Genomic DNA, 56745 nt, shown 5'->3' with positions numbered 1-56745 from the left:
CCGTCGGTGTAGATCTCGACCTCCATGCCCGCTGAGGCTACCGACGGGGTCTGACGGTGCCGCGGCTGCCGGCCCGCGGGCCGTCCTGGTGGTGCGGCCGGAGCTCCACCTCAGCGGGGCAACATCGGCCGGCGGGGTGATGTCGCCGGTGCCGTGCACGTCGATCAACCGCTTGAACTCACCGGCGTCGCGGCGGGTGCGGAAACCGGCCCACGCCACCGAGCGGCACCTCCGCCTTGACGGCGCGTTTGCGGGCGCGCATGCCGACCTGGCGCCACGCACCGTCCGCGTCACCCCGTCGAGCGGACTTCCGGCCCCTGACCCGGCCCTGCTGAGGTTCGTGCCCACGGAGTCCGCCGCCGTCCTCCCACGCTCCACCACCCGGCGAGAGCCCTCCGTCGCTTTGCCTCCTCGGCCGGCGAGGGGACCGCACCTGGGCCGGGGATCGAGGTGGACCGGCCCGAACCGTGGCCGACTCAGTCCCGCGGTGCGGCGACGAGCCGGGCGGCGGTGACGAGGTCGGCCTCACGGCCGTGGCGCGCGACGGCCTGCAGCCCGACCGGCAGGCCGTCGGAGAAGCCGGCCGGGATGCTCACCGCCGGATGCCCGCTGAGGTTGAACGCCCAGGTCAGGCTGGTGTTCATCCGGGTGCCGGGACCGTCGTGGCCGTGCGGCGGGCCGGGCGTGCACGGCGTGAGCAGCAGGTCGGTGGTCTCGAAGAACGCGTCCAGCGCGGGGTTGGGGCCGCAGCGGCCGGCGAACCAGTCGTCGGCCGGGTCGGCCAGCACGAGGTCGGCCGGGCGGGGGTGCAGCGCGAGGGCGGCGCGGTGGGCCACCGCGATCTGGTCCGGGTCGACGGACGCGAAGCCCAGGTCAGGTGACCACGCCGCCCGCACCGGGGCGGGTTCGCGGCAGGCCAGGTAGAGGGCCAGGTCGTCGGGGTGGCGGACGAAGACGCCGACGGCGGAGCGTTCGGCGGAGGTCGTCTTCAGGCCGAGGACACCGCACCACGCGGCGGGGATGCGGATCGAGCCCGCACCGTCCACCCCGGTCGCCAGCGGGACGACCCCCGACGCGACGGCCACCGCGGAACCGGCCGACGAACCGCCGGGCGTGCGGTCGGGGTGCCACGGGTTGCGGGTCACGCCACGGGCGTTGCGGCCCCACGTCTGCCACGGCGTCGTGCCGTCCGGCGTGGTGGTCAGTCCGATCGGGACACAGCCCAGGGCGGTCAACCGCTCCCGGTGCGCGCGCCGTTCGCCGCGCTTGACCGCGATCGGGACCCCGGCGAAGGGCAGCGGCGAGGAGCGCACCCGGCGGTCGACGGCGGCGGCGTCGTCCACGGCGGAGCCGAACACCTCGGCGAACGCGCACAGCGCCGGTTCCACACTGGCGAGGCGGGCAAGGGCGGCGGAAACCTGCTCGACGGCCGTGGTGGCGCCGGTGTTCACGGCGTGGGCGATCTCGGTGGCGGTCAGTTCGGGCACCACGCACATGATGGGGGAGGATCGTGCGGGTGAAGTGGACTCGTGCCGTGCACCACCTGGGTGAGCTCGCGGAGAAGTGTGCGGACCTGCCCAGCTCGTTCTTCCGGTTCCAGGTGGTCGAGCTGTGGGCTTTCGGCGACCTGCTGGGCGTGCCGCGCGACCTGGAGACGATCGAGGTCGCGCTGGTGACCGACCTGCCGGTGGACGAGGTGCCGTGGCTGAGCGAACCGGCCGGCGCCGAGCACTGGGCGAACTCGACGCGGTTGTCACGCAACCCGTTCACGCCGTACTGGCGGTCGGCGGGCGCACCGGTGTGGAACCACCGGATCGAACGGCCCGCGCTGGTCTGGAGCGCGGCCGACGGCATCGCGGAGGAGACGCTCGTCGCCATGGGCGACGGCACGGCCGAGCTGGTCCGCCAGGCCGCGCCCGCGCCGGATGAGCTGCGCAAACGCGTCGAGGAGGAGCTGGCGGTGAGCCTCGCGGCGATGCGCGCCGCCCAGCGGGCCTACACCGAGCACCGGTACGCCCCCGGCAAGCTGACGCCGCACTCGGACGCGTTGTGGCGCATCACCGGCGGCTACCTCGACCTGCTCGACGCGGCCGGCTGAGCCGAACCCGCCCCGGCCGCGCGGTGGCTGGGCTACGTTCCGCGCTGTGCGGAACACCCGACGTGAGCTCGGCTGGCTCTGGGGACCGGTCGTGCTGGCGCTGCTGGCCCTGTTCACCGTCAGCGACACCGACCTGGTCTCCACGCGCGCCGCGCACTTCGGGCTGAGCAGGTACGCCTTCGCCACGCTCGGAATGCCCGCGGTGGCGGCGGTCGCGGGCGTGTGGTTCTCGCGGCGGTGGCCGTGGCTGCTGGTGGCGGGCACGCTCGGCGCGCTCGTGGCGACCGCCGAGTCGCACGCGCACCTCACAAGCCATCGGCCGGGCATCGCGGGCATCGTCGGGTCGCTGGGAACTGCCGGGGCCGTGCTGATCGTCATCGGCGCGCTCTCGGCCGCGCGGGACGCCGCACTGGCCGCCCTGGTCGTCGCGGTGCAGCTGCTGGCGACGCTGTTCCTCGGGCTGTCGTGGCTGTCCAGCCCCCTGCGGCCACCCGCCGTCGAGCTGACGCTGGCAGGCCTCGCGGTGGCCGGCGCCGTGCTGGCGGTCGTGGCCGTGCGGAGGGGCGAGGTGTCGCCGGCCGAGCCGCTGACCACGCGCACCAGGGTCGTGGGTGTGATCGCCGCGGTGCTTTCGGTCCTGGTCGCGGTCGTCGGTGGCCAGGCCGCTGCGGTGGGCGTGGTGCTGCTGGTCGCCACCGCCGGGCTCGCGATCGCGCTGGGCCGGGGCGCGCTGCTCAGGACCGCGACGGCGGGTCTCGTGCTGTTCGCGGTGGCCGCACCGGTCACGCTCGCCATGTACCTCGCCGCCGGCCAGCTGTCGACGTACGCCCCGGCCGCGGTGGTCGGGACCGGCGTCGGTCTGCTCGCGGCGCAGCTGCGGCGGGCGGCGGTGGTGGGGGCAGCGGCGTGCGCGGTGCTGGCCGTTTTGATGGTGGCGGTGGTCGAGATCACCGGCGAGTACGCGGACGTGACGCAGGGCGGGCTGGCGTCGCTGATCATCGGGCTGGCACTGGCGGCGGTCACGGCGTCGGCCGCCACCGCCGCGCCGGTGCTGGCGCACCTGCGGGCGCTGCCGGTGGGGCTGGGCTTGCTGCTGGCCGGGTTCACCCTCGGGTTCCGGCAGGTCGTGCAGCCCCTGCTCGACTACCGGCGGATCTGGGGGCAGTTGCCGGAAGCGGAGTACCTGCCGCTGTGGGGGCTGCTGCTGAGCGTGGCGGCGGCCGCCCTGGGGATCGTGGCGGTGCTGGACCGCCGGTGCACAACCCGCCTGGTGTAGCTCATGGCGCTACGCGGGCTACGGTCGTCTGGTGAAGGTCATCAGCCAACGGGAGTTCCGCAACCACTCCGCCGCTGTCATGGACGCGGTGGAGGCGGGCGAGACCTACCACGTGACGCGAAACGGTGTGGAGGTCGCCGAGCTCCGTCCCCTGCCTCGTCGCCGTCGAATGACGGCTGAGGAACTCGTCGAACGGCACAGGACCCTGCCTCAGGTCGACCACTCCCGGATGCGTCAGGAAGCTGACGAGTTTCTTCGGTGACGACGAGGATCGTGTGGGCGACTTCGATCCGTGGGGAGCGCAGTCGTGGCTGAACGTCCCGAGTCGGTCACGATCATCGAGGTCTGCTGGTGCCTGCCGGAGAACGGGCTCTCCGGCAGGCCGGGAGTCACCAGCCGCGGGCGCGCCACTCCGCCAGCGAGGGACGTTGCTCGCCGAGCGTCGAGTCGTCGCCGTGACCGGGGTAGAACCGGGTGTCGTCGGGCAGCACCGCGAAGAGGCGGTCCTCGACGTCGTTGATGAGCGACGCGAAGTTGTCGGGCGAGGTGGTCTTGCCCACACCCCCCGGAAAGAGTGAATCTCCGGTGAAGAGGTGCGGGTGGCCCTCCGGGTCCTTGTACAAGATCGCGATCGAGCCCGGCGTGTGGCCGCGCAGGTGGATCACCGTCAGGGGGACTTCGCCCACGTCGATGGTGTCGTTGTGGTCCACCAGGACGTCCGGCTGGACGGGCAGGACGGCCGCGTCCAGCTCGTGTGCGACGGTCCTGGTGCCGTGCTCGCCGGCCAGTGCGGTCAGCGCCTGCCAGTGATCGGCGTGCTGGTGCGTGGTCACGATCGTGCGCAGGCGGGGACGGTCCGGGTGGTGGCCCAGGAGGTCGGACAGGCGCTCGTGGTCGTTGGCGGCGTCGATGAGCAACGCCTCGTTCGTGGACCGGCATACGAGCAGGTAGGCGTTGTTGTCCATCGGCCCGACGGAGATCTTCGTGATGGTCAGCGCCGGCAGGGTGAGGCGGGCAGCGGGGCCGCCGGGCTCGACGTGACCGGTGTAGTTCTCGAGTACGTCCACGGTGGCTGACCGTAGTCGCTCGACGCGGTGCAACGCACACCTTCAGGTTGCATACAGGTTGCACTCATAGGGTAAGTAAAGGTCAACAATCCGTCGCCGCGTACTCCGAACGCACCACACCCCGTCGACGAACAGGTCCCCACCTCATCGTGATTCCAGCGCAACGACACAAGCCCCAGGCGGCCCGGCGGGTCAGCTGGGACGTGCTCAGGGTGGTCGCCATCGGGTGCGTGCTGCTCCACCACGCCACGCTCACGAGTGTCAGCAGCCACCCCGACCTGGGGCCGTTGCCGTTCACCTTCCCGATGTCGATGGGTGCCAGCACCCTGATGGTCGTCTCCGCCTTCTTCGCCTGTGCGACCCTCAGCCACGGCCGGCCGGGCCGGTTCGTGTGGAGAAGACTCGCGCGGCTGCTGCCCGCCTACATGGCCGCCGTGCTGCTCACCTACTCCGTGCAGAGGTGGATCGCTCCGGAGGGGTGGAGCCAGCTCGACGGCCGTGACGTCGTCTACAACCTGCTGCTGATCAACCAGTGGTTCCCGGACGTCGACATCGTCGACTTCGCCTACTGGACCGTGCCGGTGCAGATCTGCGCGTTCGTCGCGGGTGCGCTGCTGGTCAAACGACTGCGCGGCACGAAGCTGCGGATCTTCCTGTGGGCGCTGGTGGTCACGCCGCTGCTGCTGCGACCGCTGCTGGACCACTCGCACGCGCTCTTCACGATCTACAACGGGTTCGCGCTGCACCGCGCGCAGCTGTTCGCAGCAGGGATTGCCATCTGGCTGTGGTCCAAACACCGGATGGGCACGCTGCACCTGGCCGCGCTGCTGACCGCCACTTTGGTGGCACAGGCGGTTCACACGAGCGAGTACGGATCAACGCTGGGCTTCGGGCTTTTGCTACTGCTGGTGTGCGCGGCCGCCGCTGGACCCGACTGGGTGTTCTTCAACCCCGTCCAGAAGCAGGTGACGTGGCTCGCCGGCATCTCCTACGGCGTGTACCTGGCACACCAGCAGATCGGCACCGTGGTGATGGACCGCATGCACTTCATCGGGCTGCGGTCCGGGTGGCTGCCGGCCGGGTTCCTCGCCTCGGCGGTGGTGCTGGGCTGGGCGTTGACGAGGTTCGTCGAACGGCCCGCCTACCGGTGGCTGACTCAGACCCAGTCCGGCAGGTCGGGCAGCTCGCCGCGCACGCCGGTGCCGTCCGAGCGGCCGGTCAGCCACGCCAGCACGGCGCTCGCGGACCCGCTCACCGAGCTGCGGCTGGGCGGGCCGTTGAGCCCCCAGCTGCGCTGAGTGCCGTCCGGCAGCGCGACCTCGACCGTGAACGGCTCCACCCGGCCCTCGAACTGCTCCACGGCGTCGTCGAGGAACTCCACCACGAAGTCGGCGGGCAGGTCGTCGAACGTCACACCGGTGTTCAGGTCGACCAGGTGCACCCACACCTCGCGCAGCCGCAGCACCGGCACCGTGGACGCCGCGATCACCGCGCCCTTGGGTGCGCTGACCTCGGAGCGCCACGCGTGCGCGGGCATGTCCCGGCACGCCACGTCGAAGCGCTGGCACGCGGAGTCGAGGTCGGCCTTGATCACCTGCAGCAGCCGGCGGGAGCCCTCCTCGATGTCGGCGTCGCGGTCCGTCCGCGACGTGTACGCCTGGTGCTCGACCCCGGTCTTGGCCCAGGTGAGCAGGTTCACCAGCGCGTCGGCGTTGCGCGCGAGGTGGGTGACGACGTGGCCGCGGGTCCAGCCGGGCAGCAGGCTCGCACCGCGCACCGCGGTCTCGTCCAGCTCCCCGACGACCTCGAACAGCACGTCCGTCGCCTGCCGCACCGCGGTGAGGTGCCGCTCGGGCACTCCCCGCGGAGCCGGCACCGACGTGTGCTGCGTGGACGGCGTGTAGGTCATGTGCTGCCTCTCCCCGACGTTGAGGCTGATCGAAGTGTCCAGCCTAGGAGGTGGAGGCCGCTCGGGGGAATGCGTGAGCCGCCCGATCCGTTTTTGTCAGGGGTCGCCCCTAGCATGGGTGTCGGGTCGCACGCAGCCGCCGAACCGATGCTAGTACGCTTCGAACGCTTGTTCGGAAGAGTGGCGTGAGTGACCCGCCGACAGCACCCCGAAGGGACCCCAGTGGCAGACCGTCTTGTCGTTCGCGGCGCCCGCGAGCACAACCTGCGCAGCGTGGATCTCGACCTGCCGCGGGACAGCCTCATCGTGTTCACGGGGCTGTCCGGCTCCGGCAAGTCGAGCCTCGCGTTCGACACCATCTTCGCCGAGGGCCAGCGCCGTTACGTCGAGTCGCTCTCCGCCTACGCGCGCCAGTTCCTCGGGCAGATGGACAAGCCCGACGTCGACTTCATCGAGGGCCTCTCGCCCGCGGTGTCGATCGACCAGAAGTCCACGAGCCGCAACCCGCGCTCGACCGTGGGCACCATCACCGAGGTCTACGACTACCTGCGCCTGCTCTACGCCCGCGCCGGCAAGCCGCACTGCCCGCAGTGCGGCGAGGCGATCGGCAAGCAGACGCCGCAGGAGATCGTCGACCAGGTGCTCGCGATGGAGCAGGGCACCAAGTTCCAGGTGCTCGCGCCGGTCATCCGCGGCCGCAAGGGCGAGTACCTCGACCTGTTCCAGAACCTGCAGTCGCAGGGCTACTCGCGCGCGAAGGTCGACGGCGTCGTGCACGCGCTCGGCGAGGTGCCCAAGCTCAAGAAGCAGGAGAAGCACCACATCGCGGTCGTCATCGACCGGCTGTCGGTCAAGGCGTCGTCCAAGCAGCGCCTGACCGACTCGGTGGAGACGGCGCTGCGCCTGGCGGACGGCCTGGTCGAGCTGGAGTTCGTCGACCTGCCGGAGACCGACCCGAAGCGGGTCAGGGGCTTCTCGGAGAACCTGGCCTGCCCGAACGGCCACCCGCTCGCGATCGAGGACCTGGAGCCCCGGTCGTTCTCGTTCAACTCGCCGTACGGCGCCTGCGTGGTCTGCACCGGCATCGGCGTGCGCAAGGAGGTCGACCCGGAGCTGGTCGTCCCCGACGACGAGCTCACGCTCGAAGAGGGTGCCATCGCGCCGTGGGCCGGCGGGCAGACCGCCGAGTACTTCACGCGCCTGCTGCAGTCGCTCGGCGAGACCATCGGCTACCGGATGGACCAGCAGTGGCGCCACCTGCCCGCGAAGGCGCAGAAGGCGATCCTGCACGGCATCGACGAGCAGGTGCACGTCCGCTACCGCAACCGCTACGGGCGCGAGCGCTCCTACTACGCCAACTACGAGGGCGTCATCCCGTTCCTCGAACGGCGCCAGGAGCAGACCGAGTCCGACTACATGCGGGAGAAGTACGAGGGCTACATGCGGGAGGTCCCGTGCCCCGCGTGCGCCGGTACCCGCCTCAAGCCCGAGATCCTCGCGGTCACGCTGCACCACGGCCGCAAGGGCGACAAGTCCATCGCCGAGGTCTGCGCGATGAGCGTGGGCGAGTGCTCGGAGTTCCTCGACGGCCTCAAGCTCGGCAAGCGCGAGTCGATGATCGCGGGCGCCGTGCTCAAGGAGATCCAGGCCCGCCTGCACTTCCTGCTCGACGTCGGCCTCGACTACCTCTCGCTCGACCGGGCCTCCGGCACGCTGTCCGGCGGTGAGGCGCAGCGCATCCGGCTCGCCACGCAGATCGGCTCCGGCCTGGTCGGCGTGCTGTACGTGCTGGACGAGCCGTCGATCGGCCTGCACCAGCGCGACAACCACCGGTTGATCGAGACGCTGACCAGGCTGCGCGACCTGGGCAACACGCTGATCGTCGTCGAGCACGACGAGGACACGATCCGCACGTCGGACTGGGTGGTCGACATCGGCCCCGGCGCCGGCGAGCACGGCGGCAAGGTCGTGCACAGCGGCCCGTACAAGAAGCTGCTGACGAACAAGGAGTCGATCACCGGCGCGTACCTGTCGGGCCGCAAGTCGATCCCGATGCCCGCCAAGCGCCGCAAGATCGACAAGAAGCGCCAGCTCACGGTCGTCGGCGCGCGCGAGCACAACCTGCGCGGCATCGAGGTGTCGTTCCCGCTCGGCTCGCTCACCTCGGTCACGGGCGTGTCCGGCTCCGGCAAGTCGACGCTGGTCAACGACATCCTCGCGACCGTGCTCGCGAACAAGCTCAACGGCGCGCGCCAGGTGCCCGGCAGGCACACCCGGATCAAGGGCCTGGACCTGGTCGACAAGCTGGTGCAGGTCGACCAGTCGCCGATCGGCCGCACCCCGCGGTCCAACCCGGCGACCTACACCGGCGTGTTCGACCACATCCGCAAGCTCTTCGCGGCCACGACCGAGGCGAAGGTCCGCGGCTACCAGCCGGGCCGGTTCTCGTTCAACGTCAAGGGCGGGCGCTGCGAGGCGTGCGCGGGCGACGGCACGATCAAGATCGAGATGAACTTCCTCCCGGACGTCTACGTCCCCTGCGAGGTGTGCAAGGGCGCGCGGTACAACCGCGAGACGCTCGAGGTGCACTACAAGGGCAAGACGATCTCCGAGGTCCTCGACATGCCGATCGAGGAGGCGGCCACGTTCTTCGAGCCGATCAACGCCATCCACCGCCACCTGCGGACGCTGGTCGACGTCGGTCTCGGGTACGTGCGGCTGGGCCAGCCGGCGCCGACGCTGTCCGGTGGTGAGGCGCAGCGCGTGAAGCTCGCGTCGGAGCTGCAGAAGCGGTCGACCGGCAAGACGGTCTACATCCTCGACGAGCCAACGACGGGTCTGCACTTCGAGGACATCCGCAAGCTGCTCGGCGTGATCAACGGCCTGGTCGACAAGGGCAACACCGTCATCGTCATCGAGCACAACCTCGACGTCATCAAGACGTCGGACTGGGTCGTCGACATGGGTCCCGAAGGGGGCTCCGGCGGCGGTATGGTCGTGGCAGAGGGCACACCCGAGCAGATCTCCGAGGTGAAAGAGAGCTACACGGGGCAGTTCCTGCTGCAGGTGCTCGGCAACGAGGAGGTGTCAGCGGCAGGGTGAGGATCCCACTCGACACGTCGGTCCACCGCGAGCGCGCATTCACGGCGTCACGCGGGCTGCCGGTGGCATACCCCTTCAGCCTCGCCGAGGCGCTCGACCTGTCGGAGCAGGCACTCCGCCGCGTCGTGGCCATCGGCTGGCTGCGCACCCTGGAACGGCTTCCTCGCCTCGCAGAGAAGTGAACCCGGCCCGGCTCGGGTTCCGCTCGAACGGCGCTGGAGCCGAGTCCCGCTCGCGCGGAGTCAGCGTCTCAATGTGACTTCTGTCGAGAGTCTGTCACTCCACCGAGTGATCCGGGATGATGTCGGCCGTGTCACTCAACCGCTACCGGTTCCGCAGCGTGTGGCACGTCTGCGCGCCGCCGGAAGCCGTGTACGAGGTGCTGTCCGACATCGCGAACTACCCGCGGTGGTGGCCGGAGGTCCGGTCGGCGACGAGGATCGACGACGAGTCCGGCGAGCTCAGATGCCGGTCGTTCCTGCCGTTCGACCTGGTCGTGCGGGTGCGCCACAGCATCCGCAACCAGCAGGCCGGCCTGCTGCGCGCCACGTTGTCCGGTGACCTCGAAGGCTTTGCGAGCTGGGAGATCATCGGCCGCGACGGCGGCACGGACCTGGTGTTCGACCAGGAGGTCGTGGTCCACAAGGCGCTGCTGCGCCGGCTCGTGCTGATCGCGAAGCCGTTCTTCCGCGGCAACCACGACCTGATGATGCGCGGCGGCCTGAAGGGCCTGAAGCAGCAGCTGCGGATCAAGGCCGCGAGCCGCCCCGACTGACGTGCGGGTGAGCGCGGAGGCGCTGCACGGCACCGCGTGAGAACAAAAACGCGGCCGGAGTCAGTCGCGGGCCGACAGGTGACGCACCAACCGGCCCAGCTGCGCGGCGTACTTCTCGGCGAACTCGGGGGTCGCCGGGTCCTCGCCGGTCAGCTGGCGCGCGGTCTCCTGCAACATCATCGGCGCCGAGGCCGCCGCCATCAGCGCCAGCAGCAGCATGGTCGGGTCGAGGTCGGCGGGCACCTCGCCGGTGGCCTGGCGGGCGCGGAACGTCTCGGCCTGCGCCCGGAGGAAGTCGCCGTCCACGGAGGGCATGTCGCCGGACAGGTTCGCCCACGCCCACAGCCGGCCCTGGTCGCGGTTGTGGACCGTGGTCATCACGAACGCCGCGATCACCTCGTCCAGCGGCTGGTCGGTGCTCGCCATCGCCGTGCCCTCGGTGTGCCAGGACGTGGCGATCTCGCGGTACAGACCTTCCTTGCCGCCGAAGTAGTACGAGATCAGCTGCTTGTTCACGCCCGCGCGTGCCGCGATGTCGGTGGTGCGGGTCGCCGCGTAGCCCTTCGCGGCGAACTCCGCCGTGGCCGCCTCCATGATGCGGGCCCGCGTGCGTTCCGGGTCGCGCTTGCGTTCCGCGGGACTGGGAGAGCGGCGTTGATCCACGGCGACACGGTAACCCAACCGGAGTTTTCAGCTGACTGGTTGACTTAATCAACCATACGGTTGATAGTGGGTGCCATGGGGATCGCAGTGGTAGGTGGGGGAATCGGTGGGCTGTGCCTGGCGCACGGGTTGCGCAAGGCCGGCGTGGACGTGGTGGTGTACGAGCGCGATCGCTCGCGCACGGACCGCTTGCAGGGATATCGGGTGCACATCAACCCGCACGGCGCTGCCGCGTTGCGGGAGTGCCTGCCCGCGGCGAATTGGGAGCGGTTCGAGCGCACGGCCGGACGGACCGGTGGTGACGGGTTCGGCTTCCTGACCGAGCGGCTCACGCGGCTGCTGGTGCTGGACCCCGAGGTGGAGAACCACTACTCGGCCAGCCGGATCACGTTGCGGCAGGTGCTGCTCGACGGGCTGGACGTGCGGTTCGGCAAGCGGTTCGAGCGCTATTCGGAGGGCGACGGCATCACGCTGCACTTCGCGGACGGCACGACGGAGACGTGTGACGTGCTCGTCGGCGCGGACGGCATCCGGTCACGGGTGCGCGGGCAGTACCTGCCACACGCCGGCACCGAGGACGCCGGGGTGGCCGCGATCGCGGGCAAGCTGTTCCTGGACGAGCACGACTGGGTGCCGTCGGCGCTGACGGTGCGCGCGAACTCGATCGTGCCGACCGGCAGGGCCGGGATGTTCCTCGCCGTGCACGACGGGCTGGGCGTCACGGACGCGGACGGGTTGTTGTTCGACAACGAGCGGCCGTACCTGATGTGGGCGTTCGCGGCGGCCGGCCTGACCGTCCACGACGGGCTGGACCTGCGGGCGGAGGTGCTGCGGCGGATCGCGCGGTGGAGTCCCGACCTGCGCCGGATCGTCGCGAACTCGCCCGAGGAGACGATCTCCCAGTGGCACATCAGGTCGGCGCGGGTGATCGACCGCTGGGAGCCGTCGCGGGTCACGCTGCTCGGCGACGCCATCCACGCCATGACGCCGATGCGGGGGATCGGGGCGAACGTCGCGTTGCGGGACGCGCAGCTGCTGGCACGGGTGCTCGGCGGGGGTGGTGACCCGGTCGAGGCCATCGGGCGGTACGAGGCGGAGATGTACACCTACGGGTTCGCGGCCGTGCGCGACTCGCTGCGGGCGGCCCGGCAGTTCGCGGACGGCAACCCGGTGGCGCGGACGGTGTTCAAGACCGTGCTGCGGACCGCGAGCGCCCTGCCTGCGCTGAAGCGGGCGATGTTCGCGGGGTGAGATCTTTTTGAACCGTTCCGGCCCGGCCCGCGTGTCCAGGGCGTCAGAGGCCACGGGAGGTTCAGCTCACCACCGCGGGGTGACCGCGGCGCCTGGTCGCAGGGGACCGGATCCGCGGTGACGCCAACGTGCAGGGCGTTGGCGGGAGGTGGTGGGCCACCAGGGCCGGCGGAACACGCGTCGGCCAGTAGAAGGGGAGAGGGAAGCCCCGGCGTGCACCGCCGGGGCTTTCCCGTGCTACCGCAGGCGGAGCAGGACCGCCTGCTCCGGTTCCAGCACCGGCAGCTGCACGCCGGACTCCGACAGCACCGAACCGGGCAGCTCCACCGGCTCCCACGACTCGGGGCCGCTCTGGGTCAGCCGCGGCCGTCCGGCGGGGGCGTCGAACGAGAGCCGGTACGTGCGGGCGGGGTCGAGTCCGGGCAGCCGCACCCGGCGCGGCTTGTTCTGCACGGAGGTCGCGAGCTGGAAGTAGCCGAAGAGGGCCTCCGACCGGTCGGCGGCGACGACGCCGTGCACCCAGGCGGCGGGGTCGGGGTGGTCGGCGTGCACGGTGACACCGGAGTGCACCAGCGCCCGCACGTCCTTGTAGTACTCGATCGCGGCCCGCAGCCCGGCGCGTTCCTCCTCGGTGGCCGAGTCGATGTCCCACTCGATGCCGAAGTGCCCGAACATCGCCGTGGCCACGCGGAACGACAGGTCGTGCACGCGTCCCGTGGTGTGCGACTTCGTCGGACCGACGTGCGCGCCCATCAGCTCCGGCGGCAGGAACACGCCCGTCCACCGCTGGATCAGCTGGCGTTCCAGGGCGTCGTTGCAGTCCGACGTCCACACCCGGTCGGTCCGCGCGAGCACGCCGAGGTCGATCCGCCCGCCGCCGGAGGAGCAGCTCTCGATCTCCACGTGCGGGTGCCGCAGCCGCAGCTCGTCCAGCAGCCGGTAGTACGCCGCGGTCTGCTCGTGCACGCGCGAGCCGATCAGGTCGCGGTTGTGGTCCCACTTCACGAAGCCGATGTCGTTGTCCGACAGCACGGACGAGACGCGGTCGAGGATGTACGCGTACGCGTCGGGGTTCGCGATGTCGAGGACCTGCTGGTGGCGCGAGGGCGGCGGCAGCACGCCGGGACGCGGCCCGAGCACCCAGTCGGGGTGGGCGCGGTAGAGGTCGGAGTCCGTGTTGACCATCTCCGGTTCGAACCAGAGGCCGAACTCCATGCCGAGCGCGCGGACGTGCTCGATCAACGGGGTCAGCCCGTCCGGCCACACGGTCTCGTCCACGTACCAGTCGCCCAGGCCCGCGGTGTCGTCGCGGCGGTGCCGGAACCAGCCGTCGTCCAGCACGAACCGCTCGACCCCCATGGCGGCGGCGGTGTCGGCCAGCGACGTCAGCCGCGCCAGGTCGTGGTCGAAGTACACGGCCTCCCACGTGTTGAGCACGACCGGCCGCGGCCGTGCCGCGCGCTCGCGCAGCCGGCGGTGGAACGCCGCGCTGATGCCGTCGATGCCCGCCGGCGAGTAGGCGGCGTACAGCCACGGCGACTCGTACTCCTGGCCCGGTGCCAGCGTCATCTCACCGGGCAGCAGCAGTTCGCCGCCGCCCAGCACGGGCGATCCGTCGACCAGGTTCTCCGCGTACGTCACGTGGTTGCCGCTCCACGCCACGTGCAGCGCCCACACCTCGCCGGCGCGGAACGAGAACCCCGGCGTGCCCGCCAGCAGCCCGATGGTCGCGTCGTGCCCGGTGCGCCCGCGCCGGCTCTCCCGCACCCACGAGCCGTAGTGCAGCGCCTGCCGCTGCGGTGAGCGCTCCCGGCTCCAGCGGCCGGTGAAGTCGAGCAGCTCGGTGGCGTGCGCGGAGATCGGCAGCGCGGTTTCCAGCCCCTCCAGCGCGTACGGCGTCGTGCCGTCGTTGCGGACGACGTGCCGCAGGCGGAGCATGCCGGACTCCAGCAGCTCGACGGTGCCGGTCACGGTCAGCTCGGCGGCCTCGTCCGAGGCGACGTAGCGGAAGATCCCGGCTTCACCGGAGAACGACGTCACCCGCAGGGCCGGGGCGAAGTGCGCGCCGCCGCGGTGGCCGCGTAGACCGGGCCGGCCGGAGTACCCGGCACCGGCGTCGGGCAGCAGCGCGAGCGGGACGGGGACGTCCGGTGTGTTGTTCGGGTTGCTCCACGAGACGACGTCGACCAGGCCGCGCAGTGCGGCCTGGTCGAGGTCTCCGAGGGTGCGCCCCCAGTGCGTCACGACCGGCAGGCCTGCGCCCTCGATCGTGATGACGACGCTGGAGGTGTCGTCGTGCAGGTGCACGACCTCCGTGTTGCTCATGCGGGCCCCGTCCACATCAAACACAAATGAACAATGTGCCGATCCTCAGATCCGGGGCCCGCGTTGTCAAGCGTTGGAACTTGTTGGGTTTTGTCTGATCAGACGATCAGGCTGAGCAGCCCGGCGACCACGAAACCGACCACCGAGAGGATGGTCTCGAGGACCGTCCACGACTGCAGCGTCTCCTTCACCGACAGCCCGAAGTACCGCGACACGATCCAGAACCCGCCGTCGTTGACGTGCGAGGCGATGATCGAGCCGGACGCGATGGCCATGACGACCAGCGCGAGCTGGGGCTGCGAGTAGTTCAGGTCCGCCAGCACCGGCGCCACGATGCCCGCGGTCGTCACGATCGCGACCGTCGCGGAACCCTGCGCGATCCGGATGACGCAGCTGATCACGTACGACAGCGCGATCACCGGGAGACCGATGCCCGCCAGCTCGTTCGCGAGCGTCTTGCCGATGCCCGTCGCGGCCAGCACGGCACCGAAGAAGCCACCGGCACCGACCACGAGCAGGATCATCGCGACCGGCTTCAGCGAGGCGGCGGACATCTCCGCGACCTTCTCGCGGGTCATGCCGCGCCGGAACCCGAGCAGCCAGAACGCCAGCAGCACCGAGATCGTCAGCGCCACCGCGGGCGTGCCGAAGAACGTCGCCACCGAGTACAGGCGAGTGCCCTTGGTGAGCAAGATCGAGCCGAACGTGCCGGAGAGGATCAGCACCAGCGGCAGGCCGATGATCGAGAGCACCAGGCCCAGCGGCGGTGGCGTCTTGTCGGAGCCGTTCTCCGAGCGCGCCAGCTCGGCCGCGGCCAGCATCTCCTCCGGCACCGGGACGTTGATGCGCTTGCCGATCCAGTACGAGTAGAGGACACCGCCGACGAACCAGGACGGGATCGCCACGGCGAGACCCATGACGATGATCCAGCCCAGCGAGACCTTCAGCAGACCGGCCGCCGCCACCGGACCGGGGTGCGGCGGCATGAACGCGTGCATGACCGACAGACCCGCGAGCAACGGCATGCTGAACAGCACGATCGACTTGCCGCTGCGCTTGGCCGCCACGTAGACCAGCGGCGCGAGCACGAAGATGCCGATGTCGAAGAAGACCGGCACACCGAAGATCAGGCCGGCGAGGCCGATCGCGACCGGCGCGCGCTTCTCGCCGAACGCGCGCATCAGCCGGTCCATCAGCACCTGCGCGCCACCGGACGCCTCGAGGATCGCGCCCAGCAGCGTGCCGAGCCCGATGATCGCGGCGATGTGGCCGAGGATGCCGCCGAAGCCCTTCTCCAGCAACGAGTCCGACGCCTTCTGCGCCGACCCGACCAGGGCCTCCGTCGGCACGCCGGCGGCCAGCGCCACCAGCAGCGCGACGACGATCAGCGCGATGAACGGCTCGACCTTGAACTTGATGATGAGGAGCAGCAGCACCGCGATGCTGACCACCGCGAGGGTCAGCAGACCCGGTGTTGAGTGTTGCAACCAGTCGATCACGAGCGGCTCCTGAGTGAATGGCCTGGCAATGCGCCGGTGGCGGTTCCGTCGTCGATCACCGGCACCCCGTTGCAGAACACGAACGGGATGCCGGTGGCCTGCTGCCGAGGCTGGTCGAAGGTCGCCGTGTCGGCGATCGTGGCCGCGTCGAACAGCACCAGGTCGGCCGCGAAACCCTCGCGGACCAGACCCCGGTCGGTGAGCCGCAGCCGCCGGGCGGCGCGGCCGGTGAGGTGCTCGACGCACTCCTCCAGGCTCAGCACGCCCAGCTCGCGGACGTAGCGCGCGAAGTAGCGGGGGAACGTCCCCCACGCGCGCGGATGGGGGCGGTCGCCGACGAGCAGGCCGTCGCTGCCGCCGGTGTGCGCCGGGTGCTTCATGATCGCCTGCACGTTCTCCTCGTGCCCGACGTGCATGAGGCAGGAGGTACCCAGGCGTTCGTCGACCAACACGTCGAAGTACAGGTCGGCGGGCGCGCGGCCCAGGCGCGTGGCCGACCGCTGCACGCTCGCGCCGACCAGGTGGGCGTTGCGGTCGTTGCGCACGCCGTTGATCTCGATGGAGTCCCAGTCGACCGGCACGCCGTGGCAGCCGTCGGAACCGGTCTCCTCGATCTCCGTCCTGATCCGCTCACGGGTGTCCACATCGGACAGGCGGGCCAGCGCGCGTTCCGGCCCGCCCTCGGTGGCCCACGACGGCAGCAGCGCGCTCAGGTAGGTCGCGCCGGGCAGGTACGGGTAGGTGTCGAGGCTGATGTCGGCGCCGCCGGCGATCGCGTCGTCGAGCAGCCGCAGCAGCTCGGGCGCCTTGCCCTTGTTCACCGGGAAGTTCATCGTGGCGTGCGCGAGGTGCAGCGCGCAGCCCGACCGCTTCGAGACGTCCACCATCTCGGCGTACGCCTCCAGCGCGCCCGCGCCGTAGCTGCGGTGGTGCGGGCTGTAGAACCCGCCGTGCTGCCCGACGACCTCGCACAGCTGCACGAGCTCCGAGGTGTCCGCGTACATGCCGGGCGTGTAGGTGAGCCCGGACGACATGCCGACCGCGCCCTCCGCAAGCGATTGCGCCAGAACGGTCTTCATCCGGTCCATCTCGGACTCGGCCGGCGGCCGGTCGTCCCAGCCCACGACCAGCATCCGCAGCGTCCCCTGCGGCACCAGGTACGCGGCGTTGACCGCGATGCCCCGGTCCAGCCGGTCGAGGTACTCGCCGACCGAGCGCCAGTTCCAGTCGAAGCCGGGCGGGTCGTCGTTCCACCCGGCGAGCTGGCCGCGCAACGTCGCGAGCACCTCGTCGTCGACCGGCGCGTAGGACAGGCCGTCCTGGCCGAGCACCTCGGTCGTGACGCCCTGCGAGACCTTCGCCAGGTGGTCGGGCTCGGCGAGCACCCGCAGGTCGGAGTGCGAGTGCATGTCGATGAACCCCGGCGCGAGCACCAGCCCGCCGGCGTCGATCGACCGCCTGGCGCTGATCCCGGTGCCGACGGCCGAGATCACGCCGTCCTTGATCCCCACATCCGCCCGGTAGGCGGGTGCGCCCGTGCCATCGGCGACCAGTGGTCCGCGCAGGACGACGTCGTCCATCGGAACGCTCCTCGGTTGGAAGTAGGTGGCTAGAAGTACGTGCGGACCAGGTCGACCACGGTCGTGCCCTCGACGACCGGGATGAGCTGCCACTTGTCGAACACCGTGCACGGGTGCGACAGACCGAGCCCGATCCAGTCGCCGACCCGGACCGTGGCTTCCGGTCCGAGCGAGAGGAACGCGTGCTGGTCGTTGAGGGCGGTGACCTCCGCCTGGGTGAGCGGGGCGACCGCGCCGTCACGGCGGCGCAGCAGCTGCGGCTCCGGCAGGCCCTCGTCGAACGACGCGTCGCGCTTGCCGATCGTGAGCAGCGCCAGGTCGCGCTGTGGCCGTGAGGTCACCTGGGCCCAGGCGCGCAGGGCCGGCCGGAACGGCTCGACACCGCCGATCCGGGCGAACGGTGAGATCCCGCGGTAGAAGCCGTCGTCGTGCGTGATGTACGCGCCGCTGCGCAGCACCGGGTTGACCGCCATCGGCCACGGCTGGGTGAGCGTCGCGGCGACCTGGTCGAAGTACGCGCTGCCACCGGCGGTGACGACGACCTCGTCCAGCTCGTCGAACAGGCCCGCGTCGGCGAGCCGGACGGTGAGCGTGCGCAGGTCGGCCAGGTAGCGGTCCACGGTGGACCGCGAGGACTCCGACGCGTCGTGCGCCAGCGCGCCCTCGTAGCCACCGGCACCGACCAGGCGCAGCACCGGGCTCTGGGCCACCGCCCGTGCCACCGCCATCGCGGTCTCCACGTCACGGGCACCCGTGCGGCCGCCGGGCGCGCCCAGCTCGACCAGCACGTCGACCGGCCGGGACGGCTGGAGCTCCTGCAGCGTCTCGCTCATCAGCGCGACACCGGCCTCGGAGTCGGCCCAGCAGCTGAACTCGAAGCGCGGGTCGGCGGCCAGCTCGGCGACCAGCCAGCGCAACCCGGCCGGGTCGAGCAGCTGGTTCGCGAGCAGGATCCGCTGCACGCCGAACGCCCGGTACACCCTGGCCTGCGACGCGTTCGCCGCGGTCAGGCCCCAGACGCCGTGCTCGATCTGGCGCTGGAAGAGCTGCGGCGCCATCGTCGTCTTGCCGTGCGGCGCGAGGTTGACGCCGTGCTCGGCGCACCACCGGGCCATCGTCGTCAGGTTGTGCGTCAACGCCTCCGCGTCCAGCACGACGAGCGGTCCGACGAACTCGTCGGCGAACAGGTCGAGCCGGCGGTCCGCCACCTCACCGATGGTCGAGCCCAACACGCTCGCCGGCAGGCCCTTGAACCGCCAGTCGACGCGTTCGGACCGGATACCGGCGACCGCGGAGAGGTCGATCTCCGTCAGTTGTTGCATATTTTGCAACTCCCATTGCGCGATGTGATGCTGGAGTGTGTAGCATTCGGGTGCGCCGCCGTCAACGAACACCTCTGGAGCACGCATGCGGTTCGAACACGTTGGCGGTGTCGTGTGTCTCGGCGAGACCATGGTGATGATGGTTCCGGCTGAACCCGGTCCCGTGCACCTGGTGCGCACCTGGCACCGCGCCATCGGGGGCGCCGAGTCCAACGTGGCCTCTCACCTGGCACGCCTCGGCGTGCCCTCGTCGTGGGTCAGCGCGGTCGGGGACGACTCGTTCGGCCTCGCGGTGCTCGACGCGGTCAGCGGGTTCGGCGTCGACGTCTCCCGCGTGCGGGTCGACGCGAGCAGGCCGACCGGGCTGTACGTCAAGGAGGCCTCACCGCACGGGAGCCCGGTGCGGTACTACCGGCGCGGATCGGCGGCGTCGGGCATGGGCCCGGAGATGATCGACCGGCTGGGGCTGGACGACGTGCAGCTCGTGCACCTCAGCGGGATCACGGCCGCGCTGTCCGACTCGTGCCTGGCGCTGATGAGGGAGCTGCTGCGCAGGCCGCGGCACGGGTTCCGGATCTCGTTCGACCTGAACTGGCGGCCGGCGCTGTGGACCGACCGGGACCCGCGCGTGCTGCGCGAGCTCGCCGACCTGGCCGACGTCGTGCTGGCCGGTGCGGACGAGGCGGAGCTGGTGTGGGGGACCGGCGACCCGGCGCGGCTGCGGGCGTTGCTGCCCGGCCCGAAGACGCTCGTCGTGAAGCAGGGTGCCGAGGGCGCGACGCTGCTGGAGGAGTCCGGATCGTGGTTCGAGCCCGCGCTGGAGGTCGAGGTCGTGGAGCCGGTCGGCGCCGGTGACGCGTTCGCGGCCGGGTTCCTCGCGGCGACGCTGGCCGGCGCCCCGGCCGCGCAGCGACTGCGTGCCGGGCACCTGCAGGCGGCCTCCGCTTTGCTGACCGCCGAGGACGTCGGAGATCCTTTGCCCGACGACGTGACATCGCACCTGCTGCACGCCGACCCGCAGACCTGGGCCGCCGCCCGCCTGGAGGTGTAGATGAGCCAGAGCCTCGACCGCGCGCTCACGCTGGTGAGCCAGCTCGCGACCGGACCGAAGACGCTCGACGAGCTGTCCGGCGTGATCGACGTGCACAAGTCGACCACGCTGCGGCTGCTGCGCACGCTGGAGACCCACCGGTTCGTCCAGCGCGACGGCGTGCACCACTACCGGCTCGGCACCGCGCTGTTCGACCTCGCCAACCGCGCCCTGGAGGAACGGGACGTGCGCCGCGCCGCCGAACCCGCGTTGCGCGAGCTGAACGCCAAGCTGGGCTACACGATCCACCTCGCGTCCTATGAGGACGGTGAGGTCATCTACATCGACAAGTACGAGTCCTCGCACCCGATGCGCATGTACTCCCGCATCGGCCGGCGCGCGCCGCTGCACTGCACGGCGGTGGCGAAGATCCTGCTGTCCGACCTGCCGCCCGCCACGTTGCGGAAGCTGCTGGCCGGCATGGAGTTCCCGCGTCTCACGGCGAACACGATCGTCGGTCCCACGGCGTACCTCGCCGAGCTGGACCGCGTGCGCGCCACCGGGTACGCCGTCGACAACGCCGAGCACGAGGACTTCATCCACTGCATCGCCGCACCGATCCGCGGCTCGCGCGGCGAGGTGATCGCGGCGGTGTCGATGTCGGTGCCCAAGGTGCTGCTCGACTTCGACGGACTGCTCGCGCACCTGCCAGACCTGCTCGCCACCGCACAGGCCGCGTCCGTCGAATGCGGTTACGTTCCAAGGTAAAAGGGGAATTCCGTTGTCCAAGGTTGAGATCAAGACCACCGACGCGCCGCAGCCGGTGGCCCGTTTCTCGCAGGGTGTGCGCAAGGGCAACATCCTGCAGGTGGCCGGCCAGGTCGCGTTCGACCCGTCGTCTGGCGAGATCGTCGGCACCACCGTCGCCGAGCAGACGCGGCAGACGTTCGCGAACCTCAACGCCGTGCTCGCGGCCGGTGGCGCGTCGATCGACGACGTCGTGATGATCCGGGTGTACCTCACCGACACCGCGCACTTCGCGGAGCTCAACGAGGTCTACGGCGAGTTCGTCACGGACCCGGCTCCGGCGCGCACGACGGTGTACGTCGGGCTGCCGGCCGGGCTGCTGGTGGAGATCGACGCACTGGCCGTGGTCGACTGACCGTCGCCGGGCACCGATGTCCCGAGGCGGGGACATCGGCGGCTGATGGCTTTTCAAGGGCGCACCTCCCGTCCGGGAGGTGCGCCCTTCGCCGTCCGCACAACTCGATCGGCGCCCGATGTTGCGGCCGGTTCACCGTTCTACGAGCGGGAACGGGCCGCGATGACCAGGTTGCCGGGCACGATCACGCGGTGATCATCGACGGCGCAATGGTCACGTGGCAGCATCCGCACCATGAAGTGGTACGCGGACAGACCGATCAGGCTCACGCGTCAGGTGGTGGCGGACCTCCTCGCCGTCGGGTGGGTGGCGCTCTGGATCTGGGTGGCCACCACGGTCCACGACTGGGTGCTCGAGCTGCGGGCGCCGGGCGACGGGCTCGTCAGCGCGGGCGGCAGCATTCGCGACGTCTTCACCAACGCCGCCAGCAAAGCCAGGGGGCTGCCGCTGGTGGGCGCCGACCTGTCCGGGGCGCTGGGCAACGGCACCAAGGCCGGCGAGACCCTGACCAACGCGGGCAACGCGCAGATCAGCGTCGTGCAGGACTCCGCCTTCTGGCTCGCGACCGCCCTCGTCGTCGTCCCGGTGCTGTTCCTTCTGATCACGTGGCTGCCGGTCCGGCTCCGGTACGCGCGCAGGGCCGCGGGTGTCGCGAAGCTGCGGGACAAACCCGACCTGCTGGCGCTGAGGGCGCTGACCAGCCTGACGCCGCGGCAGCTCGCGAGGTTCGACGGCGACCCCGCGGTGGCGTGGCGCACCGGTGACATCGACGTGATCACCGAGCTGGCCCGCCGCGAGCTCGCCGCGCTGGGGGTGCGGGCATGATCGCGCTCGCGGTGGTCGCCGCCGTGGTGTCGTTGTGCTCGGTGGCGGTGGCGCTGTGGCAGGCGCGTGAGGCGAAGAACGCCCAGCAGGCGGCGCGCGCGGCACAGGAGGAGGCCGCGGCGGCGCGCAAGGCGGTCGAGCAGGCGACGGCGAGCGCGTTGCAGGCCAAGACCGCGGTCGAGGAAGCGCGCAGGGCCGCCGACGAGGCGCGCAAGGCCGCGGCGGGCTCGCAGGACGCGGCCGGTGCGGCGCGGATGCTGGCCGACGAGGCGCAGCGGGCCGGGCAGTTCGCGATCGAGCGGGTCGAGGAGGTCGCGCAGAGCGTCTCGGCCGAACGGCGGCGGCGCGGCATGCCGACGTTCGAGATCACGCCGGGGGCGCCCGACGAGTTCCACCTCAGCTACTTCGGCGGGCCGCCGGTGCTCGACCAGGTCACGGTGTCGGTCGTGCCCGGCTCACGCGTGCTCGGGCTGTCGGTCGACGACGAGCCGCCGGCCGAGCAGGTCGACATCGGACCGCTGCCCAACGGCGCCAGCGTGACGTTCCGCGCGGCGACCGGGCAGCGGGCCTCCGCCGTGTTCTCGGTCAGCGCCCAGCCCTGGGAACCGGTCGTCGTGCGGGCGGAGCCGTAGGCGCCCGGACGCCGGGAACGGTGTCCCCCGCCGAGCGCCGACGGCGTGCCGCGGGATCAGTGGACGCGGGATCAGTAGACCGGGCCGGTGTACTTCTCGCCGGGGCCCTTGCCCGGCTCGTCGGGCACCACGGAGGCCTCGCGGAACGCGCGCTGCACCGACTGCAGGCCGTCCTTCAGCGGCGCGGCGTGCGGCCCGAGGTACTCCGAGGAGGCGGTGATCAGGCCGGCCAGCGCCGTGATCAGGCGGCGGGCCTCGTCGAGGTCGCGGCGCGGGGAGTTGTCCGGGTCCGGGTCCGCGAGGCCGAGGCGTTCCGCGGCGGCGGACAGCAGCATCACGGCCGCACGGCTGATGACCTCGATGCTGGGGACGTCGCCCAGGTCGCGGATACCATCTTCAACACTGCCTTCAAGCGGATCGGTCACGCCGCCCATTCAAGCAAGCGGACGTCACACGGCCTCGATTCGGGGGTTGACAACCGCGTCTGCTACTATTTCGGACGCGACCAGCTCCCGTTAGTGCGGGAGCGGCAAGTGGAGCCCCGCTCCCACCCGCGATCACCGCTCCACGAGGTGGCCGGGTCCGGTCCTCCTGGCAACAGGGCACACGGGTGCCCGCTGCACAGGTTTGTGATCGGTCGGAAGCGGGCCCTGTCGTCATCGACGACGGGGCTCTTGTCTTTGGCGCAACCGAGTCTCAAAGGACGTGAATGACAAGTCCCTCGAACCGCGGTGCACCCGTCAGCACCGAGCCGCGCATCAACGACCGCATTCGGGTGCCGGAAGTTCGTCTGGTCGGGCCGAATGGTGAGCAGGTCGGGATCGTTCGCATCGAGGACGCGCTCCGACTCGCGCAGGAAGCGGATCTCGACCTCGTCGAGGTCGCCGCGCAGGCTCGCCCGCCGGTCTGCAAGCTCATGGACTACGGCAAGTTCAAGTACGAGACCGCGCAGAAGGCGCGCGAGTCCCGTCGGAACCAGCAGCTGACGGTCATCAAAGAGCAGAAGCTGCGGCCGAAGATCGACCCGCACGACTACCAGACGAAGAAGGGCCACGTGGCCCGCTTCCTCTCGCACGGGAACAAGGTCAAGGTGACCATCATGTTCCGCGGTCGCGAGCAGTCGCGCCCGGAGCTCGGTTACCGGTTGCTGCAGAAGCTGGCGGAGGACGTCGCGGAGCTGGGCTTCGTCGAGTCCAACCCCAAGCAGGACGGCCGCAACATGATCATGGTGTTGGCGCCGCACAAGAACATCAAGCCGCGTCCGGTGAAGCAGGAGCAGGACGGCGTCGTCGAAGCCGACGAGGCCGCCGAGGCCTCCGAATAGGACGCATGGCCGCCCCCGACCCGGTGGGTAGCACGAGACGAGGACGGAAATGCCGAAGAACAAGACGCACAAGGGCACCTCGAAGCGAGTCCGGGTGACCGGCAGCGGAAAGATCGTCCGCGAGAAGACGGGCAAGCGTCACCGCCTGGAGGTCAAGTCCAGCCGTGAGACGCGTCGCATGGCCGGCACCAGCGTGGTCTCTCCGGCTGACGCCCCTCGCCTGAAGAAGCTGCTCGGTCTCTGACCCGCTTCGACCCCCTAGCTAATTTCGGGGCGCCAGCGCCACCCGTTGGCGGACTACGCCCCCTTGAGATCGACAGGATGGACCCGTGGCACGCGTCAAGCGGGCTGTGAACGCCCAGAAGAAGCGCCGTACCACCCTCGAACTGGCCAGCGGTTACCGCGGCCAGCGCTCGAGGCTGTACCGCAAGGCCAAGGAGCAGGTGCTCCACTCGCTCAACTACGCGTACCGCGACCGGCGTGCGCGCAAGGGCGACTTCCGCAAGCTGTGGATCCAGCGCATCAACGCCGCTGCCCGCGCGAACGGGATGACCTACAACCGCCTCATCCAGGGCCTCCGGCTCGGTGGGGTCGAGGTCGACCGCAAGATCCTCGCGGACCTGGCCGTCACCGACGCGACCGCGTTCTCCGCTCTTGTCGAGATCGCCCGTGGCGCGCTCCCGGCCGACGTGAACGCCCCGGCCGGGGACAAGGCCTGAGCCAGCACCCACGCGAACAACGACCCGAGGCAGCTCCGTTCACCGAACGGACGCCTCGGGTCGTTGCTGCTCGCCACCTGACCCGCCGCCAGGGCCGTGACAAGGCCGGCCGGTTCCTCGTCGAGGGCGCCCAGGCCGTGCGGGAAGCACTCGCCTGGCAGCACGGCGAGGTCCACGAGCTGTTCGTCACCGAGACGGCCGCCGAACGCAACCCCGAGCTGCTCCAGTCCGCCGCCGCGGCGGGCGTCCGGATCAGCGAGGTGACCGACAAGGCCGCCGCGTCGTTGTCGGAGACCGTGACCCCGCAGGGCCTCGTCGCCGTGTGCGACGCGGTCCCGCAGCCGCTCGACCAGGCGCTGTCCGGCTCACCGCGGCTCGTCGCCGTCCTGTACGGCGTCTCCGACCCCGGCAACGCCGGCACCGTCACCCGCGTGGCCGACGCCGCCGGAGCCGACGCGGTGATCTTCGCCGGCGACACGGTCGACCCGCACAACGGCAAGTGCGTGCGCGCCTCGACGGGCTCGCTGTTCCACCTGCCGATCGCGCGGTCCCGTGCCGCCGACGAGGTCTTCGCCGCCTGCCGGGCAGCGGGGCTGAAGCTCGTCGCCGCCGACGGGTACGCGGAACAGGACCTGGTCGAGGCCTCGGCCAAGGGCGACCTGCGGCACCCCACGGCGTGGGTGTTCGGCAGCGAGGCGCACGGCCTGCCCGACGACGTGGTCGCCTCCCTCGACACCTCGCTGAAGGTGCCGCTCTACGGCGCCGCGGAGAGCCTCAACCTCGCGACGGCCGCCGCCGTCTGCCTCTACGCCTCGGCCCGCGACCAGCGCAGCTGACCGGACACCGCCGGCGGTGGAAAACCGCTGGCGGTCCACCGCGGGTTTCGCGATCGTGTGCCGGTGCGCGAACCCGAGATCGACCTCCTCTGCTCCCAGCTCACCTCCTACTACGTCTTCCCGGACACGGCGACCGAGATCGCGGCGGTCCTGCGCACCCGGCTCGCCGAGGGCGCGTACGCCGACGTGGACGACGAGCGGTTCGCCGCCCTGGTCACCGCCGACCTGCAGAAGGTCAACGGCGACAAGCACCTGCGGCTGCTGCACAGCCACGACGAGGTGCCGGAGACCGGCGAGGACTCGGCCTGGGACCCGGTGGCCTACCGGCGCGAGGCGGAGCTGGACGCGTTCGGCGTCACCCGCGTCGAACGCCTCGCCGGCAACGTCGGCCTGCTGGCCCTGCGCCTGCTGCACGACGCCGCCGTCGCCACCCCGGCCGTGACCGCCGCCATGACCCTCCTCGCCCACACCGACGCGTTGATCATCGACCTGCGCGCCAACGGCGGCGGCGACCCGCACACGGTCGCCCTGATCTGCAGCTACCTGTTCGACGAGCCGGTGCACCTCAACGACATCTACAACCGCCCGGACGACACGACGCAGCAGTTCTGGACGTTGCCGCACGTACCGGGCCCGCGCTTCGGCGGCACCAAGCCGGTCTACGTGCTCACCAGCGCCCGCACGTTCTCCGGCGCGGAGGAGCTCAGCTACAACCTGCGGCAGAACGAGCGCGCCACCCTCGTCGGCGAGACCACCAGGGGCGGCGCCCACCCCGGCGACCGCTACCGCGTCGGCCCGCACCTGAAGTCGTCCATCCCCAACGGCCGCGCGATCAACCCGATCTCCGGCACCAACTGGGAGGGCGTCGGCGTCGTCCCGCACGTCGAGGTGCCCGCCGACGAGGCGTTCGACGTCGCCTACCGCCGTGCCCTCGCCCACGTGCTCACCCTCGGCTCCGCCGGCCCCCGCCGCCCCGTCTTCGAGGCCGCCACCGCCGCCCTCACCCCCGCCTGACCGTCACGCGGGCCCCGCGTACCCCTCAAGGCCACGAAGGACCCCCGCGTGACTTCCGTTCGGACGCCACGCGGGGAGCCTTCGTACGACAGGAGCGGACGGGAGGGCCCCGCGTGGGGGCTCAGCCCAGGCGAGCGGTCAGGTCGCGGACCAGGGGGTCGGTGCCGGGGGTCTTCTGCTGGGCGCGCAGCGCGTCGGAGAGGGCCGAGAGCACCTCGCCGACCAGGGCGTCGTCGGGCAGCAGGGCCGCCGCCCGCCGTGCCTCGGTCTCGGAGCCCTCGGGGTCGCCGGCCTCCAGCAGCACCCGCGCCGACCGCACGACGAGGAACGTCCGCCAGCCCTCCTCCGACAGCGAGGCCGCGAGCGCCTCCGCCTCCCGGTTGTGCTTGATGGCGAGCGCGAACTCGCCCGCCTGCGAGTGCAGGAACGCCCTGATGGCCGCGATCTCGGCCTGGCGCCGGGTGACCTCGGGCAGGTCGTCCAGTGACGGCAGCAGGGCCTCGGCGTCGTCCAGTGCCGACCGCGTCGCGGCCACCGCCTCGCCGGGGAGCGCGGAGGCCAGTTCGATCAGCGAGCCGACGGCCTCGGAGACGTTGCCCTCCGACTGCCACAGCTCGGCGGCGGCGCGGTGGGACGCCGTCGCCTCGTCGTGCTCGCCGGTGCGGTGCAGCACGGAGGCCAGCGCGTCGAGCAGGAACGCGCGGCGGCCGACCTCCTCGGCGGGCAGCAGGGCGGCGGCCTCGCGCAGGTACTTCACGGCGGCGGGCAGCTCGTCGAGCGTGCGGCACACCTGGCCGAGCCGGAACACGATCTGCAGGCGCAGGTCGTCCTGGCCCTCCTGGACCAGCCGCAGCGCCTCCTCCAGCACCTCGGCGGCCTCGACGAACCGGTCGGTCTGCACGTAGCCGCCGGACAGGGCGAAGCAGAAGTGCGCGGTGTGGCCGGGGGAGAGGTGCACGCGTGAGACGGCGACGGCCTCCCGCAGCTCGGCCAGGCAGGCGCCCTCCTGGTCGAGCTCCTGGATGGCGGCCACCTGGTACCAGCGGGCCTCGGCCGACTCCGGCAGCGGGAACGACGAGACGAAGGTCGCGGCGGTCGCCATGGCCTCCGGCACGCGCTGCAGCACGGTCTCCAGCCGCAGGCGCAGCCGCAGCCCCTCGAAGCGCGCGTTCGGCGGCAGGTCGCCGGCCAGCGCGGCCACGACGTCGGCGTAGGCGCCGTCGACGTCCTGTTCGCGGGCCTTGTGCTCGGCCGCCTGCACGAGGACCCGGCCGCGCAGCTCCGGAACGTCCAAAGAGGACGCGAGCGCCATCATCTCCGCCGCCCGGTCGTGCTGGTGCTCCTCGTCGAACAGCTCCGACAACGACAGCGCGGCGATCGTCCTCGTGTAGTCCGTGGTGGCCTCCGCCAGGCAGCGTTCGGCGAGCTCCACGCCGTTCTCCAGCTTGACGGCCATCCTGGCCTGGTAACGCAACGCCATGTCCGCGGGCAGTGCGGCCAGCAGCGCCTCGAAGGCCTCCTGCTCGAACGGCGCCAGCCCGCTGGTGATCCGGCGGATCCCGGCGTGCGCGGCCAGGTCGGGCGGCAGCAGCGCGTCCATGTCGGCGGGCAGCGAGTCGAGCATCCGCCGGGCCCGCACGAAGTCGCCGGTCTCGTACAGCGACACCATCCGCGTCGCGATGTCGACCGGGTCGCCGAAGACCTCGGGCTCCTCCGCCGGTGGCGCCGGTGCCGCCGCTGCCGGGACCGCCAGCGGCACGTGCGGGTAGTCGGCCTGCTCCAGCGCCCTGGTCACCCGCTCGGTCCACGCGGGCGTGCCGTTGCGCTTGTCGAACGCCTTGGCGAGCTCCATCGCCCGCGCCGACAGCCGGTCGAGCAGTTCGGCGGCGGTCAGCGTGCCCACCGACGGCACCTCGAAGACCGTGCCGCCCGGCAGTCGGCGCAGCAGCACGGCGGCGCACTCGGCGAACGACAGCTCGTCGGCCGGCAGGTGCGCCGCGGTCACCTTGTGCAGGTTCCTGCGCAGGATCTCCTCGCCGCGCTCGACGTTGCCGGTCAGCGCGCAGAACCGGATGTGCTCGTGCACGTACGAGGTGATCTCGTCGTCCTTGATCAACCGGTACGCGGTCAGGTGCGCGTGCGCGGCCTTCTCCAGGTCACCGATCTCCAGCAACGGCCACAGCAGCGCCGAGAGGATGCCCTGCGGCTGGGTGGCGCAGCCGGTGTTGCCGGACAGGCCCTCCCAGCCGTGCCCGGCGGCCTCGGAGTGCCGCCCGAGCCGCGCCAGCATCCACACCTGCTCCTCGACCACGCACGCGTCGCAGTCGGCCATCGGACCGGACTCCGTGGCCAGGTACCTGCCGAGGTGCTCGCGCAACGCGTCCATGTCACCGACGTGGTAGGCGTACTCCGCGCGGGCGCCGTGCACCGGCTGCACCGAGTAGCCCAGCCGCCCGTAGCGGTCGGCGAGCTGCTTGATCACGGCCTGCAGCTGCTCCAGCGAGAACCGCGGGTCGCGCCGCAGCCCGGTGGAGATCCACTTGTGCGCCCAGTCCAGCGAGCGCCGCTCGTAGTCGTTGAACGCCTCCGGGTCCTTCTCCTCGGCGCCCAGGCACCACGCGAACGGCGCCAGCATCAGGTCGTAGCGCGACAGGTAGTAGGCCGAGTCGATCATCGCGATCCGGCACGACACCCCGAGCGGCAGGTGGTTCAGCGCGTCGGACATCCGCGCGGCCCGCTCCAGCGCCTCGTGCTTCGGCATGCCCGTGGGCATGTTGTAGGCCTCCAGGAACGCGTTCTCCGCGTCCTCCCCGGTGAAGTCGGCCATGATCACTTACCCCCAACGGCGCGGTCGAGCAGTTCCAGGAACGAGCGGTTCAGCGCCGCCGTGTCCTTCGGTCGCATGGCCCGCCGCGCCTGCAGGACGGCGTGCACGTACAGAGATTCGAGCGTCAGCTCCACGAGCGACGGGTCGGTCAGCCGCGCCAGCCGCTGCACCAGCGGGTTGCGGCAGTTCAGCACGAGCTGTTCCGGCCGCCCGGAACCGGAGTCCGCGGTCAGCTGCCCCAGCAGCTCCGCCCACAGCGGGTCGGCGTCGGCCGCCGTCTGCTCGGTGTCGAGCTTGCGCTGCTGCTCGGCGTTGCTGATCAGCAGCGCGGGCAGCGACACCGGGTCGAAGTCGCGCACCACCGCGTCGCAGTCGTGCCGGTCCAGCGCCGCGGCCCCCTCGGCCAGCCGCAGCCTCAGCGCCGCCTCGACGTCCGGCTCGGGATCGGCCAGCGCCGCCAGCAGCTCGCTCGGGGCCACCCGGCGCGCGACGGCGGGGCCGTCCAGCGCGCTGAGCCGGTTCAGCAGCTCCATGTCGTAGGCGTAGCCGGCGTTGACCAGCCCGAGGCCCTGTGCCGCGGCGACCGGGGCGAGCTGGTGGAACTCGTCGACGTCCGGGATGTAGAGGATGGCGCCGTGCTTGCGCTTGAACTGCCGCAACGGGATCGCGCCGTCGGTGGTCTCGAACGGCAGCCAGCGCTCCACCAGCCGCAGCATCTCGTCGTCCGACCGCGCCAGCGACTTGATGCCGAGGTGGTGGGCGGCCAGCAGCTCACCCGCGCGGCGCGGCTCGATCGCGTCCAGCCGGATCAGCCAGTCGCGGATCTGCTCGCCCAGCTCCTCGCGCACCGCCAGCAGCATCTCGTCCTGGTACAGCGACTCGCGCGAGGCCGTCGGCCGGATCGCGGACGCGTCGACCACGCACCGCACGAAGTACGCCCAGTCCGGCAGCAGGCCCTCGACGTTGTCGCCGACCAGCATCCGCTTCAGGTAGACCCGGTGCGTCTGGCGCGTCCCGGGGTGCACGCCCTGCGGCAGCACGAACGCGACACCGGTCAGCCCGGCCGCCTCGACCTCGATCGGAATCGCCTCGAACGGCGTGAACCCCAGCACCTGCTCGCAGTACGCGGACAGGTCGGCGTCCTCGACGTCCCACGGCCGTTGACCGCGCGTGACGACGTCGCCGTCCACCGTGACGACCGCGGGCAGCAGATCGCCGTAGTCGCTCACCAGCGGCCGCACGACGTCGGCCTCCAGCCAGTGCTCGTTGCCCCGCGACGCGCTCAGCTCGACCGTCGTGCCGACCGGTACGTCACCCTCCACAGCGGACACGGAGTAGTTGCCCGACGAGTCGGCCTCCCACCGCACCGCGGCGCCACCGCGAGCGGACCGGGTGATGACCGTCACCGAGGAGGCGACCAGGAAGCACGACAGCATGCCCACGCCGAACTGGCCCAGGAACCCCTCGCGGGCGAACCCCAGGTCGTCGCGCTTCGAGGTGCGGCCGAGCGTGGACAGCAGCTCGTGCACCTCGTCCTCGGTGAGGCCCACGCCGGTGTCGGTGATCCGCAGCGTGGAGCCGCAGGTGATCGAGACCTCGGCCGGGCAGGACGGGTCGAGCTCGCGCCGTGCCGTGATCGCGTCGACGGCGTTCTGCAGCAGCTCGCGGACGTAGACGCGCGGGCTGCTGTACAGGTGGTGGCTGAGCAGGTCGATGATGCCGCGCAGGTCGACGCGGAAGGTGTGCGACATGATGCCGCCCATCCTAAGGACGTGATCCATGCCGGCGCCGCCCTTTACAAGGAACGGCTCGGGGCGGTCGGCAGGGCACCCACTAGGATCGGGGAGTTGATTACCTGATGTCCGCGACGGGAGCTGTACTACCACCATGTCCGGAGCCAACGACCCGTACGACCCCAAGCAGGTCGCGGCGCTGTCGGCCGAGCACCTCGACGCAGCCGTGCAGAAGGCGCGCGAGGCGTTCGCCGGGGCAGCCGACCTGGAGGCGCTGGCCGCGGTCAAGCCCGGTCACCTCGGCGACCGGTCGCCCGTGCTGCTGGCCCGCCGCGAGATCGGTGCACTGCCGCCCAAGGCGAAGGCAGAGGCCGGCAAGCGCGTGAACGAGGCGCAGTCCGCGATCAAGGTCGCCTTCGACGAGCGGCACGCCGTGCTCCAGGTCGAGCGCGACGAGCGGGTGCTGCGCGAGGAGACCGTCGACGTCACGCTGCCGTGGGACCGCTTCCCGCGCGGCGCGCGCCACCCGATCACCACGCTCGCCGAGCGCATCGGTGACGTCTTCGTGGCCATGGGCTACGAGGTCGCCGAGGGCCCCGAGCTCGAGACCGAGTGGTTCAACTTCGACGCGCTGAACTTCGGCAAGGACCACCCGGCCCGCTCGATGCAGGACACCTTCTACATCGCGCCCGCCGACTCCGCGCTGGTGCTGCGCACGCACACCTCGCCGGTGCAGGCCCGCACGCTGCTCGACCGCGAGCCGCCGGTGTACGTGGTGTGCCCCGGCCGCACGTTCCGCACCGACGAGCTCGACGCGACCCACACCCCGGTGTTCCACCAGGTCGAGGGCCTCGCCGTGGACAAGGGCCTGACCATGGGCCACCTCAAGGGCACGCTCGACGCGTTCGCGCGCGCCATGTTCGGCGAGGACTCCCGCACCCGGCTGCGCCCGTCGTTCTTCCCCTTCACCGAGCCGTCGGCCGAGGTCGACGTGTGGTTCCCGGAGAAGAAGGGCGGCGCGGGCTGGGTCGAGTGGGGCGGCTGCGGCATGGTCAACCCCAACGTGCTGCGCGCCTGCGGCGTCGACCCGGACGTGTACTCCGGCTTCGCGTTCGGCATGGGCCTGGAGCGGACGCTGCAGTTCCGCAACGGCCTGCCCGACATGCGCGACATGGTCGAGGGCGACGTCCGCTTCACCCAGCCTTTCGGAACGGAGGCCTGAGCCGGATGCGCATCCCGGTCAGCTGGCTGGTCGAACACCTCGGTTTCGACGAAGTCCCCACCCCTGACGAGCTCGCCGAGGCGTTCGTGCGCATCGGCATCGAGGTCGAGGAGGTGAGCCCGCTCGGTCCCGTGACCGGCCCGATCGTCGCCGGTCGCGTCGTGGAGATCGAGGAGCTCACCGAGTTCAAGAAGCCGATCCGCTACTGCAAGGTCGAGGTCGGCCCCGAGCAGGTCAACAACATCATCTGCGGCGCCACGAACTTCGTCGAGGGCGACTCGGTCGTCGTCGCGCTGCCCGGCGCCGTGCTGCCCGGCGGGTTCGCGATCTCCGCGCGCAAGACCTACGGCCGCACGTCGGAGGGCATGATCTGCGCCGCCGACGAGCTCGGCATCGGCGACGACCACTCCGGCATCCTCGTGCTGCCCTCGGGCACCGCCACGCCCGGCGACGACGCGATGGAGCTGCTCGACCTCGACGACAGCATCATCGAGGTCTCGCCGACGCCCGACCGCGGCTACGCGTTCTCGGTGCGCGGCCTGGCCCGTGAGATCGCCTGCGCGCTGGACGTGCCGTTCGGCGACCCCGGCCTCGCCGAGGTCCCCGAGCCCGAGGGCGAGGCCTGGCCGGTCCGGATCGAGGACCGCAACGGCTGCTCGCGCTTCGTGGCCCGCCGGGTGTCCGGTGTGGACCCGACCGCGCCCACGCCGTGGTGGATGCGCCGCCGCCTGATGCTGGCCGGCATGCGCTCCATCTCGCTGCCCGTCGACGTGACGAACTACGTGATGCTCGAGCTCGGTCAGCCGCTGCACGCGTTCGACGCGGCGGCGTTGTCCGGTCCGCTGACCGTGCGCAGGGCCGCCGCGGGCGAGAAGCTCACGACGCTGGACGACGCTGTTCGTGCGTTGGATGTCGATGACATCGTCATCGCCGACGACTCCGGAGTCGTTTCACTGGCCGGTGTCATGGGCGGCGCGTCGACCGAGGTCCGCGACAGCTCCTCGGACATCCTGCTGGAAGCGGCGAACTGGGACCCGGCGTCCATCGCCCGCACGGTCCGCCGCCACAAGCTCCCGTCGGAGGCCGCCAAGCGCTTCGAGCGCACGGTCGACCCCGCACTGGCGCCGGTGGCGCTGGAACGCGCCGCGAAGCTGCTGGTGCACTACGGCGACGGCGCGATCAAGCCGGGCCGCACCGACGTGGGCACGCCCGTGCTGCCCGAGCCCGTCTCGATGCCGATCGACCTGCCCGACCGCGTCGCCGGCGTCCGCTACGCCCGCGGCGTCACGGCGCGGCGGCTCGGCCAGATCGGCTGCCAGGTCTCGGTGACCACCTCGGACGACGGTCAGACGCTCGTCACCGCGGTGCCGCCGACGTGGCGTGCCGACCTCGGGCAGCCCGCCGACCTGGTGGAGGAGGTGCTGCGGCTGGAGGGCTACGACACGATCCCCTCGGTGCTGCCGCCCGCACCCGCCGGTCGTGGCCTGACCGAGCAGCAGCGCCGCCGCCGCACCGTGTGGCGCACGCTGGCCGAGGACGGCTTCGTCGAGGTCAAGCCGTTCCCGTTCATCGACCCGTCGGTGTTCGACGCGTTCGGTCTCGCGGAGGGCGACGTCCGCCGCGACACCGTGGGCGTGCTGAACCCGTTGGAGGCGGACAAGAACGTCCTCGCCACGACGCTGCTGCCGGGCCTGCTGGAGACGCTGCAGCGCAACCTGGCCCGTGGCGCCCGCGACGTCGCGCTGTACAACATCGCGCAGGTGACCCTGCCGCGCGCACAACAGGTTCCGGTGCCCGTGCTGGGTGTCGACCGCCGTCCCACCGAGGCCGAGGTGGCCTCGATGCTCGCCGCGCTGCCGCAGCAGCCGCTGCACGTCGCGGGCGTGCTGACCGGGCACCGCGAGCTCGCGGGCTGGTGGGGCAAGGGCCGCGTGGCCGACTGGTCGGACGCGGTCGAGGCCGCCCGCCGGGCCGGTGCCGCGTACGGCGTGACGCTGCGCGTGGTGGCCTCGGACCTGCTGCCGTGGCACCCCGGCCGGTGTGCCGAGCTGCGTGTCGGCGACTGGCCCGTGGGCCACGCCGGTGAGCTGCACCCGAAGGTGGTCGAGGCGCTGGGGCTGCCCAAGCGGACCGTGGCGTTCGAGCTCGACCTCGACGCGCTGCCGCTGGACGACCACCGCCCGGCGCCGACGGTGTCGCCGTACCCGCCGGTGCTGCTGGACGTGGCGCTCGTCGTCGACGCGTCCGTGCCGGTGCAGTCGGTGTCGGACGTCCTGCGCGCGGCCGCGGGCGAGCTGCTGGAGGACATCCGCCTGTTCGACGTCTACACCGGCGAGCAGGTCGGCGAGGGCAAGAAGTCGCTCGCGTACTCGCTGCGCTTCCGTGCGCCCGATCGCACGCTCACGGTGGAGGAGGCGACGTCGGCCCGTGACGCCGCCGTTGCCGCCGCCGGCGAACGTCTGGGTGCGGCACTGCGCGCCTGATCAGTCACACACCGTGAGGCCCGGGATTCCGCGGAATCCCGGGCCTCACGGCGTCACGGGACCGGATACCTCCAGTCCGCGTACGCGAATAGCCGCCGGATGCGGGTTGACAACAGTGCCGACCAGGCACCTGTTCACGAGTCTTGTGCACGCTGTGTAGTGGTTGAGGGTTCTTCAAACTTGCTGCCGTACCCACCGGGCAGCACCTCCACAGGGGAGAACCTCCATGCACAAGCGCACCGCCGTCATCGCAGCAGTCGCCGTCGTCGCCGTCGGTGGCGGCGTCGCCTACGCGGCCTGGTCCAGCACCGGCACCGGCTCCGGCAAGGTCGCCTCGACCCAGGAGATCGCCTCGACGATCACCCCGGTCGACGGCTCCGGCGGCCTGTACCCCGGCCGCACCGTGAGCTTCCAGGTGACGATCAACAACCCGAACGCCTACCCGGTCAGAGTCACCGGGATCTCCGCGGGGGCGTCGGACCTCGTCGGCGGGTGCGCCGCCGGCACCGTCACCAGCCCGGCCGTGACCAACCCGACCGGCACGATCACCACCGGCCAGTCCGGCACCTACACGTTGCAGGCGACCATGAGCACCACCGCGACGAACGAGTGCAAGGCCCAGACCTTCACCCTGCCGCTCACCGCCACGCTCGAATCGGCTGCGTGAGCGATGCGCCGCTCCCTGGCCGTGCTCGCCGCACTGCTGGTGCTCGCGCCACTGCCCAGTGCGGCCGAGAGCCCCGGCAAGGCGTTCACGATCGCGGACGTCGGCGCGGCGACGGGGTTGGTGCCCGGTGGGACGGTGACCCGGAAGGTCCGGGTCACCAACCCCACCAACGTGGACATCCTGGTCACCCGCCTCGACGCGGCGGTCGGCCGGCCCTCCTCGCGGTGCCCGGCGACCGCGGTGACCGTGACCGCGCCGGCGACACCGGTGCTCGTCGCCAAGAACGGTTCCGCCGACGTGCCGCTCACCGTCCGGATGGCCGCCTCGGCCCCGGACGCCTGCAAGAACCTCACCTTCCCCCTCACCTACTCGGGAACGGCGACCAAGCCATGATCAGCTTCAGGGAGCTCGTCCGCAGGCGGTACGTCCGCCGAGGCGTCATCGTGTTCGCGGTCGCGACGGCCGCGCTCGGTCCGGGGGTCGCCTACGCGGCGTGGACGAGCTCCGGCACCGGCAGCGCCACCACGAAGGCGGGCACCGCACTGGCTCCGGTGGTGACCGGCGGCGCGGTCACCACCGGCCTGCTCTTCCCCGGCGGCACGGGCACGGCGGTCGTCACCGTCGCCAACCCCAACCCGTACCCGGTGCGGGTCACGTCGATCGCACCGAACGGGAGCAGCTGCGGCGTCACGTTCACCGCGTTCGCCCCCGGCACCGCGCTCGCCGCGCAGAGCGACCCGGTGGCCGTCCCGTTCACCGTGGCCATGGGGCTGGACGCGCCGAACACCTGCCAGAACGTGGCGATCGCCGTGCCGGTGACGGTCACGATCGCGAGCGGGACGTGAGGCGCCCGGTGGTCGCCGCCGCGGTGCTGTGCCTCGCCGTGGCGGTGGCACAGCCCGCGTCGGCGGCCTGGCAGACGTCGTCGGCCGGACCGGCCGGTGCCAAGGGCGGCCTGCTGGCCGACGTGACCGGTGTGGCGTGCACGGCGACCACGATCTCGTGGACGGCCGTCATCGGCGCCACCGGCTACAACGTCTCGTGGAGCGACAACGCCGGCAACGGCAACTCGAACTTCACCACCCCTGTGCGCGTCACCGGCACGTCGTACGCCGTGTCCGGCGGGGGTGTGAAGCGTGCGCGGGTGCAGGCGCTGGCCGGGACCACGTGGGCCAGTGCGGTGATCGTGAAGGTCTGCTGACCGAAGTTCGCTCGATCGGCTGAATGTCGCCGATCGGGATTCGGAATCAAACCAGCAGGTGGTAGCCCTGCGTAGCTGTCAAGGTGCCGAAGGTCCCGCATTACACAGGGAAATCGGCGCCCGTCAGACGCTTGCGCAGTACGTGAAGGTTCTCCAAGATTGGCGGCGCGGCCCGCTGGGCCGAGGGGCGAAGCGATGAACCACCGGGCGAGTCTGGTCGCCGGTCCGGTGGGGAGCTAGAGGCGAACCCACCGCCTGGAGCAACAACTCTGGAGAGTTGCGCCATGCGTAGTTTGGGTCCTCGACTGGAGATCGCCGTCTCGCTGACGATCCTCATGGTCGGTGCGGCCGTGGTGGCGGCCATGCACCTGACGTGGCCCGAACCGCAGGTTCCCGCGATGGCGTACTCGGTGAGCAGCGGCGAGTCCGGCATGCAGCAGCTCAAGCCGTTCGAGATCAACGACATCTCCGGTGCCCCGGTGGAGCTCACGCCGGGTGCCGAGGGCAAGCGCACGGTGCGGTTGTCGAACCCCAACGCCGTCGACATCATCGTCGAGAGCCTGTCCGCCGTGCCGGGGCAGCCGCTCGACGCCACGCAGCAGCGCGTCGCGGGCTGCCCGGCCGGTGTGCTGAGCGTCGTGCCGCTGACCGACGTCGTGGAGATCCCGGCCGGGGGAGCGGTCGAGGTGACCATGAAGGTCCAGGTCGCCGTGGACGTGCCGGCCGCGTGCAGCGAGCTGGTCTTCCCGCTCACCTACTCGGGGCGCGCGAAGCACGGCTAGCGAGCCGTTCGCGTGCCGCCGGCCACTCGCCGGCGAGCATCGAGTAGACGACCGTGTCACGCTGGGAGCCGTCCGGCCGGGTGGTGTTCGCCCGCAGCACGCCGTCCCGCACCGCGCCGAGCTTCTCGATGGCGCGCTGCGACCGCACGTTCGCCGCGTCGGTGTACCAGCCCACCCGCACCGCGCCGCGGTTCTCGAAGGCCTCGGTGAGCAGCAGCAGCTTGGCCTCGGGGTTGATCGCGGTGCCGTGCCACTCGCTGCCGACGATCGTGTAGCCGATCACCAGCCTGCGGTGTTCCGGCACCACCTCGTAGAACGAGGTCGTGCCCACCACACGGCCCGAGGCGACCTCGATCTGCGCGTAGGCCTCCCTCGACCCGATGGCCGCGGCGACCCACCGGCGCATCTCCTCGACGTCGCGCGGCCGGCTGCTCAGCAGCCACGTCCAGAGGTCCGGGTCGCGGGTGACCTCGAACAGGCCCTCGGCGTGCGACAGCGACAGCGGCTCCAGCCGTACGTGCGTCCCCCTCATGCGATCGACCCTAGAGGTGTTTGAGCGCCTCGCGCCGTGACAACGGCGACAGCCCCGGCCGTGCCGCGACGAACGCCCGCACCCATCCCGGATCGGTCTTCGCGTAGTCGCGCAACGCCCACCCGATCCCCTTGCGCAGGAAGAAGTCCGGGTCGTCCGCGTTGGCGTCGACGCACGCGGTCAGCAGCTCCTCGTCGGTGGCCGCGCGGAACCCCAGCTGGCAGAGGACCGACGTCCGCCGCCGCCACCGGTCCGGGTCGGCCGACCACCTCAGCATCATCGGCCGCACCACCTCGGGTGCCGTCCGCAGCAACGGGCCCACCCGTTTCGACGCGATCTCGTCGACGTAGTCCCACCACGCACCGGTCACGACCATCTCGTCGAACCACGGCATGAGCTCGACGGACTGAAATCGTTTGTCCCCGCTCAACGACAGCGCCACGTACCGTTCCTCGCGAAAAACCGCGTCACGCCACAACGTCTGCACCGCGTCGAGCCATTCATCGCGGTCGTCGATTCGCGGCAGCGTCTTCAGCAAGGCCGCGCGCTGCGGCTTCCGCACGCCCAGGAACGGCATGTCGGACTTCATGTACGCCTGCATCTCGGGTGCCTTGACCGGGTCGGCCAGCTCGGCCAGCCCGCTGCGGACGGCGTCGACCACCGCGTCTTTGCCACTCACGTCCGGCACCGTACAGCCGGGTGCCCGAACACACGCCGTTAATCCAATTGCCCGAAAGGGTGACGGTCAATCGGCTTACTCAAGTCGAATTCCACGAACCGAATAGCGGTCCCAAGCTAACGAAAACGCAAAACATCTTCGCCACGGTCTCACAACGGACAACGAACACATGTGCGGCTACTACAGTTCGCTTTCATGCGCGTGCTGATGGTGGTGGTGGCGCTCGTGCTCGGCAGCATGAGCGCCACGAAGGCGGAACCGGCCGGTTTCCTGGATCTGCCACTGCTCAACGGGAACGGTGAGCAGCGCGGTGGCGTGCACCCCGACCTGCCGACCGACCGGGTCGAGCTGGAACGCGCGCTCGACTCGGCCCGCTCGCGGGGCCTGCACCCGACCCGCTACCAGGCGCTGCTGTGGCAGTACTGGATCGTCCGCGCCGCCGACGACGCGGGCGTGCGGCTCGCCGACTGGGACCCGCAGCGCACCGCCGAGCACAACCGGCCGATCATCTTCGCCGTCTACGACTTCTACGCGCGGCTCTACCTCGCCCACCCGGACACGTTGCGGTGGATGGGGTTCGCGAACATCGGCGCGCCCGCGTTCGCCGCCGGCATGCTCGACCTCGGCACGCTGCCGGAGTTCCGGTACTTCTCCACGATGCTGATGTCGATGCAGAAGCACATCTTCATGGACCTCGGCGCGATGCACGCCGCCTACCTCGGCGGTGGCGTCGCGGCCGTCGAGGAGATGCGCGACGCCGGGATCATCGACGCGGCGACGACCGCGGCCTGGGCCGACCCGGCACGGGCGGTGCTGGCGTTCTCCAACCGCGAGCAGAACCTGGTGATCCCCGACCAGTTCGACCGGATGCGCGCCCGGCTGCTGCCGCCCGGCGAGATCGTCACCTACGCGATGACGGTGGCGGGACCGATGCCCGTGCCGGGCGCGAAGACCCCGGCGCAGTACCGGCCGCTGCTGTGCGGCCCGCTGCCCGCGTTCAACTACGCGGACCGCCTGGCCCGCTGGGACTTCCTCGCCAACGACACCGTTCCCGCCTACGAACGCCTGAGTCCCGGAGCCGTGCGCGACATCGTGACCCGGCCCTTCGCCGACCGGGTGGCCGAGTACCGCGCGGCGGCGCGGTTGCTGGACCTGATCCTGAAGCTGCCGGCGAGGGCCGCGGCGTGCGGTCTGGCGCTGCTCACCGGCTGACCGCCACCGGCCCCCCGTCCAGCGGGTTCATCTTTCGTTCAGGGGTGGAACCGGTGCGCGCTGAGTAGGCTGCCGACCATGACGTCGTACGACTACGACCTGATCGTCATCGGCTCCGGCCCCGGCGGCCAGAAGGCGGCGATCGCGGGTGCGAAACTGGGCAAGCGCGTGGCGATCATCGACAAGCAGGAGATGGTCGGTGGCGTCTGCGCGAACACCGGCACGATCCCGTCGAAGACGCTGCGCGAAGCCGTGATGTACCTGACCGGCATGAGCCAGCGCGAGCTCTACGGCGCGAGCTACCGGGTCAAGCAGGACATCACGATCAGCGACCTGATGGCCCGCACGCAGCACGTGATCGGCCGCGAGGTCCAGGTCGTGCGCGCGCAGCTGCACCGCAACGGCATCGACCTGCTCAACGGCTTCGGCCGGTTCGTGGACGCGCACACCGTCGCCGTGGAGGGCACCCACCGCGGGGACCGCACGACGATCAGCGGCGAGTTCGTGGTCATCGCGACCGGCACGACGCCGGCCCGTCCGTCCGTGGTGGACTTCGACGAGGAGCGGATCCTCGACTCCGACGAGGTCTTCGCGTTGCAGGAGATCCCGTCGTCGCTGGTCGTGGTCGGCGCGGGCGTGATCGGCATCGAGTACGCGTCGATGTTCGCCGCGCTCGGCACCCGCGTCACGGTCGTCGAGCAGCGGGAGAAGATGCTGGACTTCTGCGACCCGGAGATCGTGGAGTCGCTGAAGTTCCACCTGCGCGACCTCGCCGTCACGTTCCGGTTCGACGAGAAGGTCGTCGACGTCTCGGTGTCCGACTCCGGCACGATCACGACGCTGGCCTCCGGCAAGCGCATCCCGGCCGCCGCCGTCATGTACTCGGCCGGCCGGCAGGGCTGCACCGACCAGCTCGACCTCGCCGCCGCCGGGCTGGAGGCCGACCGCCGCGGCCGGCTCAGCGTTGACGAGCACTACCGCACACCGGTCGAGCACATCTACGCCGTGGGCGACGTGATCGGCTTCCCCGCGCTCGCCGCGACGTCGATGGACCAGGGCCGCCTGGCCGCCTACCACGCGTTCGGCGAACCGGTGCACGAGCTGACGGCGTTGCAGCCCATCGGCATCTACACGATCCCGGAGATCTCCTACTGCGGCGCCACGGAAGCGGAGCTCACGTCGTCCGCGGTGCCCTACGAGGTGGGCATCTCCCGCTACCGCGAGCTCGCCCGCGGCCAGATCGTCGGTGACGCGTACGGCATGCTGAAGCTGCTCGTGTCCACTGTGGACCGCAAGGTCCTCGGTGTGCACGTGTTCGGCACCGGTGCCACGGACCTGGTGCACATCGGCCAGGCCGTGATGGGCTGCGGCGGCACGGTCGACTACCTCGTCGACACGGTGTTCAACTACCCGACGCTGTCCGAGGCGTACAAGGTCGCCGCGCTCGACGCCACGAACAAGATCCGCGCGCTGGACCGGTTCACCGTGCGGTGAGACCGGCGTCGTGGGCCACGATGGCGGCCTGCACGCGGTTGGCGCAGCCGAGCTTGGGCAGGATCCGGCTGACGTGCGCCTTCACCGTGCCGGTCGCCAGGTGGAGCCGGGCGCCGATCTCGGCGTTGGACAGGCCCGCCCCGACCAGGGTGAGCACCTCGCGCTCGGTCTCGGTGAGCGCGTCGATCCTGCGGCGGGCCCGCGCGCCGTTGTCCGGTGCGGTCAGGTGCCGCTCGATCAGGCGCCGGGTGATCTGCGGCGCGAGGATCGGCTCGCCCGCCGCAGCCTTGCGCACGGCGTTGATCAGCTCCTGCGGCGGGGTGTCCTTGAGCAGGAACCCGGTCGCGCCGGCCTTGAGCGCCTGCGCCACGTAGGCGTCCTCGCCGAACGTCGTGAGCATGACGACGTTCGTGCTCGCCGCGATCTGCTCGGCGGCCTTGAGCCCGTCGCCGCCGGGCATCCGGATGTCCAGCAGCGCCACGTCGACCCGGTGCGCGCGGGCGTGCTCGACGGCCTGCCTGCCGTCGCTCGCCTCGGCGACCACGGTGATCTCCGGGTCGTTCTCCAGGATCAGCCGGATCCCGGCGCGCATCAGCGTCTCGTCGTCGGCGATGAGGACTCGGATCACGCCGTGCAGCCTACGGGCGCTCCTGCTCCTTCGACGCGAGCTTGCCGTCGCGGAAGCACAGCTTGTAGACCAGGTCCGCGTTGTGCGAGCTGCGGAACCGCGAGCAGCCGTCGGCACCGAACTGGCCCAGGCCGTACTGGCCGAAGACCTCCTCGTCGCTCGTGGCGCCCACCCGCAGCGAGTCGAAGTACGGCGCGTTCATCTGCGACGGGTTGAACAGGGCGAAGATGAGCAGCACGAGCATCGCGCCGGTGACCGGCAGCAACGCGAGCAGCCCGAGGCACCCGCCGCCCAGCACCCGCGGCACGGTCAGCACCTCCGCGGCGAGCGGTGGCGGCACCTCCCGCACCTCGGCGGCGGACTGGTCGGCCTGCGCGGCCGGGTGCAGCGGCACGTCCGCCGCCACCCGGAACCCGCCCTCGACCGGCGGTCCCGCGCTGAACGCCCCGCCGAGCAGCCCGACCCGTTCCTCCAGCCCGACCAGGCCGCGCCGGGTGCCCTTGCCGGGCAGCGCGTCGGCCGGGCCGTTGAGCACCTGGATCCGCGCCCGTCCACCCTGGACCGCGACCTGGACCCGTGCGCGCGCCTTCGGTGCGTGCTTGTGCACGTTGGTCAGCGCCTCGCGGACCACCCGGTGCACCGCGCGCCGGGTGCGCGGGTCGGCGCCGTGCAGGTCGTCGCCCGACCAGTCGAGCGAGACCGCGATGCCCGCGTCGGCCGAGCTCGCGACCAGGTTCGCGATGTCGGTCCTGGTGCCGGTGTCCTCGTCGAGCGCCTCCGGTTCGGGGCTGGTCCGCAGCACGCCGAGGATCTCGCGCAGCTCGGCCATCGCGAGCGACGACGTGGTGCGGATCAGCTCGGCCTGCTCGTGCAGCTGCGGGGCCTTGCGCGCGGTCGCGAGCTCCAGCGCGCCGGCGTGGATGGAGATCAGGCTGAGCCGGTGGCCGAGCATGTCGTGCATCTCGCCGGCGATGTGCGCTCGTTCCTCGGAACGGGCCGACGCGGCGGTCAACGCGCGCGCCCGCTCCAGGTACTCGTTGCGCTCCCGCAGCAGCCGGACCATCGGCCGGCGGCGCCCGAACAGCATGCCCGACACCGCGGGGAAGAACACGAAGAAGACCGACCCGGCCACCGCGCCGAGCACCGCCTCCCAGAGCGGCATGGTCCGGTAGGTCTCCTGCAGGAGGCTGAACGCGCTCTGCAGCACCGTCATGACGCCGAGCAGCGCCCACAGCCGGCCGGGCCGCGCGATGCGCCGGGACGCGGTGAAGACCACGAACGTCGTGACGGCCTGCGCCCACAGGTTGTTGACCGCGAAGAGCGGGGCGGTGAGCACCAGCGCCCACTGCGGCCTGCGCGGGGCCAGCCACACCAGCCCGGCGATCCACAGCGCGGTGGCGACGGTCAGCGCCGGGTGCGGGACCGGGGCCAGCGGTGCGAGCAGCGGCACCAGACCGACCAGGAACGCCAGTACCGGCCAGACGACCCTCACCGCGTCAGCTCCCTCTTGGTGGTCAGCACGCCCTGCCGGGTGAAGCAGAGCTCGAAGTCGAGGTGGTCGTCGTCGCGCGCGTGGTAGCGGTAGCAGCCGGGGCCGTCCGCGGGCAGGCCGAAGCCGTGCGCCTCGGTGAGGTCGGACTCCTGCGTGACCGACACCTCGAACGCGGCGAACTCCTGCCGGGGCATCTCGCCGCTGCTGAACAGCGCGACCAGCAGCAGCACGAGCGCCGTGCCCATGGCGGGGACGACGGCGAGCGTGCCGAGGCAGCCGCTGCCGATGACCCTCGGCACGGTCAGGACGTCGGCGGTCACCGGCGGCGGCGCCTCGGTCACGGCACCGGCCGCACCGGTCTCCTCCGGCACGACCGGGTGCGACGGCAGGTCGGCCGCCACCCGGAAACCACCGGCGAGCCGGCCCGCGTCGAACTGCCCGCCGATCAGCGTGACCCGCTCCTCCAGCCCGATGAGCCCGCGCCGGGTGCCACCACCGCGGGGTTCGGCGCTCGGGCCGTTGACGACCTCGACCCGCACCCGGTCGGCCACGCGCACCGTCACGCGGGTCTGCGCCGAGGGCGCGTGCTTGTGCACGTTCGTGAGTGCCTCACGCACGATCCGATGCACGGCCCTGCGCAGCCGTGAGTCGGCATCGGCCAGGTCGTCACCGGACCAGTCCAGCGCCACGGAGACACCGGCGTCCCGGGAGGCGGCCACGAGCCGTTCGACGTCCGCGCGCGTCCCGGCGTCCTCGCCGGTCTCGGTCGTCCCGAGCACGCCGAGGATCTCGCGCAGCTCGTCCATCGCGACGGCGGACGTCTCGCGGATCAGCTCGACCTGGTCGCGCAGCTCGGGCGCCTGTTCCGCGGCGGAGAGCTCCAGCGCCCCCGCGTGCGCGCTCAGCTGCCGCAGCCGGTGGCTGAGCACGTCGTGCATCTCGCTCGCGATGTGGGCGCGGGTGTCGGACCGGGCGGTGCTGGCGGTCAGCAGGCGGGCGTGCTCCAGGTAGTCGTTGCGTTCCATGAGCACCTGCGTCAACGGCTTGCGGTGTCCGATGAGCGCACCGGCGACGGCGGGGAAGACCAGCAGGAACACCACGCTGAACCCGGTGCCCAGCAGGAACTCGGCCGGGCTGTCGCCGCTGCGCCACGCGTAGTACCCGCCGAACCCGGCCTGCAGCACCGCGCCGGCGGGCACCAGCACCCACAGCTGCCGCGCCGGGATCGACCTGGCGACCCGGAAGACCACCAGCGCGGTCGGGGCGATCGCGAGCAGGTTGTTGACCGCGTGCAGGGGAGTGGTGAGCAACAGCGCCGTGCGCGGCCAACGCGCGCTGACCGGCACCAGCGCCGCGGCCCACACCGCGGAGGCGACGACCACCCACCACGGCGCCGGCCGCCCGAGCGGTGCCACCACCGACGCCAGCGCCAGCAGCAGGACACCGGCCGCCCACAGCCCGTCGCGCAGCCTCACGTTCACGCTGATCATCCTTGCCGACGCGGGTGGACCGGCCACAGCGCCAGGTGGCCACGACCGCCCGGCCAGGTGGCCACGCTCACGTGAGGGTGCCCTTACCCGCGTTCGCGTGTTTCGATGGGGTTGCATTCGGCTTGAGTGAGTTTGCATGACTGTGCATAATCATTCGTATGACAGTGAGGATCGCGGTCGCCGGTGCCAGCGGGTACGCGGGAGGCGAGCTGCTACGCCTGCTCCTGGGGCATCCGGACGTCGAGATCGGCGCGCTCACCGCGAACAGCAGCGCGGGTGACCCGGTGCTCAAGCACCAGCCGCACCTCCTGCCGCTGGCCGGCCGCGAGCTCGTCGAGACCTCCGCCGAGACGCTGCGGGGCCACGACGTCGTCTTCCTCGCGCTGCCGCACGGCCACTCCGCCGAGCTCGCCGCGCAGCTCGGCGACGACACCGTGGTGATCGACTGCGGCGCCGACCACCGGCTGACCAGCGCCGGCGACTGGACGCGCTGGTACGGCGGGACGCACGCGGGCGCGTGGCCGTACGGCCTGCCCGAGCTGCCCGGTCACCGCGAGAAGCTGGTCGGCGCGCGCAGGGTCGCCGTTCCCGGCTGCTACCCGACCGTGTCGTCGCTGGCGCTCGCACCGGCCGTGGACCTCATCGAGGACGAGGTCGTCGTCGTCGCCGTGTCGGGCGCGTCCGGTGCCGGCAAGTCGCTGAAGCCCCACCTGCTCGGCTCCGAGGTGATGGGCTCCGCGAGCGCGTACGGCGTCGGTGGCGCGCACCGGCACACGCCCGAGATCACCCAGAACCTGAGCGGTGTGGCCGGCCGGCCGGTCAAGGTCAGCTTCACGCCGGTGCTGGCGCCGATGTCGCGCGGCATCCTCGCCACGTGCACCGCCACGTTGAAGGACGGCGGTGACGTCCGCGCGGTCTACGAGAAGGCCTACGCCGACGAGCCGTTCGTCCACCTCCTGCCCGAGGGCATGTGGCCGACGACGAACGCCGTCCTCGGCTCGAACGCCGTCCAGCTGCAGGTCACCGTCGACCCGGACCTCAACCGCCTCGTGGTCGTGGCCGCCGTCGACAACCTCGCCAAGGGCACCGCCGGTGCCGCCGTCCAGTGCATGAACCTCGCTCTCGGCCTGCCGGAGACGACCGGCCTCTCGACCGTTGGAGTCGCACCGTGAACCGCAACAAGGGCGTCACCGGGCCCCGGGGCTTCCGCGCGGCCGGGGTCGCCGCAGGGATCAAGCCCTCCGGCGCTCCCGACCTCACCCTCGTCGTGAACGACGGCCCGCAGGACGCCGCCGCGGGCGTCTTCACCACCAACAAGGTGAAGGCCGCGCCGGTGCTGTGGTCGCAGCAGGTGGTCCAGTCGCGCCGCCTCACCGCGGTCGTGCTCAACTCCGGCGGCGCCAACGCGTGCACCGGCCCGGAGGGCTTCCAGGACACCCACGCCACCGCCGAGAAGGTCGCCGAGGTGCTCGGCACGGGCGCGGTCGACGTCGCCGTGTGCTCCACCGGCCTGATTGGTGAGCGGCTGCCGATGGACAAGGTCCTCGCCGGCGTCGAGCTGGCAGCCAAGGAGCTGGCCTCCTCCGACGAGGCCGGTCTGGCCGCCGCGACCGGCGTGATGACCACGGACAGCCGCCCGAAGCAGTCGTGGAAGGCGTCGGAGCAGGGGTGGTCGATCGGCGGGTTCGTGAAGGGCGCGGGCATGCTCGCCCCGAACATGGCCACGATGCTGTCGGTCCTCACGACCGACGCCAAGATCTCCGGCGAGCAGCTCGACCGGGCGTTGCGCGCGGCCACCAGCCGGACCTACGACCGCCTCGACGTCGACGGCGGCACGTCCACCAACGACACCGTGCTGGTCCTGGCCTCCGGTGCGTCGGGCGTCGAGCCGTCGTTCGAGGACTTCACCGCGCTGCTCACCGAGGTCGCGGGCGACCTGGTCAAGCAGCTGCAGGGTGACGCCGAGGGCGTGACCAAGGAGATCAGCATCACCGTGCGGCAGGCCGCGACCGAGGCCGAGGCCGTCCTGGTCGGCCGGACCGTCGCCGAGGACAACCTGGTGAAGACCGCGTTGTTCGGCAGCGACCCGAACTGGGGCCGGATCGCGATGGCCCTGGGCCGCGCCGACGCGCAGATCGACCCGGACGTGCTGCAGATCCTGATCAACGGTGTGTCGCTGTACCGCAACGGGACTCGCGCCCGCGACCGGTCTGAGGCCGACCTGTCCGGCCGGGACATCGAGATCGTCATCGACCTCAACGTCGGCGACGCCGAGGCCACGATCCTGACCACGGACCTGTCCCACGACTACGTCGAAGAGAACAGCGCGTACTCGTCGTGAACGCACAAGAAAAAGCGGCCGTGCTCGTCGAGGCGCTGCCGTGGCTGGAACGCTTCCGCGGCGCGCTCGTCGTCGTGAAGTACGGCGGCAACGCGATGATCGACGACGAGCTGAAGAAGGCGTTCGCCGAGGACATGGTGTTCCTGCGGCTGTGCGGTCTGCGCCCGGTCGTCGTGCACGGCGGCGGCCCGCAGATCAAGTCGATGCTCGACCGGCTCGGCATCCACAGCGAGTTCCGCGGCGGCCTGCGCGTGACCACGCCGGAGGCCATGGACGTCGTGCGGATGGTGCTCGTCGGCCAGGTCGGGCGCGAGCTCGTCGGGCTGATCAACCAGCACGGCCCGTACGCGGTCGGCATCTCCGGCGAGGACGCGCACCTGTTCACCGCCACCCGGCGCGGTGCGGTCGTGGACGGCGAGGAGGTCGACATCGGTCTCGTCGGCGACATCACCGAGGTCAACCCGGACGCGGTGCTCGACATCGTGCGTGCGGGCCGCATCCCGGTCGTGTCGTCGGTCGCCCCGGACGTCCACGGCGTGCCGCACAACGTCAACGCGGACACCGCCGCGGGTGCGCTGGCGGTCGCGCTGGGCGCGGAGAAGCTCGTCGTGCTCACGGACGTCGAGGGCCTGTACGCGAACTGGCCGGACCGCTCGTCGCTGCTGAACCAGATCCGCGCCTCGGAGCTGGAGCAGCTCCTGCCGGGCCTGGACAGCGGCATGATCCCGAAGATGGAGGCCTGCCTGCGCGCGGTGCGCGGCGGCGTCCCGCAGGCGCACGTGATCGACGGCCGGCTGGCCCACTCGGTGCTGCTCGAAGTCTTCACCTCCGAAGGTGTCGGAACAATGGTGTTGGGGGACAAGTGACCACGCGTTGGCAACAGTCCATGATGGACAACTACGGCACACCGCGGCTGGCCTTGGAGCGCGGCGAGGGCGCGTACGTCTGGGACACCGACGGCAACCGCTACCTCGACCTGCTGACCGGCATCGCGGTCAACGCGCTCGGGCACGCGCACCCGAGGATCGTCGAGGCGGTGACCGCGCAGATCTCGAAGATCGGCCACACCTCGAACCTCTACGTCAACGAGCCCGCGCTCAAGCTCGCCGAACGCCTGCTGGACATCGCGGGCGAGCCCGGCAAGGTGTTCTTCTGCAACTCCGGCGCCGAGGCCAACGAGGCCGCGCTGAAGATGTCGCGCCGCACCGGCCGCACCAGGGTCGTGGCCACCATCGGTGGCTTCCACGGCCGCACCATGGGCGCGTTGTCGCTGACCGGCCAGCCCGGCAAGAGGACGCCGTTCGAACCGCTCGTGCCCGGCGTGGAGCACATCCCGTTCGGTGACGTCGCGGCGCTGGAGGCGGCGATCGACGACGAGACGGCGGCGTTCGTCGTCGAACCGATCCAGGGCGAGCAGGGCGTCGTCGTGCCGCCGGAGGGCTACCTGCAGGAGGCCCGCAGGATCACCGCCGAGCACGGCGCGCTGCTGGTCCTGGACGAGGTGCAGACCGGCATCGGCCGCCTCGGCACGTGGTTCGCGTTCCAGCAGGCCGGGATCGTGCCGGACGTCATGACGCTGGCCAAGGGCATCGGTGGCGGGCTGCCGCTGGGCGCCACCATCGGCTTCGGCGCGGCCGCCGACCTGTTCCAGCCCGGCCACCACGGCACCACGTTCGGCGGCAACCCGGTGTGCTGCGCGGCCGCACTCGCCGTGCTCGACACGATCGCCGCGGAAGGCCTGCTGGAGCACGCCTCCTCCGTGGGCAAGGAGATCGCCGCCGGTGTGGAGGCGCTGCACCACCCGGCCATCTCCGGGGTGCGGGGAGCCGGCCTGCTGCTCGGCATCACGCTGCGCGAGGCGGTCTCGGCGAAGGCCGCGGCGGCCGCGCAGGAGGCCGGCTACCTGATCAACCCCATCCAGCCCGACGTCATCCGCCTGGCGCCGCCGCTGGTGCTCGACGAATCCGACGCGCAGTCGTTCGTGGCCGCGCTGCCGACCTTTTTCGAGGAGCAGGCGTGACTCTCCGGCACTTCCTCCGCGACGACGACCTCACGACCGACGAGCAGTCCGCGGTCCTCGACCTCGCGGACGCCTACAAGGCGGACCGGTTCACCGCGAAGCCGCTGGCGGGCCCCAAGTCCGTCGCCGTGATCTTCGAGAAGAACTCGACCCGCACCCGGCTGTCGTTCGAGGTCGGCATCGCGCAGCTGGGCGGCAACCCGGTGATCATCGACGGCCGCTCGATGCAGCTGGGCCGCGAGGAGACGATCGAGGACACCTCGCGGATCCTGTCCGGCTACGTCGACGCCGTGGTGTGGCGGACGTTCGCCCAGGCCCGCATGGAGGCCATGGCCAGCGTGTCGCGGATCCCGGTGGTCAACGCGCTGACCGACGAGTTCCACCCGTGCCAGGTGCTCGCGGACCTGCAGACCATCCGCCGCCGCTACGGCAAGCTGGCCGGTCTCACGCTGACGTACCTCGGCGACGGCGCCAACAACATGGCGCACTCGCTGCTGCTGGGCGGTGCCACGGCCGGTATGCACGTCCGGATCGGTGCGCCGGCCTCGTTCGTGCCGAACCCGCAGTTCCTGGAGGACGCCAAGAAGCGCGCCGCGGAGACCGGCGGCTCGGTGGCGTTGATCAGCGATCCGCTCGAGTCGGTCGACGGCTCGGACGTCCTGGTCACCGACACGTGGACGTCCATGGGCCAGGAGAACGACGGCAAGGACCGCGTCGGCCCGTTCCGGCCCTACCAGGTCAACGCCGACTTGCTCGCCGCGACCGGCAAGCCGGACTCGACGGTGCTGCACTGCCTGCCGGCCCACCGCGGCTGGGAGATCACCGACGACGTGCTCGACGGCCCGCAGTCGCTGGTGTGGCAGGAGGCGGAGAACCGGCTGCACGCCCAGAAGGCGCTGCTCGTGTGGTTGCTGGAGCAGTCGTCATGACCCGCACCGCCCGTCAGGCCCGCATCGTCGAGATCGTCAGCCAGCAGGCCGTCCGCAGCCAGTCGGAGCTCGCGAAGCTGCTGGCCGCCGACGGCATCGAGGTCACCCAGGCCACGCTGTCGCGCGACCTCGACGAGCTCGGCGCGGTGAAGCTGCGCGGGCCCGACGGCGGCGCGCCGGTGTACGTGATCCCGGAGGACGGCAGCCCGGTGCGGGGCGTGCAGGGCGGCACCACGCGGCTGGTGCGGCTGCTCAGCGAGTGGCTGGTCTCGGCCGACTCGTCGGGCAACCTCGCGGTGCTGCGCACCCCGCCCGGTGCCGCGCAGTTCCTGGCCAGCTCGCTGGACCGGGCGGCGTTGCACGAGGTCGTCGGCACGATCGCCGGCGACGACACGATCCTGGTCGTGGCCCGTGAGCCGATGACGGGCGCGGAGCTGGCCGAGCGGCTGACCGCCCTGGCCGCGGTGTCCGCCGATGAATGACCACCCGGTGCACGCCGTCGTGACGTTCGACGAGGGCGTGCCGGTCGCGGTGGACGGCGAGACGCTGACCGTGCCCGAGGCCGTGCGGGAGCTCAACTTCCGCGCGGGGGTGGTGCGGTCCAGCCTGGGATCGGTCGCGCTGCGGGTGGCGCGGACGGCCATCCGCGGTGGCTCGGGGGAGGTCGACATCACGCTGCTGGAGGGCCGCGTGGTGGGGATCGTGGCCCGTTCGGAAGAATCCCTTTACGACTTCGCCAGCTGAAGCGTTGGCCAACCGAAAGTTGCGGCAATGAGTTCTTTGTGGGGTGGCCGGTTCGAGTCGGGACCGGCCGAGGCGATGGCCCGCCTGTCGCTGTCGACGCACTTCGACTGGCGGCTCGCGCCGTACGACATCGCCGGCTCGCGCGCGCACGCCCGTGTGCTGCACGCGGCGGGCCTGCTCACCGACGACGAGCTCGCCGGCATGCAGAAGGCGCTCGACGAGCTGCTGGCCGACGTCGAGTCCGGTGCGTTCACGCCGGTGCTCGAAGACGAGGACGTCCACACGGCGCTGGAACGCGGCCTGATCGACCGCGCGGGCACCGAGCTGGGCGGCAAGCTGCGCGCCGGCCGGTCGCGCAACGACCAGGTGGCCACGCTGTTCCGGATGTGGCTGCGCGACGCCGCCCGCCGGGTCGCCGCGGGCGTGCTGGACGTCGTGGACGCGCTGGCGGCGCAGTCCGAGACGCACTTCGGCGCCGTCATGCCCGGCCGCACCCACCTGCAGTCCGCGCAGCCCGTGCTGCTGTCGCACCACCTGCTCGCCCACGCGCACGCGTTGCTGCGTGACGTCGACCGGTTGCACGACTGGGACAAGCGCGCGGCGTTCTCGCCGTACGGCTCCGGTGCGCTGGCCGGCTCGTCGCTGGGCCTCGACCCCGCGAAGGTGGCCGCCGACCTGGGCTTCTACGCGCCGGTCGAGAACTCCATCGACGGCACCGCCGCGCGTGACTTCGCGGCCGAGATCGCGTTCGTGCTGGCCATGGTCAGCGTGAACCTGTCGCGCATCGCCGAGGAGGTCATCATCTGGACCACCGCGGAGTTCCGGTTCGCAGTGCTGGACGACGCGTGGTCGACGGGCTCGTCGATCATGCCGCAGAAGAAGAACCCGGACGTGGCCGAGCTGGCGCGCGGCAAGTCGGGCCGGCTGATCGGCAACCTCGCCGGGCTGCTCGCGACGCTGAAGGCGCAGCCGCTCGCGTACAACCGCGACCTGCAGGAGGACAAGGAGCCGCTGTTCGACTCGGTCGAGCAGCTGGAGCTGCTGCTCCCGGCGTTCGCGGGCATGGTCGCGACGCTGCGGTTCGACGTCGACCGGATGGCCTCGCTCGCACCGGCCGGGTTCACCCTGGCCACGGACATCGCGGAATGGCTGGTGCGCCAGGGGGTTCCGTTCCGCGTCGCGCACGAGGCCGCGGGTGCGTGCGTGCGCGCGGCGGAGTCGCGGGGCGTGGGCCTGGAGGACCTGACCGACGAGGAGTTCGCGGCGATCTCGCCCGCGCTGACGCCCGACGTGCGTTCGGTGCTGACCGTCGGCGGCTCGATCGCGTCCCGCAACGCACACGGCGGCACGGCGCCCGAACGCGTCCGCGAACAGCTGGACGCGTTGGTGGCCAAGGCATCGGCGGCCCGTGAGTTCTAGGCTGCTCACCCAGGAGGAGCTGGCGGTCGACCCGGTCGACGCGTCCCGGCTCCTCCTGGGCTCGTTCCTGGAAGCCGGTGGCGTGCGCGTGCGCATCGTCGAGGTGGAGGCGTACCGGGGCGGCGACGACCCGGCGTCGCACTGCTACCGCGGCAAGACCCCGCGCAACGAGGTGATGTTCGGCCCGGCCGGTCACCTGTACGTGTACTTCGTGTACGGCATGCACTTCTGCGCGAACGTGGTGTCGCTGACCGACGGCGTGCCCGGTGCGGTGCTGTTGCGCGCGGGCGAGGTCGTGGAGGGCGAGGACGTCGCGTTCTCCCGGCGCCCGGCCGCACGTTCCGCCGCCGAACTGGCCAAGGGACCCGCACGGCTGTGCAAGGTCCTCGGGCTGGACCGTTCGTCCAACGGACTCGACCTCACGTCCGCCGAATCACCGGTGCGGCTGTACGCCGGTGACCCGGTCACGACCGTGCACTCCGGACCGCGCGTGGGTGTCGCCGTGGCGATGGACGTGCCGTGGCGGTTCTGGATCGACTCCCCGGCCGTGTCGACCTACAAACGCGGCGGGAAGCGGCGTTCTACAGTGACCCCCTGACGAACCGGGGGACCACTTGCAAGCGGAACTGGCCGCACTCGCGCACGAGCTCGTCACCGGCGTCGACCCCGGTTTCGAGTTCCTGACGCTGCGGGCGTCGTGCAGCGGCGGCGGTGGCACCTTCCGGCTCACGGCCGGGCCGTCCGACCACGACGTGGCCTCGTCCGCGTCGATGGACGGCCTGTTCCGGCTGGGGCTGGACCGGCCGGTCGTGCTGGAGCTGCGCGTCGAACCCGACGGGACGTTCGAGGCCGTCGTCACCGAGGGAATCGTCCAGGTCACCTCGTCCCTCCCGCCGACGTACACCTTCGTGCGGAAGCCACCCCAGCGCCCCACCGAGTTCGAAGTCACCTCGTTGAGCGAGGTGGAGGCCGTGATCGGGGCATCGCTGCCCGTGGAGGTGCACGAGCTGTACGCGCGCACCTCGATGGTCGACGAGGTGCAGCTGGACCCACCGGAGGAGATCCTCCGGAACTGGCGGTGGCACCTCGCCGACGTGGAGGAGGACCCGCGGCGGTGGGAACACCCCGTGCTGTACGCGGGACCACCCGACGCGGTGCGGCCGGTCCAGTTCCACCCGCTGTGGGTGCCGGTCGGGGCCAACGACTGGGGCGACGCGGTGTGCGTCGACCTCGCACCCGGCCCCGGCGGACGCGTGGGACAGGTGATCCAGCTGGCCGGTGAGGGGCCGCTGACGTACCTGGCCGACTCCCTGCCGGAGCTGGTGCTGCCCGACTCCTACCCCGGCACCACAGGGCTGGAGGACCACTTCGACGCGGGCGACCGCGCACCGGCGGCGCTGCCACCGACCCTGCAGCAGATCACCGTCCGCGAGCCGGGTGACCTCGACTTCGGCCTGCTCGCCCGGCTGACGTCGTTGCGCGAGCTCCGCGTCGTGCGCGGCGGTTCGGTGCGCCTCGCCGAACTCGCACACCTGCCGTTGCAACGCCTTGAGGTGACGGGCTACGAGATCGAGCTGCCGGCGTGCGAAACGCTGAAAGCGCTCGTGGTGAACGGTGCTCGCGTCGAGCTGCCCCCGTTGCCGAACCTGCGGGTGCTCGACGTGTCCCAGGCGGACGTGGACGTCGAGTCGCTGCCCCGGGTCGACTACCTCGTGCTGAACGCCGAGCAGTGGCGGCGGTGCCGGCAGACCCCGGCCGCGGCCGGGGTCGTCGGCGAGTCGTCGCTGGCCCGTGCGCTGGCGTGGGCGGCGGAACGCGGTGCGGGCCTGCCGCGCGAGGTGTTCAGGGGACGGGCCGCGTCAGCCTGACAGCTCGCCGACCGCCGCCACGAACTCCTCCTCCAGCACCGGGTCCACCTCGAACACCAGCGGCACGTTCACGTCGATCCGCTCGCCTGCCGTGAGCCGTCCGACCAGCGTGTCGGCGACCTCGCGGCATGCCCTGCCACACGACACCGACGGTGCTGGGCGAGCTTCTGCACCACGGCCCGGTCCTGGTCGGCGAACGACGGGGCGACGTCGAAGTCGTACCCGGTCACCCCGTCATCCTCGCCGCTACGGCCGGACGGTCGTCCTGCGGTACCAGGCGCGCCGGTGGTCGACCGGCAGCGCCAGCCGGGTGATCAGGCTCGTCAGCAGGGTGCCGATGAGCAGCCACAGCACCGCGGCCAGGCCCTCGTTGAACAGCACCGCCACCTTGGGGCTGGCCGGCGTGAACAGGCCGTCCAGGCCGAGGGTGATCCCGTCCGCCCACCCCGCCACGAACTGGAAGAACCCGTTGGTGGTGTTCGCGTCGGCGATCACCAGGAAGATGTGCACCAGCAGCACGATGGCGAACGCCCAGCACACGATGTCGATCACCGCGCAGACGCTGTGCACGGTCCGCACCTTGCGGTACGTGTCGTCGCGCCGCTCGACCACTTCCTCGACGACCGGCTCGTTCACGCGCTCGTTCACCCGCGGCAGGCGCTCGGTGGGCCGCCGTAACTCCGCATCACGTGGGTCCGTCATGGCGCTGGCGTACCCGTCCGCGCACCGGGTCGAAACACGTTGGACCAGGTAGGCGACAATGAGTCACGTGAGCGAGCACATCCTTGACGAACTGAACTGGCGCGGCCTGGTCGCGACGTCCACCGACCTCGACGCACTCCGCAAGGACCTGGACGCCGGCCCGCTCACCCTCTATTGCGGTTTCGACCCTACGGCGCCGTCACTGCACGCGGGCAACCTCGTGCCGCTGCTGATGCTGTCGCGGTTCCAGCGCGCGGGGCACCGGCCCATCGTGCTGGCCGGCGGTGCCACGGGCATGATCGGCGACCCGCGCGACACCGGCGAGCGCACGCTGAACTCGTTGGACACCGTCGCCGAGTGGGCCGGCCGGATCCGCGGCCAGCTGGAGCGGTTCGTCGAGTTCGACTCGTCACCCACGGGCGCCGTCGTCGAGAACAACCTCAACTGGACCGGCCAGGTCACCGCCCTGGAGTTCCTGCGCGACGTCGGCAAGCACTTCTCGATCAACGTCATGCTGTCGCGCGAGACGGTGAAGCGTCGCCTGGAGTCGGACGGCATGTCCTACACCGAGTTCAGCTACCTGTTGCTGCAGTCGAACGACTACCTGGAGCTGCACCGCAAGTACGGCACCTCGCTGCAGATCGGCGGCTCCGACCAGTGGGGCAACATCGTCGGCGGCGTGGACCTGATCCGGCGCGTCGAGGGCAAGCACGTGCACGCGCTGACCGCACCGCTGGTCACCGACGCCGAGGGCCGCAAGTTCGGCAAGTCCACCGGTGGCGGCAACGTGTGGCTCGACCCGGAGATGACCTCGCCGTACGCCTGGTACCAGTACTTCGTGAACGTCGGTGACGCCGACGTGCTCCGCTACCTGCGGCTGTTCACGTTCCTCACCCGCGAGGAGCTGGACGTGCTGGAGGCGGAGACGGCCGAGAAGCCCCACCTGCGCTCCGCGCAGAAGCGGCTCGCGCAGGAGTTCACCGACCTGGTGCACGGAAAGCGCGCGACCGAACAGGTGATCCTGGCGTCGTCGGCGCTGTTCGGCCGGGGCGAGCTGCGCGAGCTCGACGCACCGGTGCTGGAGGCGGCGCTGGCCGAGGCCCCGACCGGTGAGGTCCGGCTGGCCGACGAGCCCACGATCGTCGACCTGCTGATCGCCGGCGGACTGGCGGACAGCCGGGGCGCCGCCCGGCGCACGGTGAACGAGGGCGGTGCCTACGTGAACAACGCGAAGGTGACCGACGAGGAGTGGAAGCCGTCGGCGTCCGACCTGCTCCACGGCAAGTGGCTGGTCCTCCGCCGGGGCAAGCGCAACAACGCAGGCCTGCGCGTGGTGCTCTGACCTGTGCGTTCAGCCTTTCGAAGGCCGTCGACCCCACTGCGGGCCGACGGCCTTCGTGCTTTCTTGGTGTGATCGCGGTCACAGTGTGCTCGGGATGGCGCCTGCGATAGCTTGTCCATGGGTCCTGTATGGGGCTGTTGACCTGCGGTTTCTTAACCGTGGGTGACCAGGATGCCCCCGATTTGACCCGGCGTTGGCGTGCGTGTAACTTTCTCCATGTCAGCGCGGAACGGGCCGGAACACCGGAACGGAGCGCGACGGGGGTCACGAACCAAGCTTCCACGGACTGTGGTAGAGTGGGTGACCTCGAAACGATGAAGACCCAGCCGGTAGCTCGTCTGAGCTCAGAGGCCAAGGGCGTCGAAGTTTCAACACAAGCTTATGTACGACACAGCCTCGGATCGGGTCGCCATGCGGCGGGTCGTGATGATGAGCGCGTGTTCTTTGAGAACTCAACAGCGTGCCGATAACACAGCCAGTAATATGAATACTCCTCGTCAGGAGTATTCCTTTGAGTAGCTAGACCAGA

Annotated in this window: 55 protein-coding genes and 2 pseudogenes (1 of these 57 only partly in view); 38 read left to right on the top strand and 19 right to left on the bottom strand. The window is 71.2% G+C overall.

Features of this window, described 5'->3' with window-relative positions:
* Together rnhA and ADL03_RS50530 are read right to left on the bottom strand one after the other, a co-directional pair.
* Positions 1-26 (bottom strand): annotated as a pseudogene (gene rnhA / locus ADL03_RS49795) (ribonuclease HI); its annotated part reaches 409 nt to the left of the window's first position; the annotation flags it as partial.
* 450 nt (positions 27-476) lie between these two features.
* On the bottom strand, positions 477-1487 hold the full coding sequence (locus ADL03_RS50530; protein WP_304438813.1) for an amidase: 1011 nt from the start codon (positions 1485-1487) through the stop codon (positions 477-479).
* A 29-nt stretch (positions 1488-1516) separates the two neighbouring features.
* Here ADL03_RS50530 and ADL03_RS26160 point away from each other — a divergent pair, with 29 nt between their 5' ends.
* Genes ADL03_RS26160 through ADL03_RS26150 form a run of 3 tightly spaced genes read left to right on the top strand, consistent with a single transcriptional unit; the run spans position 1517 to position 3636 of the window.
* A complete protein-coding gene (locus ADL03_RS26160) occupies positions 1517-2098 on the top strand; it encodes a hypothetical protein (RefSeq protein WP_157529239.1) in 582 nt (193 codons plus the stop codon).
* 46 nt (positions 2099-2144) lie between these two features.
* On the top strand, positions 2145-3374 hold the full coding sequence (locus ADL03_RS26155; protein WP_053736197.1) for a hypothetical protein: 1230 nt from the start codon (positions 2145-2147) through the stop codon (positions 3372-3374).
* Between the two features lie 31 nt (positions 3375-3405).
* The gene (locus tag ADL03_RS26150) at positions 3406-3636 is read left to right on the top strand and encodes a type II toxin-antitoxin system Phd/YefM family antitoxin (protein WP_231642268.1); all 231 of its coding nucleotides are present in this window, start codon (positions 3406-3408) and stop codon (positions 3634-3636) included.
* A 127-nt stretch (positions 3637-3763) separates the two neighbouring features.
* Here ADL03_RS26150 and ADL03_RS26145 read toward each other — a convergent pair whose 3' ends face one another.
* Positions 3764-4441 (bottom strand): MBL fold metallo-hydrolase, encoded by a 678-nt coding sequence (locus tag ADL03_RS26145; protein ID WP_053736196.1) that lies wholly within the window; start codon positions 4439-4441, stop codon positions 3764-3766.
* Between the two features lie 149 nt (positions 4442-4590).
* Here ADL03_RS26145 and ADL03_RS26140 point away from each other — a divergent pair.
* Positions 4591-5547: pseudogene (locus ADL03_RS26140) on the top strand (acyltransferase family protein); the annotation flags it as partial.
* A 50-nt stretch (positions 5548-5597) separates the two neighbouring features.
* Here the strand turns inward: ADL03_RS26140 and ADL03_RS49780 are convergent.
* Positions 5598-6350, bottom strand: coding sequence for a maleylpyruvate isomerase family mycothiol-dependent enzyme (locus ADL03_RS49780; RefSeq protein WP_082373484.1), 753 nt, complete (start codon positions 6348-6350; stop codon positions 5598-5600).
* 222 nt (positions 6351-6572) lie between these two features.
* On the opposite strand from ADL03_RS49780, the gene uvrA reads away from it, so the two are divergent.
* The 3 genes from uvrA to ADL03_RS26125 all read left to right on the top strand — a co-directional run bounded on the left by uvrA (position 6573) and on the right by ADL03_RS26125 (position 10227).
* On the top strand, positions 6573-9452 hold the full coding sequence (gene uvrA, locus ADL03_RS26135; protein ID WP_053736195.1) for an excinuclease ABC subunit UvrA: 2880 nt from the start codon (positions 6573-6575) through the stop codon (positions 9450-9452).
* A complete protein-coding gene (locus tag ADL03_RS26130) occupies positions 9449-9634 on the top strand; it encodes a hypothetical protein (RefSeq protein ID WP_053736194.1) in 186 nt (61 codons plus the stop codon). Before uvrA ends, ADL03_RS26130 begins: the two co-directional genes overlap by 4 nt.
* 128 nt (positions 9635-9762) lie before the next feature.
* Entirely contained in the window at positions 9763-10227 is a 465-nt protein-coding gene (locus tag ADL03_RS26125) for an SRPBCC family protein (protein WP_157529237.1), read from the top strand.
* Between the two features lie 60 nt (positions 10228-10287).
* On the opposite strand, the gene ADL03_RS26120 is transcribed toward ADL03_RS26125, so the two are convergent.
* Positions 10288-10890 carry a TetR/AcrR family transcriptional regulator gene (locus ADL03_RS26120; RefSeq protein WP_053736224.1) on the bottom strand — a complete coding sequence of 201 codons (603 nt, stop codon included), beginning with the start codon at positions 10888-10890 and terminating at the stop codon, positions 10288-10290.
* 75 nt (positions 10891-10965) lie between these two features.
* Here ADL03_RS26120 and ADL03_RS26115 point away from each other — a divergent pair, with 75 nt between their 5' ends.
* Positions 10966-12141 carry an NAD(P)/FAD-dependent oxidoreductase gene (locus ADL03_RS26115; protein ID WP_063798709.1) on the top strand — a complete coding sequence of 392 codons (1176 nt, stop codon included), beginning with the start codon at positions 10966-10968 and terminating at the stop codon, positions 12139-12141.
* Between the two features lie 237 nt (positions 12142-12378).
* On the opposite strand, the gene ADL03_RS26110 is transcribed toward ADL03_RS26115, so the two are convergent.
* From ADL03_RS26110 to ADL03_RS26095, 4 genes are all read right to left on the bottom strand, one after another.
* Positions 12379-14466 (bottom strand): alpha-galactosidase, encoded by a 2088-nt coding sequence (locus ADL03_RS26110; protein ID WP_053736192.1) that lies wholly within the window; start codon positions 14464-14466, stop codon positions 12379-12381.
* A gap of 98 nt (positions 14467-14564) precedes the next feature.
* Positions 14565-15965, bottom strand: coding sequence for a GntP family permease (locus ADL03_RS26105; protein ID WP_053736191.1), 1401 nt, complete (start codon positions 15963-15965; stop codon positions 14565-14567).
* Positions 15962-17545 carry an amidohydrolase family protein gene (locus ADL03_RS26100; protein ID WP_053736190.1) on the bottom strand — a complete coding sequence of 528 codons (1584 nt, stop codon included), beginning with the start codon at positions 17543-17545 and terminating at the stop codon, positions 15962-15964. The genes ADL03_RS26105 and ADL03_RS26100 overlap by 4 nt, the downstream gene beginning before the upstream one ends.
* A gap of 29 nt (positions 17546-17574) precedes the next feature.
* Positions 17575-18867, bottom strand: coding sequence for an amino acid deaminase (locus tag ADL03_RS26095; protein WP_053736189.1), 1293 nt, complete (start codon positions 18865-18867; stop codon positions 17575-17577).
* 85 nt (positions 18868-18952) lie between these two features.
* Between ADL03_RS26095 and ADL03_RS26090 the strand changes: the two genes are divergently transcribed.
* The 5 genes from ADL03_RS26090 to ADL03_RS26070 all read left to right on the top strand — a co-directional run bounded on the left by ADL03_RS26090 (position 18953) and on the right by ADL03_RS26070 (position 22516).
* Entirely contained in the window at positions 18953-19918 is a 966-nt protein-coding gene (locus ADL03_RS26090) for a sugar kinase (RefSeq protein WP_053736188.1), read from the top strand.
* Complete coding sequence (locus ADL03_RS26085) at positions 19919-20665, top strand: IclR family transcriptional regulator (RefSeq protein WP_053736187.1); 747 nt, start codon at positions 19919-19921, stop codon at positions 20663-20665. It begins immediately after the preceding gene.
* A gap of 13 nt (positions 20666-20678) precedes the next feature.
* Complete coding sequence (locus ADL03_RS26080) at positions 20679-21059, top strand: RidA family protein (protein ID WP_053736186.1); 381 nt, start codon at positions 20679-20681, stop codon at positions 21057-21059.
* A gap of 234 nt (positions 21060-21293) precedes the next feature.
* Positions 21294-21884, top strand: coding sequence for a hypothetical protein (locus tag ADL03_RS26075; protein ID WP_053736185.1), 591 nt, complete (start codon positions 21294-21296; stop codon positions 21882-21884).
* Positions 21881-22516, top strand: coding sequence for a hypothetical protein (locus tag ADL03_RS26070; protein ID WP_053736184.1), 636 nt, complete (start codon positions 21881-21883; stop codon positions 22514-22516). Before ADL03_RS26075 ends, ADL03_RS26070 begins: the two co-directional genes overlap by 4 nt.
* Positions 22517-22587: 71 nt before the next feature.
* On the opposite strand, the gene ADL03_RS26065 is transcribed toward ADL03_RS26070, so the two are convergent.
* Entirely contained in the window at positions 22588-22941 is a 354-nt protein-coding gene (locus tag ADL03_RS26065) for a DUF1844 domain-containing protein (RefSeq protein WP_369809027.1), read from the bottom strand.
* A gap of 284 nt (positions 22942-23225) precedes the next feature.
* Here ADL03_RS26065 and infC point away from each other — a divergent pair, with 284 nt between their 5' ends.
* The 5 genes from infC (at position 23226) to ADL03_RS26040 (ending at position 26409) form a co-directional block, all read left to right on the top strand.
* Positions 23226-23840: a translation initiation factor IF-3 gene (gene infC / locus ADL03_RS26060; RefSeq protein WP_053736182.1), complete on the top strand. Its 615-nt coding sequence runs from the start codon at positions 23226-23228 to the stop codon at positions 23838-23840.
* Between the two features lie 49 nt (positions 23841-23889).
* Entirely contained in the window at positions 23890-24084 is a 195-nt protein-coding gene (gene rpmI, locus ADL03_RS26055) for a 50S ribosomal protein L35 (protein ID WP_053736181.1), read from the top strand.
* Between the two features lie 85 nt (positions 24085-24169).
* The gene (gene rplT, locus ADL03_RS26050) at positions 24170-24559 is read left to right on the top strand and encodes a 50S ribosomal protein L20 (RefSeq protein WP_053736180.1); all 390 of its coding nucleotides are present in this window, start codon (positions 24170-24172) and stop codon (positions 24557-24559) included.
* Positions 24556-25395 (top strand): RNA methyltransferase, encoded by an 840-nt coding sequence (locus ADL03_RS26045; protein WP_082373489.1) that lies wholly within the window; start codon positions 24556-24558, stop codon positions 25393-25395. Before rplT ends, ADL03_RS26045 begins: the two co-directional genes overlap by 4 nt.
* A gap of 63 nt (positions 25396-25458) precedes the next feature.
* The gene (locus tag ADL03_RS26040) at positions 25459-26409 is read left to right on the top strand and encodes a S41 family peptidase (protein WP_197288661.1); all 951 of its coding nucleotides are present in this window, start codon (positions 25459-25461) and stop codon (positions 26407-26409) included.
* Positions 26410-26530: 121 nt separating this feature from the next.
* Here ADL03_RS26040 and ADL03_RS26035 read toward each other — a convergent pair whose 3' ends face one another.
* Together ADL03_RS26035 and ADL03_RS26030 are read right to left on the bottom strand one after the other, a co-directional pair.
* A complete protein-coding gene (locus ADL03_RS26035; RefSeq protein WP_063798712.1) occupies positions 26531-29236 on the bottom strand; it encodes a hypothetical protein in 2706 nt (901 codons plus the stop codon).
* Between the two features lie 2 nt (positions 29237-29238).
* Positions 29239-31017, bottom strand: coding sequence for an HSP90 family protein (locus ADL03_RS26030; protein ID WP_231642266.1), 1779 nt, complete (start codon positions 31015-31017; stop codon positions 29239-29241).
* Positions 31018-31123: 106 nt separating this feature from the next.
* Between ADL03_RS26030 and pheS the strand changes: the two genes are divergently transcribed.
* The 7 genes from pheS (at position 31124) to ADL03_RS25995 (ending at position 37324) form a co-directional block, all read left to right on the top strand.
* Positions 31124-32191: a phenylalanine--tRNA ligase subunit alpha gene (gene pheS / locus ADL03_RS26025; RefSeq protein WP_053736176.1), complete on the top strand. Its 1068-nt coding sequence runs from the start codon at positions 31124-31126 to the stop codon at positions 32189-32191.
* 5 nt (positions 32192-32196) lie between these two features.
* On the top strand, positions 32197-34674 hold the full coding sequence (gene pheT / locus ADL03_RS26020; protein WP_053736175.1) for a phenylalanine--tRNA ligase subunit beta: 2478 nt from the start codon (positions 32197-32199) through the stop codon (positions 34672-34674).
* A gap of 226 nt (positions 34675-34900) precedes the next feature.
* Positions 34901-35341 (top strand): hypothetical protein, encoded by a 441-nt coding sequence (locus ADL03_RS26015; protein WP_053736174.1) that lies wholly within the window; start codon positions 34901-34903, stop codon positions 35339-35341.
* A 3-nt stretch (positions 35342-35344) separates the two neighbouring features.
* Positions 35345-35734 carry a hypothetical protein gene (locus ADL03_RS26010; protein ID WP_053736173.1) on the top strand — a complete coding sequence of 130 codons (390 nt, stop codon included), beginning with the start codon at positions 35345-35347 and terminating at the stop codon, positions 35732-35734.
* Entirely contained in the window at positions 35731-36186 is a 456-nt protein-coding gene (locus ADL03_RS26005; protein ID WP_053736172.1) for a hypothetical protein, read from the top strand. Before ADL03_RS26010 ends, ADL03_RS26005 begins: the two co-directional genes overlap by 4 nt.
* Positions 36183-36542, top strand: a complete 360-nt coding sequence (locus ADL03_RS26000; protein WP_053736171.1) for a hypothetical protein — start codon at positions 36183-36185, stop codon at positions 36540-36542. The genes ADL03_RS26005 and ADL03_RS26000 overlap by 4 nt, the downstream gene beginning before the upstream one ends.
* 284 nt (positions 36543-36826) lie before the next feature.
* Positions 36827-37324 (top strand): hypothetical protein, encoded by a 498-nt coding sequence (locus ADL03_RS25995; RefSeq protein ID WP_053736170.1) that lies wholly within the window; start codon positions 36827-36829, stop codon positions 37322-37324.
* Here ADL03_RS25995 and ADL03_RS25990 read toward each other — a convergent pair.
* Together ADL03_RS25990 and ADL03_RS25985 are read right to left on the bottom strand one after the other, a co-directional pair.
* Entirely contained in the window at positions 37293-37856 is a 564-nt protein-coding gene (locus ADL03_RS25990) for a GNAT family N-acetyltransferase (protein WP_053736169.1), read from the bottom strand. The genes ADL03_RS25995 and ADL03_RS25990 overlap by 32 nt on opposite strands.
* 10 nt (positions 37857-37866) lie before the next feature.
* The gene (locus ADL03_RS25985) at positions 37867-38535 is read right to left on the bottom strand and encodes a DNA alkylation repair protein (protein ID WP_053736222.1); all 669 of its coding nucleotides are present in this window, start codon (positions 38533-38535) and stop codon (positions 37867-37869) included.
* A gap of 195 nt (positions 38536-38730) precedes the next feature.
* On the opposite strand from ADL03_RS25985, the gene ADL03_RS25980 reads away from it, so the two are divergent.
* Positions 38731-39747 (top strand): hypothetical protein, encoded by a 1017-nt coding sequence (locus ADL03_RS25980; protein ID WP_053736168.1) that lies wholly within the window; start codon positions 38731-38733, stop codon positions 39745-39747.
* Between the two features lie 78 nt (positions 39748-39825).
* Positions 39826-41241, top strand: a complete 1416-nt coding sequence (gene sthA / locus ADL03_RS25975) for a Si-specific NAD(P)(+) transhydrogenase (RefSeq protein ID WP_053736167.1) — start codon at positions 39826-39828, stop codon at positions 41239-41241.
* Here the strand turns inward: sthA and ADL03_RS25970 are convergent.
* Genes ADL03_RS25970 through ADL03_RS25960 form a run of 3 tightly spaced genes read right to left on the bottom strand, consistent with a single transcriptional unit; the run spans position 41228 to position 44842 of the window.
* Positions 41228-41869, bottom strand: a complete 642-nt coding sequence (locus ADL03_RS25970) for a response regulator transcription factor (protein ID WP_053736166.1) — start codon at positions 41867-41869, stop codon at positions 41228-41230. The two genes, sthA and ADL03_RS25970, sit on opposite strands and share 14 nt — an antisense overlap.
* A gap of 10 nt (positions 41870-41879) precedes the next feature.
* A complete protein-coding gene (locus ADL03_RS25965) occupies positions 41880-43361 on the bottom strand; it encodes a sensor histidine kinase (RefSeq protein WP_053736165.1) in 1482 nt (493 codons plus the stop codon).
* Complete coding sequence (locus tag ADL03_RS25960) at positions 43358-44842, bottom strand: sensor histidine kinase (protein WP_053736164.1); 1485 nt, start codon at positions 44840-44842, stop codon at positions 43358-43360. The genes ADL03_RS25965 and ADL03_RS25960 overlap by 4 nt, the downstream gene beginning before the upstream one ends.
* Before the next feature lie 167 nt (positions 44843-45009).
* Between ADL03_RS25960 and argC the strand changes: the two genes are divergently transcribed.
* The 10 genes from argC to ADL03_RS25910 are packed head-to-tail and all read left to right on the top strand — an operon-like array spanning position 45010 to position 54172.
* Positions 45010-46023: an N-acetyl-gamma-glutamyl-phosphate reductase gene (argC, locus tag ADL03_RS25955; RefSeq protein ID WP_053736163.1), complete on the top strand. Its 1014-nt coding sequence runs from the start codon at positions 45010-45012 to the stop codon at positions 46021-46023.
* Complete coding sequence (gene argJ / locus ADL03_RS25950; RefSeq protein WP_053736162.1) at positions 46020-47192, top strand: bifunctional glutamate N-acetyltransferase/amino-acid acetyltransferase ArgJ; 1173 nt, start codon at positions 46020-46022, stop codon at positions 47190-47192. The genes argC and argJ overlap by 4 nt, the downstream gene beginning before the upstream one ends.
* Positions 47189-48058 (top strand): acetylglutamate kinase, encoded by an 870-nt coding sequence (argB, locus tag ADL03_RS25945; protein ID WP_053736161.1) that lies wholly within the window; start codon positions 47189-47191, stop codon positions 48056-48058. The genes argJ and argB overlap by 4 nt, the downstream gene beginning before the upstream one ends.
* A gap of 20 nt (positions 48059-48078) precedes the next feature.
* Positions 48079-49212 (top strand): acetylornithine transaminase, encoded by a 1134-nt coding sequence (locus ADL03_RS25940; protein WP_053736160.1) that lies wholly within the window; start codon positions 48079-48081, stop codon positions 49210-49212.
* Complete coding sequence (argF, locus tag ADL03_RS25935) at positions 49209-50141, top strand: ornithine carbamoyltransferase (RefSeq protein ID WP_053736159.1); 933 nt, start codon at positions 49209-49211, stop codon at positions 50139-50141. Before ADL03_RS25940 ends, argF begins: the two co-directional genes overlap by 4 nt.
* Positions 50138-50623: an arginine repressor gene (locus tag ADL03_RS25930; RefSeq protein ID WP_053736158.1), complete on the top strand. Its 486-nt coding sequence runs from the start codon at positions 50138-50140 to the stop codon at positions 50621-50623. Before argF ends, ADL03_RS25930 begins: the two co-directional genes overlap by 4 nt.
* Positions 50616-50885 carry a hypothetical protein gene (locus ADL03_RS48735; RefSeq protein WP_053736157.1) on the top strand — a complete coding sequence of 90 codons (270 nt, stop codon included), beginning with the start codon at positions 50616-50618 and terminating at the stop codon, positions 50883-50885. The genes ADL03_RS25930 and ADL03_RS48735 overlap by 8 nt, the downstream gene beginning before the upstream one ends.
* Positions 50886-50912: 27 nt before the next feature.
* Positions 50913-52304, top strand: a complete 1392-nt coding sequence (gene argH, locus ADL03_RS25920) for an argininosuccinate lyase (RefSeq protein ID WP_053736156.1) — start codon at positions 50913-50915, stop codon at positions 52302-52304.
* Positions 52294-52902 carry a DNA-3-methyladenine glycosylase gene (locus ADL03_RS25915; protein WP_053736155.1) on the top strand — a complete coding sequence of 203 codons (609 nt, stop codon included), beginning with the start codon at positions 52294-52296 and terminating at the stop codon, positions 52900-52902. The genes argH and ADL03_RS25915 overlap by 11 nt, the downstream gene beginning before the upstream one ends.
* A gap of 16 nt (positions 52903-52918) precedes the next feature.
* A complete protein-coding gene (locus ADL03_RS25910; protein WP_053736154.1) occupies positions 52919-54172 on the top strand; it encodes an SMI1/KNR4 family protein in 1254 nt (417 codons plus the stop codon).
* On the opposite strand, the gene ADL03_RS47370 is transcribed toward ADL03_RS25910, so the two are convergent.
* Entirely contained in the window at positions 54164-54319 is a 156-nt protein-coding gene (locus ADL03_RS47370) for a hypothetical protein (protein WP_157529235.1), read from the bottom strand. The two genes, ADL03_RS25910 and ADL03_RS47370, sit on opposite strands and share 9 nt — an antisense overlap.
* Positions 54320-54418: 99 nt before the next feature.
* On the bottom strand, positions 54419-54874 hold the full coding sequence (locus tag ADL03_RS25905; protein WP_053736153.1) for a hypothetical protein: 456 nt from the start codon (positions 54872-54874) through the stop codon (positions 54419-54421).
* A 67-nt stretch (positions 54875-54941) separates the two neighbouring features.
* On the opposite strand from ADL03_RS25905, the gene tyrS reads away from it, so the two are divergent.
* Complete coding sequence (gene tyrS, locus ADL03_RS25900; protein ID WP_053736152.1) at positions 54942-56216, top strand: tyrosine--tRNA ligase; 1275 nt, start codon at positions 54942-54944, stop codon at positions 56214-56216.
* Positions 56217-56745: the final 529 nt, after the last annotated feature.

This window comes from Nocardia sp. NRRL S-836 (assembly GCF_001279525.1).
Classification (GTDB): Bacteria; Actinomycetota; Actinomycetes; order Mycobacteriales; family Pseudonocardiaceae; genus Lentzea.
Note: the sequence above shows the minus strand (reverse complement) of the source record. Positions and strands in the feature narration are given on the sequence as shown.

Coding starts and splice junctions, on each gene's coding strand:
- ADL03_RS49780 (WP_082373484.1), bottom strand. CDS start 6,350: ATGACCTACACGCCGTCCACGCAGCACACGTCGGTGCCGGCTCCGCGG.
- ADL03_RS26115 (WP_063798709.1), top strand. CDS start 10,966: ATGGGGATCGCAGTGGTAGGTGGGGGAATCGGTGGGCTGTGCCTGGCG.
- ADL03_RS26110 (WP_053736192.1), bottom strand. CDS start 14,466: ATGAGCAACACGGAGGTCGTGCACCTGCACGACGACACCTCCAGCGTC.
- ADL03_RS26100 (WP_053736190.1), bottom strand. CDS start 17,545: ATGGACGACGTCGTCCTGCGCGGACCACTGGTCGCCGATGGCACGGGC.
- ADL03_RS26095 (WP_053736189.1), bottom strand. CDS start 18,867: ATGCAACAACTGACGGAGATCGACCTCTCCGCGGTCGCCGGTATCCGG.
- ADL03_RS26090 (WP_053736188.1), top strand. CDS start 18,953: ATGCGGTTCGAACACGTTGGCGGTGTCGTGTGTCTCGGCGAGACCATG.
- ADL03_RS26085 (WP_053736187.1), top strand. CDS start 19,919: ATGAGCCAGAGCCTCGACCGCGCGCTCACGCTGGTGAGCCAGCTCGCG.
- ADL03_RS26075 (WP_053736185.1), top strand. CDS start 21,294: ATGAAGTGGTACGCGGACAGACCGATCAGGCTCACGCGTCAGGTGGTG.
- ADL03_RS26070 (WP_053736184.1), top strand. CDS start 21,881: ATGATCGCGCTCGCGGTGGTCGCCGCCGTGGTGTCGTTGTGCTCGGTG.
- infC (WP_053736182.1), top strand. CDS start 23,226: ATGACAAGTCCCTCGAACCGCGGTGCACCCGTCAGCACCGAGCCGCGC.
- rpmI (WP_053736181.1), top strand. CDS start 23,890: ATGCCGAAGAACAAGACGCACAAGGGCACCTCGAAGCGAGTCCGGGTG.
- ADL03_RS26035 (WP_063798712.1), bottom strand. CDS start 29,236: ATGGCCGACTTCACCGGGGAGGACGCGGAGAACGCGTTCCTGGAGGCC.
- ADL03_RS26030 (WP_231642266.1), bottom strand. CDS start 31,017: ATGGATCACGTCCTTAGGATGGGCGGCATCATGTCGCACACCTTCCGC.
- pheS (WP_053736176.1), top strand. CDS start 31,124: ATGTCCGGAGCCAACGACCCGTACGACCCCAAGCAGGTCGCGGCGCTG.
- pheT (WP_053736175.1), top strand. CDS start 32,197: ATGCGCATCCCGGTCAGCTGGCTGGTCGAACACCTCGGTTTCGACGAA.
- ADL03_RS26015 (WP_053736174.1), top strand. CDS start 34,901: ATGCACAAGCGCACCGCCGTCATCGCAGCAGTCGCCGTCGTCGCCGTC.
- ADL03_RS26010 (WP_053736173.1), top strand. CDS start 35,345: ATGCGCCGCTCCCTGGCCGTGCTCGCCGCACTGCTGGTGCTCGCGCCA.
- ADL03_RS26005 (WP_053736172.1), top strand. CDS start 35,731: ATGATCAGCTTCAGGGAGCTCGTCCGCAGGCGGTACGTCCGCCGAGGC.
- ADL03_RS25995 (WP_053736170.1), top strand. CDS start 36,827: ATGCGTAGTTTGGGTCCTCGACTGGAGATCGCCGTCTCGCTGACGATC.
- ADL03_RS25990 (WP_053736169.1), bottom strand. CDS start 37,856: ATGAGGGGGACGCACGTACGGCTGGAGCCGCTGTCGCTGTCGCACGCC.
- ADL03_RS25980 (WP_053736168.1), top strand. CDS start 38,731: ATGCGCGTGCTGATGGTGGTGGTGGCGCTCGTGCTCGGCAGCATGAGC.
- sthA (WP_053736167.1), top strand. CDS start 39,826: ATGACGTCGTACGACTACGACCTGATCGTCATCGGCTCCGGCCCCGGC.
- argC (WP_053736163.1), top strand. CDS start 45,010: ATGACAGTGAGGATCGCGGTCGCCGGTGCCAGCGGGTACGCGGGAGGC.
- ADL03_RS25940 (WP_053736160.1), top strand. CDS start 48,079: ATGATGGACAACTACGGCACACCGCGGCTGGCCTTGGAGCGCGGCGAG.
- ADL03_RS25930 (WP_053736158.1), top strand. CDS start 50,138: ATGACCCGCACCGCCCGTCAGGCCCGCATCGTCGAGATCGTCAGCCAG.
- ADL03_RS48735 (WP_053736157.1), top strand. CDS start 50,616: ATGAATGACCACCCGGTGCACGCCGTCGTGACGTTCGACGAGGGCGTG.
- argH (WP_053736156.1), top strand. CDS start 50,913: ATGAGTTCTTTGTGGGGTGGCCGGTTCGAGTCGGGACCGGCCGAGGCG.
- ADL03_RS25905 (WP_053736153.1), bottom strand. CDS start 54,874: ATGACGGACCCACGTGATGCGGAGTTACGGCGGCCCACCGAGCGCCTG.